This window comes from Streptomyces sp. JHA26 (assembly GCF_002005565.1).
In the GTDB taxonomy this organism is placed as follows: Bacteria; Actinomycetota; Actinomycetes; order Streptomycetales; family Streptomycetaceae; genus Streptomyces.
Window position 1 is genome coordinate 53,491 of record NZ_BDJC01000027.1, and the last position, 41,851, is coordinate 95,341.

Genomic DNA, 41,851 nt, shown 5'->3' on the forward strand with positions numbered 1-41,851 from the left:
TGCCCGCCGCCGCGAGCAGCGCGACGACCACCGAGGCGGGCGTCGGCATCGGCAGCGCGCGGGCCACGACGGCCACCGCCACGGCGACCGCGCCGACCGTCGCCGCGTCCGCGTCGGCCGCGAGGTACCCGCCCGCGACGACGGCCAGGGCCGCCGCGACGACGGTCGCCATCAGGCCGTACATCCGCTCGTCCGGGTCGGCGTGCGACCGCAGCTGCAGGACGAGGGAGAGCAGCACCCACACGCCGAGCGTGCCGAGGAGCGCCGCCGGGGAACGGTCCGACACCAGCATCGCCGCGTCCGCGGCCAGCGCGCCCGCGAAGCCCAGCGCGATGCCCTGCCGGGCGGGCCACATGCCGTTCAGCCGGAACCAGCCCGCCGCGGTGACGGCCTGGAGGACGACCAGCGGGACGAGCAGCGCGTACGTGCCGACCTCGGCCGCGCCGGCCAGCAGCAGCCCGAGCAGCGCGGTGAGCGCGGCCGGCTGCATCCGGGGGTCGATGATCGGCGAACGGCCCTCGGCGCGGGCCCGCTGCGCGTCGGTGATCCGGGCGTTGCCCGCGAGGGTGGCCGGGCCGTACTCGGGGGCGTCGGCGGAGGCGGTGGCCGCCGGGGATGCCGACGGCGCCGGGGCGGCCGGGGCAGCCGCGGCCGGTGAGGGCTCGGGGGCGTAGGGCTGCGGTTGGGGCTGAGCCTGGGCCTGGGCCTGGGCCTGGGCCTGGGGGGCGTACGCCTGGGGTTGTGGCTGGTAGGGCTGCGCCTGCGGCTGGTACTGCGCCTGATGCTGCTGGGGCTGCGGCTGGTACGGCTGCGATCCGTACGTCTGCTCCCCGTACCCACCGCCGTACGCGCCGTCCCCCTGCGGGGGCAGGTACGCCGTCTCCTCCGCCGGGACGGGCGGCTGCAGCTGCGTCTCCCAGGTCTGGCCCTGCCACTGCTGCGTGTGCGGGCCGGTGTCCGGGTCGTCGTACCCCCGGTGGCCCTGCTGGTGCTGTCCGGACCACACCTGGGCGTCGTACCCCTCGTGTCCCTCGTACGGCTGGTGCGGCTGGTGTCGCTGATACGGCTGGTCGGTCATCGTCACCCTCCCGCGAACGGCGGGAGCACCTCGACCGTGCCGCCGTCGGCCAGCCGTACCGTCTCGTGCGCGCGCGTGCCCACGGGTTCGCCGTCGACGAGGAACGAGCAGCGCAGCAGCACGCGCGTGAGTTCGCCGGGGTGGCTCTCGCGCACCGCGTCGAGCGCGTCGGCGAGCGTGGCCGCCTCGTGCGGCTCCTCGGCCACTCCCGCCGCGGCCTTCGCGGCGGCCCAGTAGCGCACCGTGACCTTTGCCATCTGGATCCTTCGTCGCCGGTGCCGATCGGCGTCCGTGCCGATCGGCGGTGAACACCGTCAGGCTAGCCCGCCCGCGCCACGGCCCAGTCGCCGATCCTGCACAGCAGCTCCTCGCCGGACGCGTGCTCGGCGTGGCCCATGCCGGGCTCCACCCAGAGTTCGCCGTGGTCACCGGCCGCCTCGGCCAGCATCCGGGGGTGGTCGAGGGGGAAGTAGCCGTCCCGGTCGCCGTGCACGACGAGCAGCGGCGTCGGCGCGATCCGCCCCGCCGCCTCCACCGGCGACAGCGGCACCGGGTCCCAGTCCCGGTGGTGGATGCGGGTGCGCAGGCCGTAGCGGCCCACCAGGCGCCCGGCGGGGTGCATCACCAGCCAGTGCAGCCGGCGCATGGGGGCCGTGCCCCGGTAGTACCAGCGGGCGGGGGCGCTCACCGACACGACGGCGTCCGTGCGGGCGGCGCCGTCGTCGCCGTCGTCGCCGTCGCGGCCGTACAGCGCGGCGTGCCGCAGCACCACCGAGCCGCCCATGGAGAAGCCGACGGTCACCACGCGCGCGTGCCCGAAGCCGCGCGCCCAGGCCACCACCGCCGCCAGGTCGAGCACCTCGCGGTCACCGACGGTCGAGCGCCCGCCGGAGGCACCGTGCCCCCGGAAGGAGAACGTGACGACGGCCCCGCGGCGCGCGAACGCCTCCGCGATCCGGCGCACGTGCGGGCGGTCGGCGTCCCCGGTGAACCCGTGCGCCACGACGAACACCAGGTCGGCGGCGTCCCCGCGGTCCGGGCCGGGCTCGTACACGGCGTCGATGCGCACCCCGTCGGACGTGCGCAGGAACGTCCGCGCGGGCGTTCGGCGAGGTGCCCGCCCCGCCGTCCCCCGGGGCGTCCCAGAATGCGGACGAATGGTGGAACGCGCCACATGAACTGCCGGACCGTCGCTCATGTCGGCTATTCTGCTGGGCAGAGGACTCGGGCGACGCAGCCCCCGGGTCCTTTTGTGCTTTCGGGAGCGTTCGCCGGCGTTCATCTCCCGGACTCGCAGCGGAGCCCGCGGGCGAGGGGCCCGCACCGTACGAAGCAGTGCCGCAGACTCCCCCGCTGCCTCCACGGGCGCGGGAGGTGCCCCCATCGCAGGGACCGAGGAGGAACCAGACGTTATGGGCGAGCGAACCGTGCACGACCGCAGGACGACCCGGGCAGGTGGGGCGCGATGAGTTCTCTCCTGCTCCTGACCAATGCCCTCCAGCCGTCGACGGAGGTGCTCCCCGCCCTCGGCCTGTTGCTGCACAACGTCCGCGTGGCCCCGGCGGAGGGGCCCGCGCTCGTCGACACCCCCGGCGCCGACGTGATCCTCGTCGACGGGCGCCGCGACCTCCCCCAGGTCCGCAGCCTGTGCCAGCTGCTGCGCTCCACGGGCCTCGGCTGCCCGCTGGTCCTCGTCGTCACCGAGGGCGGCCTCGCCGCCGTTACCGCCGACTGGGGCATCGACGACGTGCTGCTGGACACCGCCGGTCCGGCGGAGGTCGAGGCCCGGCTGCGGCTGGCCATGGGCCGGCAGCAGATCGCCGGCGACGACTCCCCCATGGAGATCCGCAACGGCGACCTGTCGGTCGACGAGGCGACGTACTCCGCCAAGCTCAAGGGCCGGGTCCTGGACCTGACCTTCAAGGAGTTCGAGCTGCTGAAGTACCTCGCCCAGCACCCGGGCCGGGTCTTCACCCGCGCCCAGCTGCTCCAGGAGGTGTGGGGCTACGACTACTTCGGCGGCACCCGCACCGTCGACGTGCACGTACGGCGGCTGCGCGCCAAGCTCGGCCCCGAGCACGAGTCGCTGATCGGCACCGTCCGCAACGTCGGCTACCGCTTCGTCACGCCCGAGAAACCGGAGAAGAAGGAGCGGGCCGCGGAGGAGACCGGGGCGAAGAGGGGGTCCGCGGCGAAGGCGGACGCCGCGGAGACGACGCCCGCCGCAGCCGAGGCCTGAACGTCACCGGGCCGACCGAGGGCTGATACGCCCTGCCCGGAGCGGGTCCATCCGCGTAGACTCCGCGCGTGGCCAAGGTGACTCGGGATGATGTGGCGCGACTGGCGGGGACTTCGACCGCCGTCGTCAGCTACGTCATCAACAACGGACCCCGGCCGGTCGCCCCGGCCACGCGCGAGCGTGTCCTCGCCGCGATCAAGGAGCTGGGGTACCGGCCCGACCGGGTCGCCCAGGCCATGGCGTCGCGGCGCACGGACCTCATAGGCCTGATCATCCCGGACGCCCGCCAGCCCTTCTTCGGGGAGATGGCCCACGCCGTCGAACAGGCCGCGTCCGAGCGCGGGAAGATGGTCCTCGTCGGCAACACCGACTACGTCGCCGAGCGCGAGGTCCACTACCTGCGCGCCTTCCTCGGCATGCGGGTCTCCGGCCTGATCCTGGTCAGCCACGCCCTGAACGACCTGGCCGCCGCCGAGATCGACGCCTGGGACGCCCGGGTCGTCCTGCTGCACGAGCGCCCCGAGGCCATCGACGACGTCGCCGTCGTCACCGACGACCTGGGCGGCGCCCAGCTCGCCGTGCGCCACCTGCTGGAGCACGGGTACGAGTACGTCGCCTGCATGGGCGGCACCGCCGAGACCCCGTCCGTCGGCGACCCGGTCTCCGACCACGTCGAGGGCTGGAGGCGGGCGATGCAGGAGGCCGGGCTCTCCACCGAGGGCCGGCTCTTCGAGGCGCCCTACAACCGCTACGACGCGTACCGGGTGGCCCTGGAGGTCCTCGCCGGTCCGCGCCGCCCGCCCGCGGTCTTCTGCTCCACCGACGACCAGGCGATCGGCCTGCTGCGCGCGGCGCGCGAACTGCGCATCGACGTCCCCGGCGAGCTGGCGGTGGCCGGCTTCGACGACATCAAGGAGGCCGGCCTGGCCGACCCGCCGCTGACGACGGTCGCCTCCGACCGGTCGGCGATGGCGCGGTCCGCCGTGGACCTGGTCCTGGACGACGGGCTGCGGATCGCGGGCTCGCGGCGCGAGCGGCTGAAGGTGTTCCCGTCGCGGCTGGTGGTACGGCAGTCCTGCGGCTGCGGGTAGCCCCGGCGGCCGCCGGAGCCGGACTTCCTGATGTGGAGCCGGGCTTCTTTATATCGGGCATACGAGGTTCTGCCGGGCTTCTCAGGCGGGACTCAGAAAGCTCTCATCCGCGGGCGGGAAGCTCATGGACATGACCGAGAGCTTCCGCCGCAGCGGCGAGTACGAGAACGCGCATCCGTACGTGACCCCTCACGAGGGCGCCCCGCAGCACGCCTCCTCGCCCGGGAGCCCCGGGAGCCACGCGGGCCCGGTGGCCCCGGAGAGCCGCACGAGCCCGGTGAATCCGGAGTGGCCGCCCCCGCCCGCGCAGCCGCCCCACCCCCCGGTGGCCGCGGAGCCGGGTGAGCCCGTCCAGCCGCCCCGCAGGCGGGCCCGGCGCGGCCCGGTCGCCCTGCTCGCGGCCGTGGCGATCGTCGCGGCGGCCGTCGGGGGCGGCACCGCCTACGGCATCCAGGAGCTGACCGGCGGCGACACCGTCGCCTCCAGCTCCACCAGCACCACCGTGGTGCCCTCCAGCCAGAAGGGCACGGTCGCCGGCGTGGCCCGGGCGGTCAGCCCGAGCATCGTCGAGATCAACGCCACCTCGAACGCCGGTTCCTCCACCGGCTCCGGCGTGATCATCACCGGTGACGGCGAGATCGTCACCAACAACCACGTCGTGTCCGGTGCCTCCTCGGTCGAGGTGACGACCAGCGACGGCAAGCGGTACGGCGCCGAGGTCGTCGGCACCGACAGCAAGAAGGACCTGGCGCTGATCAAGCTGGAGAACGCCTCCGGCCTGAAGACCGCCACCCTCGGCGACTCCGACGGCGTCCAGGTCGGCGACCAGGTCGTGGCGATCGGCTCCCCCGAGGGCCTGACCGGCACCGTGACCAGCGGCATCGTCTCGGCCCTGGACCGCGACGTGACCGTGTCGACGGACGAGGGCCGGCAGCAGCAGCGGCAGGGCGGCCAGTGGCCGTTCGAGTTCGGCGGCCGGGAGTTCAACGGCGACACCGGCTCGTCCACGACGACGTACAAGGCGATCCAGACGGACGCCTCCCTCAACCCGGGCAACTCCGGCGGCGCGCTGATCGACATGAACGGCAACATCGTCGGCATCAACTCCGCGATGTACTCGGCGGCCGGTTCGTCCTCGTCGGCGGACGCGGGCAGCGTCGGTCTCGGCTTCGCCATCCCGATCAACACCGTCAAGGCGGACCTGGCCGCGCTGCGGGCGGGCGCCCGGAACTGAGCGGAGGGGGGCGGCACACCGTGCTCCGGCGGACCGCGCACGCCGCGACGCCCACCGTCGGCGGTCCGGCCGGACCCGTCCTCGGCCCGGAGGCCGCTTCCACGCCGCAGCCTCCGGTACCCCGGGCGCCGCGGGTGCCGGCCCGCGGCGCCGCCCGCACCCCCGTCCGCACCCACGGCACACCGCGCCCCGTCCGCCCCACGGCGCACCGCCCCGCCGCCCCGCACCCCGCCGTGGGACGCCGCACCGGGACCGGCCCCGGCGTGCGACGCTGAAGGCGTTGGCAGCCCGTACCCATCGCACCCGAGGAACCCGAACCCATGAGCCCCGCAGAAGGCGACCGCGACCGTGACACCCAGCGCATCCTGATCGTCGACGACGAGCCGGCGGTCCGCGAAGCCCTCCAGCGCAGCCTCGCCTTCGAGGGGTACGGCACCGAGGTCGCCGTCGACGGCGCCGACGCCCTGGAGAAGGCGGCGGCGTACCGGCCCGACCTGGTCGTCCTCGACATCCAGATGCCCCGCATGGACGGCCTGACCGCCGCCCGCCGGATCCGCGGCGCGGGCGACACGACCCCGATCCTGATGCTGACGGCCCGCGACACCGTCGGCGACCGGGTCACCGGCCTGGACGCCGGCGCCGACGACTACCTGGTCAAGCCCTTCGAGTTGGACGAACTCTTCGCCCGCATCCGCGCCCTGCTGCGCCGCAGCTCCTACGCGGCGGCGGTGGAGGCCACCGCCACCGACGACACCCTCGCCTTCGCCGACCTGACCATGGACCTGGCGACGCGGGAGGTCACCCGGGCCGGGCGCCCGGTGGAGCTGACCCGCACGGAGTTCACCCTCCTCGAGATGTTCATGGCGCACCCGCGCCAGGTCCTCACCCGGGAGCAGATCCTGAAGGCCGTCTGGGGCTTCGACTTCGAGCCGTCGTCCAACTCCCTCGACGTGTACGTCATGTACCTGCGCCGCAAGACCGAGGCGGGCGGCGAACCGCGCCTCGTCCACACCGTCCGCGGCGTCGGCTACGTCCTGCGGCAGGGCGGCGCGGAGTGATCAGGCGGTTCCGCGCCCTGCCCCTGCGCTCCCGCCTGGCCCTGCTGGTGACGACGGCGGTGGCGTTCGCGGTGGCGGCGGTCTCGGTGACGTGCTGGTTCATCGTGCAGGGCAAGCTGTACGGCGAGGTCGACGACAACCTGCGCAACGGCAACCTCCACATGTCCCTGTCCGCGATCCGGACGACCCTGGCCGACTGCACCCGGACACCCGACCCGACCCAGCCCCCCGGCCCCCGCAGCCAGCCCTACCTCGAACTCGTCCGGTCCGACGGCGACTACTGCGTCTTCGGCAACTCGGCGGGCTCGGTGAAGGTGGCCCCCCCGGACGTCAAGGTCGCCGGCAACCCCGACGGTTCGGCGTACTTCCGCAACGGCGAGGACACCGACGGCAAGGCCGTCCGCACACTGACCGTGCCGCTCGCCGACGGGGTCGCCCTGCTGGTCGCCCTCCCGCTGGAGGACACCCAGGACACCCTCGACGAACTCGCCCTGCTGCTGCTCGTCGTCTCCGGCATCGGCGTGCTCGGCGCCGGAGCGGCCGGTCTCGCCGTCGCCCGCGCCGGGCTGCGTCCGGTGGACAAGCTCACCGAGGCCGTCGAGCACGTCGCCCGCACCGAGGACCTGAACGTCCGCATCCCCGTGGAGGACGAGAGCGAGGACGAGATCGCCCGTCTCTCCCGCTCCTTCAACTCGATGACCTCCTCCCTGGCCAGCTCCCGCGACCTGCAGCAGCAGCTCATCGCCGACGCCGGCCACGAGCTCCGCACGCCCCTCACCTCCCTGCGCACCAACATCGAACTGCTCTCCCGCAGCGAGGAGACCGGCCGCCCGATCCCCGAGGCCGACCGCAAGGCGCTCCTCGCCTCCGTGAAGGCGCAGATGACGGAACTCGCCGCGCTCATCGGCGACCTCCAGGAACTGTCCCGCCCCGACACCGGCCAGCACGCGGGCAGGACACGGATCCTCGCCTGGCAGGACGTCGTCGAGTCGGCGCTGCGCCGCGCCCGCCTGCGCGGACCGGAACTGACCATCACCGCCGACGTCCAGCCCTGGTACGTACGGGCGGAGCCCTCCGCGCTGGAGCGCGCGATGGTCAACATCCTCGACAACGCGGTGAAGTTCAGCCCGGAGGGCGGCACGATCGACGTACGGCTGGCCGACGGCGCCCTCACCGTCCGCGATCACGGACCCGGCATCCCCACCGACGAACTCCCGCACGTCTTCGACCGGTTCTGGCGCTCGCCGTCGGCCCGCGCGCTGCCCGGTTCGGGCCTCGGCCTGTCGATCGTGGCGCGGACGGTCCAGCAGGCGGGCGGAGAGGTGACGCTGACCCCGGCGGAGGGCGGCGGCACGGTGGCGACCGTACGACTGCCGGGGGCACCGGTACCGCCGCCGGACCGGGATCCGGCGGACGGGGACGTCTGACCGCGCGGCAGCCTTCGACACCCCGACGGCGACCGAGCTGACCGGCGCCCAGCCGGCAGGGGGGGCGGCCGAGGATCGGATTCACGCCGGGGGGCCGGTCGATTCAGTGCGACTGCCCCGCCCTGCTGCAGCGGCTCGCCCTTCATCCCCGCCACGAACGCGTTCCACGGGGCCTCACCGAAAACATTGCCCTGGGGACACCTCCCCTTCCTCATGCGACACCGCCGGGCGCAGCGCGAGCGGGAAAAGGAAGGGGCCCGTGACCGGTGAGGGTCACGGGCCCGCTGGAAGAGCGCGCGGAGCGCTACCGCACGATCGTGATGCGGTCCGCCGCCGGCGGGGCGATGGGGTCCGTCGCCGAGGAGTTGGCCGTCAGGTACTGCACGAAGGCCGCCAGGTCGTCCGAGCCGACCAGCTCGTCCGTGCCCTGTCCCATCGTGGTGAAGCCGTCGCCGCCGCCCGCGAGGAAGCTGTTCGCCGCGACGCGGTAGGTGGCCGCCGGGTCGATGGGGGCGCCGTTCAGGCGGATGGAGTCCGTGACCACGCGGTCCGCGCCCGACTTGGTCATGTCCAGGGTGTAGGTGAGGCCGGAGGAGACCTGGAGGATCTTCGGGGAGGCCTCGTTCGGGCCGCTGACCTGCTCCTTGAGGACCTGGATCAGCTGGGCGCCCGTGTAGCTGCGCAGGTTCACCGTGTTGGAGAAGGGCTGCACCGTGAAGCCCTCGGCGTACGTGACCACGCCGTCGCCCTCACTGCCCGAGGCCGTGTAGGTCAGGGGTGCGCGGATGCCGCCCGGGTTCATCAGGGCCAGGTCGGTCTCCGGGTCCAGGGACGTGCCGTGGGCCAGCTGCGCGTCGGCGATCAGGTCGCCGAGCGGGGACTCGGTGCCGTCCTTCCCGATGTCGCCGGAGATGTAGCCGATCGGGCGGTTGCCGATGGGGGCGGCCAGGGTGTTCCACCGGTCGATCAGGCGGGTCATGTCCGGTGCCTTCGGGACGTCCCGCGTCACCACGTGGTTCGCCGACTTCACGGCCGTACGGACGATGTCGCCCGTCGCGCGGTCGTAGGTCAGCGTCGTGTCCGTGTAGAGGCGGCCGAAGGACGACGCCGACGTGACCATGCGGGGCTTGCCCGCCGGGTCGGGGATCGTGCAGACGTACGCGTTGTGGGTGTGGCCGGTGACGAGCGCGTCCACCTGGGGCGTGACGTTCCTGGCGATGTCGACGATCGGCCCGGAGACGCCGTCACCGGCGCCCGGGGAGTCGCAGTCGTAGTTGTAGGAGGACGAGGCCGGGAAGCCTCCCTCGTGGATGAGGGCCACGATCGACTTCACGCCCTGGCGCTGCAGCTCCTTGGCGTACTTGTTGATCGTGTCGACCTCGTCCTTGAACTGCAGGCCCTTCACGCCCTCCGCCGAGACGACGTTCGGGGTGCCCTCCAGGGTCACGCCGATGAAGCCGACCTCGACGCCCCGCTGCTTCCACACCCAGTACGGCTTCAGGAGGGGCTTCTTCGTCCTCTCGTCCAGGACGTTGGCCGCCAGGTACGGGAAGTCGGCGCCCTCGAACTCCTTGTCCGTGTAGCAGCCGTCGGTGGGGTGGCAGCCGCCGTTCTGCAGGCGGGCCAGCTCCCTGGCGCCCTCGTCGAACTCGTGGTTGCCGACGGACGTCACGTCGAGGTCCAGCTTGTTCAGCGCCTCGATGGTCGGCTCGTCGTGGAAGAGGCCGGACAGCAGCGGGGAGGCGCCGACCATGTCGCCGCCGGCCGCGGTGATGGAGTACGGGTGGCCCTTGCGGGCCTGGCGCAGGTGGGTGGCGAGGTACTCCGCGCCGCCCGCGTCGATCGTCTTCGTCGTGCCGTCCGGCTGGACCTCGGTGACCCGGCCGGAGGAGCCGGCCGGGGGCTCCAGGTTGCCGTGCAGGTCGTTGAAGGAGAGGAGCTGGACGTCCTGGTAACGGCCGTGGCCGTGACCGCCGTGGTCCCGGTGGCCCCCGCCCGCGTGCGCCGACGCCGGCAGTGCCGCCGCGGCGAGCGCCCCGGTGGTCACGACGGTGGCGGCGGCGACGAGGAGCCGGGTCGTCCGGCGTCTGCGGCGCGCGTGGTGCGGGTGTGCTGTGGCTGGCATGCGCCCCCCTGTGGGTGTGCGTGACGCGAGCCGCAGAGGAAACGGCCCGCCGGCGCGACAGCCTAGGGTCAACGCGCGTAGCGCGACAGAGGGTTCCGGGTTACATCACGGTCTACCTTCCTTCTTCTCCGCGGTCTCCCCCGCTACCGCCGCTTTGCCGCGCCCTCCCTCTACCCTCGTACGCATGACCAGCGACGACACCGTGCGGCCCGGCCGCTCCCGTTCGATCGAGACCCTCACCGCACTCTCCCCGGAGCAGACCGGCGCCGTCCTCGCCCTGCTCGCCGAGGCCGCCCGCAACGACGGGCAGCAGGCCGTCTCCGAGCAGGGGCGGCTGCAACTGCGCGGTCCGGCCCGGGAGGGCGTCTCGCACCTGCTGCTCACCGTCGACGGCGGCGAACTCGTCGGCTACGCCCAGCTGGAGGGCACGGACCCGATCGAACCCCCGGCCGCCGAACTGGTCGTCCACCCCTCGCACCGGGGGAGGGGCCACGGACGGGCGCTGGGCTCCGCGCTGCTCGCGGCCTCCGGCAAGCGGCTGCGGATCTGGGCGCACGGCGGCCACTCCGCCGCCCGGCACCTCGCGCAGGTCCTCGGGCTGACCCTCTTCCGCGAACTGCGGCAGATGCGCCGCCCGCTGGCCGGCCTCGACCTGCCGGACCCGCGGCTGCCCGAGGGCGTGAGCGTACGCGCCTTCGTACCCGGCCGGGACGACGCGGCCTGGCTCGCCGTGAACGCCGCCGCCTTCGCCCACCACCCCGAGCAGGGCGCCCTCACGCAGCGGGACCTCGACGACCGCAAGGCCGAGGGCTGGTTCGACCCGGCGGGGTTCTTCCTGGCCGAACGCGGGGGCGAGTTGATCGGCTTCCACTGGACGAAGGTGCACGCCGAGGAACGGCTCGGCGAGGTGTACGTCCTCGGCATCCGCCCCGACGCCCAGGGCGGTGGCCTGGGCAGGGCCCTGACCACCATCGGCCTGCGGCACCTGGCGGAGCGGGGCCTGCCCACGGCGATGCTCTACGTCGACGCCGACAACAAGGCGGCCGTGTCCGTCTACGAACGCCTGGGTTTCGTCACCCACGAGACGGACCTGATGTACCGCACGGAGACGTGAGCCGTCACCGGCGCGCCGGCCCACCGGGAGGCCTCCGGGCGTACCGGACGCCCCGCGCCGACCGGGCGCGCGGGGCACGTCCTACGGACGGTGCGCGCCGCCCGGGCCGGACGTGACCGGCACGCCGGTGACCCGCCTCCGTCCGCGCCGGCCCACCGGCTCCGGCCCGCACACCGCCCACACCGCGGCGGCCGCCGCCGGCAGCACCGCCCACCGGTCGTGCGCCGCCGGCCACCGCGGGTCGTCCGGCCCCACCGACAGCGCCCAGTCCTCCGGTACCAGCAGGGGCGCGAGGACGGCCACGACCAGCAGGGCCGCCGCGACGGCCGGACCGGGGCGCGGTTCGTCCGTCAGACGTACCGCCGCCGCCGCACCGGCGAGCGCCGCCGCGCACATCGCCCCGGCCTCCAGGGTGACGTCCCCGACCGGGGGCCGGGTGCCGGAGGGGGCGAGCAGCAGCACCGCCGTCCACCACAGCACGGCGGGCGGTGCGACGAGGACCACCCGCAGCGCCTGCCGCAGGGGACGCCGGGTCGGTACGGGCGCGGTGAGGTGCCGGGCCCGGTCGTCCAGCAGGAAGACCAGGCCGAGCGCGCCGACCAGGGCGACGCCCCGCAGCAGGACGAGCGCCTGCCGGGGGTCCGGTTCCGCGCCCGTCAGCCTCGGCGCCCCGGCGAGCAGCAGCCCGAGGGCGCCGGCGGAGCCCAGGGCCCGCCACGGCAGCGTGCGCCACACGGGACCGGCCAGCGCGCGCGTCACTCGCACGAGTCCGCCTTCTCCGGCCCGGCCACGCCCAGCAGCCCGGCGGCCTCGGCCGTCGTGACCTCCGGGGAGGTCAGCTCGGTCCAGTGCGCCTTCACCCGCTCGGCGACCTGGGGACCGGGCTCCTCGAGCAGCCGCCGCACGACGTCGGTCTGTCCCTCCGTCATGGTCAGCGGATCGGTCGGTGACAGGACCACCGCGGCCCCCTCGACGCTGTCGTCGAGACGGACCCGGCGCAGGGCGTCCATCGGGTCGTCCTGCCAGCTGAGGGAGAGCCACATGACGGTGACCATCCGCCCGTCGCACACCGTGCTCCCCGCCTGCTCACTGCCCGCGACCAGCACGGCGGCGACGGCGGTGGAGAACTCCGGGACCCGGTTGCCGCCCCAGGCGGTGCCCACGGTCACTTGGTGCGGTGCGGTCAGCGGGGGGATCGCGGCGTCTCCCCCCGGCCCGTTCCGGACGTCCATCCGCTGCCGTACGAGGAGCCGCCGGTCGTGCGCGGTGCCGCCCGCGAGGGACTGGACGTGGTCCACCACCCCGGCCCAGGCACCCGTCCGGGGCTCCCAGTCGGGGAACGCGCAGTACGCCGACCGGCCGTGTTCGACGCAGCTCTGCTCCTTCTCCGGGTTCGCCGAGACCCGTTCGCGGGCCGCGGTCAGCCCCGGTGACGGATCCACGCCCCTGGCCTGCAGGACACCGCCGGTCACCGCCAGGGCGAGGGCCAGGGCGGTCCCCGCCCGGACGGCCGGTCCGCGTCCACCGGCGGCCAGCACCGCGAGGAAGGCCGCGCACAGGGCCGCGCCGGCCAGGTACAGCGCGTGCCAGGCGGCGGGCCGCCCCAGCAGGTCGGAGGGCAGGGTGGTGGTGCCGGACTCGGTGACGACCGGGGCCAGCCACGACAGGCCGTCGACGTCGCCCGAGCTCGTACCGAGGGCGAGCGTGAGCAGCAGGCAGACCACCAGCAGCGGCGCGGCGAGCGGCGCCCGCACCACCCGGGCCAGCAGCACCCCGAGCACACCGGACAGCAGCACCGTCAGCGGCCCGACGAGCAGCTCGGCCGGCGAACCGCTCCCTATCGCACCCTGCTTGGACGCCTCCCAGGCGAACTGCCCGGCCACGCACACGGCGGTGAGCAGCACGACCGGTACGACGGACAGCACGTGCGCCGCCGTACGGCGCCAAGGTTCCACGACCAGGATCGCGAACTGGCCCTCCGTGCCGTGGCGCGCGGAGCGCAGGACGGCGAAGTCGGCGGAGACCAGGACGGCGAGGCCGACGAGCAGGGGCCCGCCCTGGGTGGCGCGGTCGGCGTCCTGGAGGGCGGGATACCCGTCCCAGGAGTCGCGGGTGCGCCACACGATCCAGGCGGCGTAGGCGACGAAGGCGACGACGACGGGGACGCTCAGCAGCAGTCGGCGGGCCTCGAACCGGGCGAGGGCCAGCACGGCCCGGGCACCGCCGCGCGGCCCGGCGTCCACGGCGGACGGGGCCGCCGTCAGCACGGTGCTCATGCGGCCACCCCCGCACCGGCGCCGTCGAGGGTCAGCAGGTAGCCGTCCTCCAGCGTGGGTTCGAGCAGGTCGGCGCCGGAGGGCGGATCGCCCACGTTCCGGAAGGATCCCGTCCCCGTGCGCCAGCAGGCCTTCGCGCCCGGGTCGCGCTCCGTGCTGCTCCACACGCGCCCGGCGGCCCGCGCGGTCAGCTCGGCCGGGGTCCCGTCGAACCGCACGGTCCCCGCGGCCATGACGAGGACCCGGTGGCAGAGCATCGCCACGTCCTCGGTCTGGTGGGTGGACAGCAGTACGGTCCGCCCCTCCCCCGCCCCGGCGATCAACTCCCGGAACCGCATCCGCTGTTCGGGGTCGAGCCCGACCGTCGGCTCGTCGAGGACCAGGAACCCGGGGTCGCCGACGAGCGCCGCCGCCAGCGCGACCCGCTGCCGCATGCCACCGGACAGCTTCCTGATCCGCTTGCCGCGCACGTCGCCCAGGCCCACCTCGTCCAGGACGCGTCGCACCTCGCGGTGCCGGCCGGCCCGGTCGGTCAGCTCTTTCAGGATCGCGACGTAGTCGACGAACTCGAAGGCGGTGAAGTCCGGGTGGAAGCCGGGGGTCTGCGGCAGGTACCCGAGCCGCCGCCGCACCTCCTGCCGTCCCCGCGCGGTGCCCGGGTCGTGCCCCAGCACGGTGAAGGAACCCCGGTCGGCGGGCACGGCGGTCGCCAGCACACGCAGCAGCGTGGTCTTCCCGGCCCCGTTGGGACCGAGCAGCCCCGTGACGCCCGGCGTCAGCCGCAACGACACCTCGTCCAGGGCCCGGGTGCGTCCGTGGTGCAGGCTGAGCCCGGAGGCGGAAACGGTGGGGGTCATGCGCCACTCCCGTACAGAGATGGAGAAGAGGAAGAAGGACTCACGCGGCACCCCGCGGAAAGACGTCGAACCGGTCGCGGGCCAGAACCAGCAGCCCCGTCCCCAGCGCGGCCACGGCCGCGGACACGCCCTGCCCGGCCGTGGTGAACGGCGCCAGCGGACCGCCCCCGGCGGCCTGCGCGGCGTCGGCGGCGAACAGCACGGCACCCCACGCCCCGGCGACCACCGAGGGCGCGACCACCGGACCCAGCCGGGGCGTCAGCGCCAGCCCGGACGCGGTGAGCGCGAGCGCGGGCAGCAGCCAGGCCAGCGCGCGCAGCCCGTAGCCCGGCAGGGTGAGCGTCGCGAGGCCGTTGACGCCGAGGCCGACGGCCAGGACGGCGACCGTACGGATCATCAGCAGCCGGAAGCCGTGCATCGGCGAGACGACCGCCATCTCGTACGTCGGATCCAGCGCGGGCCCGTAGGCGAGCGCCACCCCGGCCAGCGGCAGCAGCGGCGCGAAGGCGAGGAAGAGCGTGGGCCTGTCGGTGACGCCGGACGTGAAGGCGACGGCGAAGGTCGTCACCAGCACGGCGACGATCGCGCCCAGCCAGGAACGGCGCAGCACGGGCGTGGCCGTGAGCAGCCGCGCGGTGTGGTCGGCGACCCCGCACCGCACCAGCAGGCCCTCGAGCCACCCCGGGCGGGGCGCGTCCAGCTCGGCGTCGAGCCGCTCCCACCCCGCATCCAGGGCGGCTGCGTCGCTCACCTCGGCGAGGACACCCCGGCACCGCGCGCAGGCGGCCAGGTGGGCGTCGGCGGACCAGAGCACGGGCGCCGCGAGCTCGCCGCGGGCGTACGCCCGCAGGTCGTCCTCGTCCACGTGCCAGCCGTTCTCGCTTCTCATGCCAGTGCCTCCCGCAGCTGCCGACGGGCCCGCATCGCCCGCGTCTTGACCGTGCCCGGCGGGATGCCGAGCAGGACGGCCGCCTCGCGGGTGGTCAGCCCGTCGATGACCGTGGCCTGGAGCACCGCGCGCAGCTCCGGCGAGAGCCGGACCAGCGCACCGGCGAGGTCCCCGTGCTCGACACCGGCGAGCACCCGCTCCTCGGCGGACGCCTCGTCCCGGTGCCGCAGGCGGGCCAGCGCCTGTCGCAGCCGCCCCCGGGCGCCGTCACCGCGCAGCGCGTCGACCAGCCGCCGGGACGCGATCCGCCACAGCCAGCCGGCCACGTCCCCCTCCGTCCGGTAGCGCGCACTGCCCCGCCACACCGCGAGGAACGTCTCCTGCACGACGTCGTCGACGACGCCGGCGTCGGCGCAGCGGCCGCGCATCCGGGCGGTCAGCCAGGGGGCGTACCGCCGGTACAGCTCCTCGAAGGCCCGCCGGTCGGCGTCCGCCGCGACGGCCCGCAGCAGCTCGCCGTCGGTTCTCGTTTCGCTCACGTCTCCTCATCGGACGAGCCGGGCGGTCCGGTTCACGGGATCACAGCGGATTTTTCCGAGGGAGCCGAGGAAGCTGGCGGAGCCGACGGAGCCGACGGAGCGCGGCTCGCCGTCCCGCGACCCGGCGCCGCCGGAGGCCGCTGCCGCAGGCCACCGCCGGAGGCCCCCCGCTATCCCACACGTCATGTCCCCGTAACCATCGATTCAGACAGCCTTGCAACCCTCACCGAATGAAACCGACCGCGCCACCAGGAGCAGAGCATTCCGCGCCCTCCGACGCGCCTGTCCTGCGCGCGGCGCGGAAGAATGAGTTCATGAGGCAGCCGAACACCCAGGCAGAGGTCCAGCACCCGCAGCCCTCCGTGGGCTCCATCGCCGCGCACCGCCCGCACACCGTGGCCGCGACCGTCTCCGACCTGGAGCCCGACATCGACGCGGACCTGGACGCGTACGAGGAGTCGGCGGCGCCCGGCGCCGACGGCACCGGCACGGACTCCGCCCTGCCCCAGGGCCGCTTCCTGGACCGCGAGCGCAGCTGGCTCGCGTTCAACGAGCGCGTCCTCGAGCTCGCCGAGGACCCGAGCACCCCGCTCCTCGAGCGCGCCAACTTCCTCGCGATCTTCGCCAGCAACCTCGACGAGTTCTTCATGGTCCGCGTCGCCGGCCTGAAGCGCCGCATCGCCACCGGCGTCGCCACCCGCTCCGCCTCCGGCCTCCAGCCCCGCGAGGTGCTGGAGATGATCTGGGCCCGCTCCCGCGAGCTCATGGCCCGGCACGCCGCCTGCTTCCACGAGGACGTCGCCCCGGCCCTCGCCGACGAGGGCATCCACCTGGTCCGCTGGAACGAACTGACGGAGAAGGAGCAGGCCCGCCTGTTCACCCTCTTCCGGCACCAGATCTTCCCCGTCCTGACGCCCCTCGCCGTCGACCCGGCCCATCCCTTCCCCTACATCTCGGGCCTCTCCCTCAACCTCGCGGTCGTCGTCCGCAACCCGGTCACCGGCCACCGCCACTTCGCCCGCGTCAAGGTCCCCCCGCTGCTCTCCCGCTTCCTCGAAGCGTCCCCGGGCCGCTACGTCCCCATCGAGGACGTCATCGCCGCCCACCTCGAGGAGCTGTTCCCCGGCATGGAGGTCCTGGAGCACCACGCCTTCCGCCTCACCCGCAACGAGGACCTGGAGGTCGAGGAGGACGACGCCGAGAACCTCCTCCAGGCCCTCGAGAAGGAGCTCATGCGGCGCCGCTTCGGCCCGCCGGTCCGCCTGGAGGTGGAGGAGTCCGTCGACCGGGAGGTCCTGGACCTCCTCGTGCGCGAACTGAAGATCGGCGAGGCGGAGGTCTACCCCCTCCCCGGCCCCCTGGACCTCACCGGTCTCTTCCGCATCCACAGCCTCGACCGTCCGGAGCTGAAGTACCAGAAGTTCGTCGCCGGCACCCACCGCGACCTCGCCGAGGTCGAGTCGGCGTCGGCGCCGGACGTCTTCGCCGCCCTGCGCAGCCGCGACGTCCTGCTCCACCACCCGTACGACTCGTTCTCCACCTCCGTGCAGGCCTTCCTGGAGCAGGCGGCGGCCGACCCGGACGTCCTCGCGATCAAGCAGACGCTGTACCGCACCTCCGGCGACTCCCCGATAGTCGACGCGCTCATCGACGCGGCCGAGTCCGGCAAGCAGGTCCTCGTCCTGGTCGAGATCAAGGCCCGCTTCGACGAGTCCGCCAACATCAAGTGGGCCCGCAAGCTGGAGGAGGCCGGCTGCCACGTCGTCTACGGGCTGGTCGGCCTGAAGACGCACTGCAAGCTGTCCCTGGTCGTCCGCCAGGAGGGCGACACCCTGCGCCGGTACAGCCACGTCGGCACGGGCAACTACCACCCGAAGACGGCCCGCCTCTACGAGGACCTCGGTCTGCTCACCGCGGACCCGCAGGTCGGCGCGGACCTCTCCGACCTGTTCAACCGCCTCTCCGGCTACTCGCGCCGCGAGACCTACCGCCGCCTGCTCGTCGCGCCCAAGTCCCTGCGCGACGGCCTGGTCTCCCGCATCCACAAGGAGATCCAGCACCACCGCGCCGGCCGCCCCGCCTCCATCCGCATCAAGGTCAACTCGATGGTCGACGAGGCCGTGATCGACGCGTGCTACCACGCGTCCCGGGCGGGCGTCCCGGTCGACGTGTGGGTGCGCGGCATCTGCGCGCTGCGCCCGGGCGTGGCGGGGCTGTCGGAGAACATCCGGGTCCGTTCCGTCCTCGGCCGCTTCCTGGAGCACTCGCGCGTCTTCGCCTTCGGCAACGGCGGCGAGTCCGAGGTGTGGTTCGGCAGCGCCGACATGATGCACCGCAACCTCGACCGCCGTATCGAGGCACTCGTCCGGGTCACCGACCCGGCCCACCGGGCGGCCCTCAACCGGCTGTTGGAGACCGGCATGTCCGACGGCACCGCCTCCTGGCACCTCGGCCCGGACGGCGAGTGGACCCGGCACGCGACCGACGCGGACGGCCAGCCCCTGCGCAACGTCCAGGAGATGCTCATAGACGCCCGGAGGCGCCGGCGTGGCACAGCGACACCCTGATCCGACGAACTCCCCGGCCGGTCCGGCCGGACCGGTGCCCGTGGAAGCCCTCGCGCGCTACCTCCGCGCCCAGGCCACGGAGTTCCTCCGCGCCCTGCGACTGCACCGCGGGTCGGGCGCGGGGACGGGCGCGAACGGTCCGGCCGGCAAGGGCGCGGACGACGGCGCCGCGGGCCCCGTGGACGCGGTCCGCGCCCTGCGCCGCGCGGCACGCCGCCTCAGCGGCACCCTGCACACCTACCAGCCGCTGCTCGACGCCGACTGGGCGGAGGCCATGCGCCCCGAACTGGCCTGGCTGTCCGGCACGCTGGCGATGGAGCACGCGTACGCCTCGCGCCTGGAACGCCTGCTCCAGGCGCTGCACCGCCTGTCCGGCTCGTCGGAGCTCCCGGCACGCCGGCAGGTGGCGGCCGCGGCCGTGTCCGCGGGCCTCCCCGCGTCCCCCGCGCTCCCGTCGGCCCCCGCGCCCCCCGACCGCGGCAGCCTCACCGTGGGCGCGGCCAAGGCGGGCGCCCTGCTCGACCGCCAGCTGACCCTGGCCCGCACCCGGGCCCACTCCACCGCCCTGCAGGCCCTGGGCAGCAGCCGCTTCCACGCGGTCGCCGACAAGGTCGCGTTACTGGCCAGCGAGGTCCCCCTGCGGGCGACCGCCGACGCCGCCGTCGACCTCCGCCCGCTGGCCGGCGCGGCACAGGGCCGCCTCGTCGACGCGGTGACCGCGCTGCCCCTGGTCACCGCGGGCCACCCGTACAACGCGGAGGCGCTGGTCCACGGCCTGTCCCCGGACCCGGCACCCCACCCGCAGGACGCCCCCTGGCACCAGGTGCGCCTGCTGCTGCGCCTGCACCGGTACGCACGCGAGGTCCTGGCCGGCGAGGACGGCCCGAGCGGCGAGGACGCCCGGCTGCTCACCGCGGGCCAGGCCCTCGACCGCCACCGCGACGCGTCGGAGGCCGCCGCCGCGGCGGCCCAGGCCGCCCGCACGCCGCGCATCACCCCGGCGACGGCGTACGCCCTCGGCGTGCTCCACGCCGACCAGCGCCACGAGGTCGAGGCGGCACGGTACGCGTTCCAGCGCGACTGGCAGAACGGGACCGTCCGCCCGACGCCGGCACCGTGAACCGCGACGGGACGGCGTTCCCCGCACGAGCACTCCGGAGGACACCGCCGTCCGCGCGGCCGCCCGCGCCCGGGCGGGGACGCCCCGTACGACGGGTGACCCGGGACCTCGCCGTGTCATCGACGTAAGCATTCCGTGACCTCACCGCACCGTCCTCAGGGGTTCACCCCTCGTTCATGCACGCCCATCGGCGGCTTCACCTGTTCTGCCTAATTTCGGCCTTACCCGACACGGGCCGCGTCGCGAGAACGCGCCCGTGTCACCAGTCCTCGCACGCCGCCGGAATTCAGGACGGCGGCTCCTGGAAGGAACTCCCTCAAGTGAAGCTTCAGCGCATGAACCGGCGGGCCCTCGCTCTCGGTGCTCTCGCCGTCTCCGGCGCCCTGGCCCTCACGGCGTGCGGCTCCGACGACACCGGTGACAGCGGCAGCGGCGGCGCCACCGCGAGCACGCAGGCCGGCAACATCAAGTGCGACGACGCCAGTGGCCAGCTCCTCGCCGACGGCTCGTCCGCGCAGAAGAACGCGATCGACGCGTGGGTGAAGCAGTTCTCCGCCGCGTGCAAGGGCGTCCAGATCAACTACAAGGGCGGCGGCTCCGGCGCCGGCATCACCGCGTTCACCCAGGGCACGGTCGGTTTCGCCGGCTCGGACTCCGCGCTGGACGCCGAGGAGATCACCGCCACCAAGAAGGTCTGCTCCGGCGGCCAGGGCATCGACCTGCCGATGGTCGGCGGCCCGATCGCCGTGGCGTACCACCTCGAGGGCGTCGACAACCTCGTCCTGGACGCGCCGACCCTGGCGAAGATCTTCAGCGGCAAGATCAAGAACTGGAACGACCCGGCGATCGCGAAGCTGAACCCCGACGCCAAGCTCCCCGACCTGAAGATCCAGGCGTTCCACCGCTCCGAGGACTCCGGCACCACGGACAACTTCACCAAGTACCTGATCAAGACCACCCCGGAGAACTGGAAGTACGAGGGCGGCAAGGCCTGGACGGCCCCCGGCGGCCAGTCCGCGTCCGGCTCCTCCGGCGTCGCCCAGCAGGTCAAGCAGACCAACGGCGCGATCAGCTACATGGAACTCTCCTACGCCAAGGGCTCCTCCGTGGTCGCCATCGACACGGGCGCCTCCCAGCCCGTCAAGGCCTCGGTCGAGGGCGCCACCAAGGCCATCGCGGACGCCAAGGTCGTCGGCACCGGCAAGGACCTGGCCCTGGAGCTGAACTACGCCACCAAGGCCGAGGGCGCCTACCCGATCACCCTGGTCACCTACGAGATCGTCTGCGACAAGGGCAACAAGGCGGAGAGCCTGCCGACCGTCAAGGCGTTCCTGAACTACATCGCCAGCGAGGACGGCCAGCAGGTCCTCGCCGACCACGACTACGCCCCCATGCCCGACGAGATCATCACCAAGGTCCGCAGCACCATCGCCGGCCTGAGCTGACCCGAGTGTGCGGTCCGGTCCCCCCGCGGGACCGGACCGCACCGTCCGGTGCACCGCCGCCAGGAGCCCCGCGCACAGCGGGGCACCGCAGACCGGAGAACCCGATGGACACAACCACGAAGACACCTCCTCTTCCACCCCAGCCGACCGTGGCCGAGCACGAGCGCACCGTCCGCGGCGCCACCCGTCCCGGAGACCGCGTCTTCCTCGGTCTCGCCCGTGGCTCGGGCATCTTCCTGCTGGTGATCATGGCCGCCATCGCGGTCTTCCTCACCTGGCGCGCCGCCGTCGCCATCGGCAAGAACGAGGGCAACTTCCTCACGACCTTCGAGTGGAACACCGGCGGCACCGAGCCGGTCTTCGGCATCGCGGTCCTGGCCTACGGCACGATCGTCTCCTCGATCATCGCCATGGTCCTCGCGGTCCCGATCGCCGTCGCCATCGCGCTGTTCCTCACCCACTACGCCCCGCGCAGGCTGAGCGGCCCGATCGCCTACGTGATCGACCTGCTCGCCGCCGTGCCGTCCATCGTGTACGGCCTGTGGGGAGCCCTGATCCTCGTCCCGCACATGAACGGCCTCTTCGGCTGGCTGAACGACTACTTCCGCTGGACCGGCATCTTCTCGTGGGAGGAGGGGCCGGCCCGCTCGATGCTCACCGTCGGCATCCTGCTCGCGATCATGATCCTGCCGATCATCACCAACGTGAGCCGCGAGGTGTTCCGGCAGGTCCCGCGGATGAACGAGGAGGCCGCCCTGGCCCTCGGCGCCACGCGCTGGGAGGTCATCCGGATGTCGGTGCTGCCCTTCGGCCGCTCCGGTGTGATATCCGCCTCGATGCTCGGCCTCGGCCGCGCGCTCGGCGAGACGATGGCCGTCGCCACCGTGCTCTCCCCGGACTTCCTGATCCACGGCAGCCTGCTCGACGCGGGCGGCGGCACCTTCGCCCAGAACATCGCCAGCAAGTTCGGTGAGGCGGACGAGTTCGGCCGTGACGCGCTGATCGCCTCCGGTCTCGTCCTGTTCGTCATCACCCTGCTGGTCAACGGCGCGGCCCGCATGATCATCGCCCGCCGCAAGGAGTACTCGGGGGCCAACGCATGAGCACCACGACCGTCCAGCACCCGAGCACGCTCCAGGGCGCCCGGCTGCCGAAGTGGTCCCCCTGGGCCATCGCCGCGGGGTCGCTCGCCGTCTCCGTCGGCCTCGGCCCGGCCGTCGGCATCGACAGCCAGGTCCAGTGGGGCCTGATCGCCGCGGTGCTCTTCGTCCTCGGCACGTACGTCATCGCCACCCGCGTCGAGGGCAGGCGTCAGGCCAAGGACCGCGTCGCGACCTCGCTGGTCTGGGTCGCCTTCCTGCTCGCCGTGGTGCCGCTGGTCTCCCTGGTGTGGACGACCGTCTCCCGCGGTGTGAAGGTCCTCGACGGCTACTTCCTGAGCCACTCCATGGGCGTCGTCGCCGACACCGAGCCCGGCGGCGGCATCTACCACGCCATCATCGGCACCGTGGAGCAGGTCGGCATCGCCACCCTGATCGCCGCGCCGATCGGCGTGCTCACCGCGATCTACCTGGTCGAGTACGGCCGCGGTCACCTGGCCCGCGCCGTCACCTTCTTCGTCGACGTGATGACCGGCATCCCGTCGATCGTCGCCGGTCTGTTCATCCTCAGCCTCCTGCTCATCTTCGACCTGGGCTTCTCCGGCTTCGCGGGCGCCCTCGCCCTCGCGATCCTGATGATGCCGGTCGTGGTCCGCTCCACGGAGGAGATGCTCAAGCTCGTCCCGAACGAGCTGCGTGAGGCGTCCCTGGCGCTGGGCGTGCCCAAGTGGCGCACCATCCTGAAGGTGGTCCTGCCGACGGCGGTCGGCGGTATCGCCACCGGTGTGATGCTGGCGGTGGCCCGCATCGCCGGTGAGACCGCGCCCGTCCTGCTGCTGGTGTTCGGCAACCCGTTCATCAACAACGACCCCTTCGAGGGGGCGCAGGCGTCGCTGCCGCTGTACGTCTACCAGCAGTACGCGAACAGCGCGGGCTCGGAACCGGCGTACGACCGCGCCTGGGCCGCGGCCCTCACCCTGATCGCCTTCGTGATGATCCTCAACCTCGCGGCCCGCGGCATCGCCCGCTGGAAGGCCCCGAAGACCGGTCGCTGAAGCGTCCATGTGCGGCTACCGCCGCGTGGGGCCATACAGCGACCGATCTCCGAAGACTTTTCCCGAAAGAAGCAGTGATTCCCATGGCCAAGCGCATCGATGTCAGCGGCCTCAACGCCTACTACGGCTCCTTCCTGGCCATCGAGGACATCTCGATGACCGTCGAGCCCCGCTCCGTGACGGCCTTCATCGGCCCGTCCGGCTGCGGCAAGTCGACCTTCCTGCGCACGCTCAACCGCATGCACGAGGTCACCCCCGGCGGCCGGGTGGACGGCAAGGTCATGCTCGACGACGAGAACCTCTACGGCGCCGGCATCGACCCGGTGTCCGTGCGCCGCGAGGTCGGCATGGTCTTCCAGCGCCCCAACCCGTTCCCGACGATGTCGGTCTACGACAACGTGGCGGCGGGCCTGCGCCTGAACGGCAAGTACAGGAAGTCCCAGCTGGACGACGTCGTCGAGAAGTCCCTCAAGGGCGCCAACCTCTGGAACGAGGTCAAGGACCGCCTGAACAAGCCGGGCTCCGGCCTCTCCGGCGGCCAGCAGCAGCGCCTGTGCATCGCGCGGGCGATCGCGGTGGAGCCGAAGGTCCTCCTCATGGACGAGCCCTGCTCCGCCCTGGACCCGATCTCCACCCTCGCCATCGAGGACCTGATCGGCGAGCTGAAGGAGCGGTTCACGATCGTCATCGTGACGCACAACATGCAGCAGGCGGCCCGCGTCTCCGACCGCACCGCCTTCTTCAACCTGGCGGCCGTCGGCCAGCCCGGCAAGCTGATCGAGATCGACGACACGGAGCGCATCTTCTCCAACCCGTCGGTCCAGGCCACGGAGGACTACATCTCCGGCCGCTTCGGCTAGGTCGTGAACTCCTCGCGGTGCTGCATGGCGGTGCCACCGCGAGGCGCAGAAGGGCCCGCCCCCGGAATCCGGGGGCGGGCCCATCGATGTGCGTGGCCGCGGGCAGTCGTACCGGGACGCGTGCGCCCCGCCGCTCCCGGCAGCCGGCGCGCTACAGCACCGCCAGATCCACCAGCCAGTACGAACACGCGGCCACCACCGCAGCCGCCGGCATGGTGATGAACCACCCCAGGATGATGTTCTTCGCGACGCCCCACCGCACCGCGTTCACCCGCTTCGTGGCCCCCACGCCCATGATCGCCGACGTGATCACGTGCGTCGTGGAGATCGGCGCGTGGAACACGAACGCGGACCCGAACATGATCGACGCACCCGTCGTCTCCGCGGCGAACCCCTGCGGCGGATCGAGCTCGATGATCTTCCGCCCCAGCGTCCGCATGATCCGCCAGCCGCCCGCGTACGTCCCGAGCGACAGCATCAACGCGCAAGCGATCTTCACCCACACCGGGATCGGATCGCCGTAGTCCTCGACGTCGGCGATGACCAGCGCCATCACCACGATGCCCATGGTCTTCTGCGCGTCCTGCAGGCCGTGGCCCAGCGCCATGCCCGCCGCCGACACCGTCTGCGCGATACGGAATCCCCGCTTCGCCTTGTGGGGGTTGGCCCGCCGGAACATCCACATGATCACCGCCATGACGAGGTAGCCGACGACCAGACCGATCACCGGCGACACGAACATCGGGATGATGATCTTGTCGACCACTCCGTGCCAGTACACGGTCGTGCTGCCCGCCAGCGCCGCGCCGACCATGCCGCCGAACAGCGCGTGCGAGGACGACGAGGGCAGGCCGAAGTACCAGGTGATGAGGTTCCACACGATGGCGCCGATCAGCGCCGCGAAGAGGATCCCCATCCCCTTCGAGCCCTCGGGTGTCTCGATCAGCCCCTCACTGACGGTCTTGGCGACCCCGGAACCGAGGAAGGCGCCGGCGAGGTTCATCACGGCGGCCATCGCGAGCGCCGCCCGAGGCGTCAGCGCCCGCGTCGACACGGACGTCGCGATCGCGTTCGCCGAGTCGTGGAAACCGTTGGTGTACGTGAAGAAGAGCGCGACCCCGATGGTCACGATCAGAGCGAAGGTGTCCATGGAGGGGTCAGGACTCCTTGACCGCGATGGTCTCCACCGTGTTCGCCACGTGCTCGAACGCGTCCGCCGCCTCTTCCAGCACGTCCACGATCTGCTTCAGCTTGAGCACCTCCATGGCGTCGTACTTGCCGTTGAAGAGGTGGGCCAGCAGCTTGCGGTGGATCTGGTCGGCCTGGTTCTCGAGCCGGTTGACCTCGATCCAGTACTCGGTGAGGTTGTCCATGGTCCGCAGGTTCGGCATGGCCTCGGCGGTCAGCTCGGCGGCCCGCGCGAGCACCTCGATCTGCTGGTCGACGCCCTTGGGCAGCTCCTCGACGTTGTAGAGGACGACCAGGTCGACGGCCTCCTCCATGAAGTCCATGATGTCGTCGAGGGACGACGCGAGGGAGTAGATGTCCTCGCGGTCGAACGGCGTGATGAACGAGGAGTTCAGCTGGTGGAAGATCGCGTGCGTGGCGTCGTCACCCGCGTGTTCGGCGGCCCGCATACGCTCTGCGATCTCGGCTCGGGCGGGTGCGTCCGCCCCGAGCAGTTCCATCAGGAGCTTGGAGCCCGTGACAATGTTGTCCGCGGACGCGGCGAACATGTCGTAGAAGCTCGTCTCCCTGGGGGTCAGACGAAAGCGCACGTGGGGTCCTCGGGGTGCATCGGTTTCGGTCAGGCTGATGCTAGGCGCATCATCCGGCCACGGCTAACGGGCCGTCCCCCAGTGTCGCCCATGAGGCAGAGTGATGAGCAGGGGGGCGACCGGGGACGGTGCCCCGCGCCGGTTCCACGGCACCCCTACCCCGGAAAATTCGGTACCATATACCCACCAGGGGTATATGTCGGCAATCTGCCCAACAGGAGGACGCGATGACGACCACCGAGGCCGGCGCAGGCGCGCCCTCCCCCACCGTGGACGCGGTGGAGACGGACGGGACGGACGTCGTCACGGACCACGACCGCGGTGTGCACGGGTACCACAAGCAGAAGGACGAACACCTCAAGCGCCTGCGCCGCATCGAGGGCCAGATCCGCGGCCTGCAGCGCATGGTCGACGAGGACGTCTACTGCATCGACATACTCACCCAGGTCTCCGCCTCCACCAAGGCCCTGCAGTCCTTCGCCCTGCAGCTCCTCGAGGAGCACCTGCGCCACTGCGTGGCGGACGCGGCCCTCAAGGGCGGCTCCGAGATCGACGCGAAGGTGGAGGAGGCGACGAAGGCGATCGGCCGCCTGCTGCGCACCTGAACCGGCGGCCCCGCCTACCGGTCGGCGCCGGGGCCGCGCTCCTCGGCCACCCTCAGCACCTCGTCGATGCTCTCCAGGCTGAGCCGCTCCCGGGCGGCCGAGGCCGCGATGATCAGCTCCCCGCACAGCTCTATCTCGGCGAGCGCCACGTGGTCCTGAACTGCCGTACCGCCGACCGGAGCCACGTGCGTCACCTCGTCTCTGCCGTCACCGGCTTCCTAGAGTAGGGAGCGGCCCGCACACCGCGCATGGCACGGAAGGGCTAGTTCTTGCCGTCCGCGCCTTCGCCCGCCGCCTCTTCCGGCCCCGCGGCGATCTTCCCCGCGTAGATGTCGTCCTCCTCCGGCAGCCGGACGCGCGCGACGGCGCCGAAGTCGTAGAGCAGCGTCGTCGAGGCGACGGCCACGGTGTCCCCGCCCCGCCCGTTGGCGAAGCTGAACCGGTGCCGGACCTTGCGGATGCGGCCCGCGTCGTCGAGGTAGGCGTCGAACGGCACCTCGGCGGTGGCGAACCCCTCGGCCGCCGCGGACAGCGCCGCCCTGTTGCCGTACGAGGCCTCCCGCGCCGCCCGGGCGAGGTCGGCGGTCCCCCGGTAGTGCCGCACCGCGGTCCCCGCCACCTCGGCGCGCCCCACGTACGTCGCCGTCCGCGTGCCCCGCAGCACCTCGGCGGCGGCGAGCGGGTCCGTCGCCCCGCCGGTCACCAGGTTCCCGTCGGAGAGCGTGGCGGTCGCCACCCTCACCCACTTGTCGTCGGGCACACCGGCGCCCCGGTTCTTCATGAACAGGGCACCCGGCGCCAGCAGCTCGGTGATCGGCCGGTGTCCGCTCGTGCCCGCCGGGTCCTGCGGCAGCCTCACCTTCAGCCTGCCGCGCCGCTCCCGGAAGTCGTAGACACCCTCGCCGCGGATGGTCACCCGCGTCCCGCCACTGGCCATCTCCATGGCCGTGCGGGCCCTGGAACTGCCGGCGGCCACCAGACGGTCCGCGGCCCGGTGCAGCACGCGGACCGGGTCACCGGAGCGGGGGTCCTGCGCGGCGGTTCCCTGGCCGGAGCACCCGGTCGCGGCCAGCCCCACACCGACCACGGCCCCGACGACGGAGGCCGTCCCCGGCTTCCTGCCCCGCCGCTCCCTCTCCCGTCCGACCATCGCCACCTACCCCAGCCGACACGGCCCTCCCGGACCCCCTGTCGTCCCGGCTAACGACGGGCAGGCGACCCCGGTAACGTGGTGGCCGTGGCTCAGCAGGACGCTCGTGAAGCTCCCGAGGACATTCCGGAACACCGCACCAGCACGGTCGAACAGGGTGCCTTCTGCACGGCCCGCTGCACCTGCGGCTGGCGGGGCCCGGCCCGCAGAGCCAGAAGCCAGGCCCGCACGGACGCCCAAACCCACCTGCCTCCCACGTAAGCCGCGTGGCCGCCACCCACTCGACGCCCCGTCACCGCGCCCACCAGTCCGGACACCCGGCCGGCCCAGCCCGTGGAACCCCCACCCCCACCACCCCGTCTCCCTCCCAGAACCCCACGGGACCCGGAGACGCAGATGAACCGGCGCACCTTCCTGAGCGGCACCACGACCACCGCCCTCACCCTCACCCTCACCACCACCGCGACGGCCTGCACGGGCACACCCCCCGGCACCCCCTCCGGCGCGGACAAGAACCCCGCCCCCACCCGAACCCCCCGCCCCACCCCCACAGCCACCTCCACCAGGCCGGCCACCGCCCCCACCCCCGCCGCCTGGACCGCCCTGGCGAAATCCCTGGACGGCACCCTCCTCCGCCCCGGCGACCGGCCCTGGCGCACAGCCCACCAGCTCTACAACACCCGTTTCGACACCCTCCGCCCCGCCGCCGTCGCCTACGTCGCCCACCCCGACGACATCCGCACCGTCCTCTCCTACGCCCGGGCCCACCGCGTCCCCGTCGCGATCCGCAACGGCGGCCACTCCTACGCCGGCTGGTCCTCCGGCGACGGCCGCCTGATCATCGACGTGTCGGCACTGAACCGCATCCGGACGAGCGGCACCGAGGCCACCGTCGGCGCCGGCGCCAAGCTGATCGACGTCTACCGTGCCCTGGCCGCCAAGGGCGTCACCGTCCCGGCCGGCTCCTGCCCCAGCGTCGGCATCTCCGGCCTCACCCTCGGCGGCGGCCACGGCGTCGTCTCCCGCGCCTACGGCCTCACCTGCGACAGCCTCACCCGGGCCACCCTGATCACGGCGGACGGCAAGCAGATCACCGCCGACGCCACCGAGCACAAGGACCTGTTCTGGGCCCTGCGCGGCGCCGGCAACGGCAACTTCGGCATCGTGACGGAACTCCGCTTCCGCACCCGCCCCGCACCGCAGGCCGTATCGGCGTACCTGACCTGGCCCTGGGCGAGGGCCGCCGCGGTCGTCCGCGCCTGGCAGGAGTGGGGCCCGGGCCAGCCCGACGAGATCTGGTCGTCCCTCCACCTGGAGGCCGGGCCCCGCGGCACCCCGACCGTGTCGGTCGCCGCCTTCTCCCTCGGTACCTACGGCGAGCTGCAGAACGCGGTCGACCGCCTCGCCGCCCGCATCGGCGCCCCGGCGAGCGGCGTTTCCCTCAAGCGCCGTTCGTACGAGGCGTCGATGGAGGTGTACGCCGGCTGCTCGTCGTTCGCCACGGACGCCCGGTGCCATCTCCCCGGCACCACGCCCGGCCGGTCACCGCAGGGCGTGCTGAAGCGCGAGACGTACGCGGCCCGCTCGGACTTCTACGACCGTTCCCTGCCGTCCGCCGGCATCCGGGCCCTGCTGTCCCAGGTCCGCTCGGTGCGCGGCGGCACCGGAAGCATCGCGTTCACGGCGCTCGGCGGCGCGGTGAACCGCGTCGCCCCGACGGCCACCGCGTTCGTGCACCGCCGCTCCCGGATGCTGGCCCAGTACCTCGTCTCGTGGCGGCCGGGCGCGAGCGACGCGGCGGCCCGGTCCTGGCTGGCGTCCGCACACGGTGCCATGCGCCCCTACGCCTCGGGCGCCGCGTACCAGAACTACACGGACCCGGCCCTGAAGGACTGGCGGCGGGCCTACTACGGAGACGCGGCCCCGCGCCTGGCGAAACTGAAGAGCCAGTACGACCCGGACCGTGTCTTCACCTTCCCCCAGGCCCTGTAGGCCTAGGCGGCGAGGTCCCGCTCCTCCGCCCCGGCGTTCTCCTGCCGGGCCCCCGGGATCACGGCGTCCCGCCCCTCCTCGGCTCGCCCCCGCGCGCTGACCAGCCAACCCGCCCGCGGCGACCGCTCGACGGCCTTGACCAGCGGCGTCAGCAGGGCCATGGCGACCGGCGACAGCAGCAGCGCGACGGCCGTGCCGAGGGCGAAGCCGCCGATGACGTCCGTCGGATAGTGCACGCCCATGTAGACCCGGGCGAAGCCGCCGAACAGGGCCAACACGATCGCTCCGATCCCGAACTTCCGGTTGGCGACGAACAACGCGACGGCCAGTGCCATGACGAGCGTCGCGTGGTCGCTCACGAAGGAGAAGTCGTCCTTGCCGGAGACGAGCACTTCCAGCCCGTCGTGGTCCTTGAACGGCCGGGGCCGCTCCACGAAGCCCCGTATCGGCACGTTGACGAGTACGGCGATGCCGGCCGCCAGCGGCGCCCACACCAGCGCGGCCACGGACGAGGCCGCGTCCGCGCCGCCCCGCCGTCGCACGCCCCACCAGCACCACAGCACCAGCAGCACGATCGCGAACAGCAGTCCGTACTCACCCACGAACTCCATGACCCGGTCGAACCAGTGCGGCGCGTCCTTGGCGAGTCCGTTGATGTCGTAGAGCAGCTCGACGTCGGGGTTCGACCCGGATTCGGCGAGTCCAGCCATGTTGCAGCGGCCCCTTCGTCATGTTCTCCGGCGCACCTTGCGCTCGGCTCTCCTGCCACCCCCGTGGTCGTAGATCCGTCGGCTCTTCTCCCGTGCCGCACACCTACACGACAACAGGAACGCACGGTCCCCGTTGATACGTTCCACACTCCACCGAATGATCACGCAGACGTTATCGAAGAGAGACTCGTCATCGCAGCTCAGGGGATGGGTTCACACGCGGTTCACAGCCTCGTGGGCAATGCTTTCGCGCCATCCTCGGTCACCCGCGTGGCCCCGAAGTAGTCGGGCGTGTCGATCCGGTCGAACCGGATCACGGCCCCCGACCGCGGCGCGTCGATCATGTACCCGCCACCGACGTAGATCCCCACGTGCCGGATGGCCCGGGAGTTGGTCAGGTCGTCGGAGAAGAACACCAGGTCCCCCGGCAGCAGTTCGTCCCGCGCCGGATGCGCCCCCGCGTTGTACTGGTCGTTGGCGACCCGGGGCAGCTTGATCCCGACACTCTCGTACGCGGCCTTGGTCAGCCCCGAGCAGTCGAACCGCCCTCCCTGCGCGGCGGTCCCGTTCCCACCCCACAGGTAGGGCGTCCCCAGCTTCTTCTGCGCGTACGCGATGGCCCCGGCGGCCTGCTCGGAGGGATCGACCCGCGTGGTGGGCGCGGCGAAGCTCTTCTCCAGCGTCGTGATCACCTTGACGTAGTTCCGGGTCTCCTCGTACGGCGGCACCCCCTGGTACTTGATGACCGCGTAGGCGCCCGCGTTGTAGGAGGCCAGCATGTTTTCGGTCGCGTTCCCGGGCACGTCCTTCACGTACGACGCGAGGGAGCAGTCGTACGAGGCCGCCGACGGGATCGCGTCCGCCGGATCCCACACGTCCCGGTCGCCGTCGCCGTCCCCGTCGATGCCGTGCGTGGCCCACGTCCCGGGGATGAACTGCGCTATCCCCTGCGCCGCCGCCGCGCTCCGCGCCCTGGGGTTGAAGCCGCTCTCCTGGTAGAGCTGGGCGGCGAGCAACGCGGGGTTGATGGCGGGGCACAGATTGCCCCACTTCTGCACGAGCCCCTGGTACGCCGCGGGCACGGTCCCCTTGGCCAGCTTCCTGGCCCCGCCGCCCGCACCGCCCGCGAGGTTCCCGGCGACGACGTAGACCCCGACGACCAGCAGCATCACGAAGCCGACGCCCAGCGCGACTGCGGCGCCCCCGATGAACCACACTTTGCGCACGGCCCAACCCTTCCCCATCCAGCCGCTTCCCAGGCCACGTCCGGCGAACACGACGCCGTCCCAGGATGGACCCGCCGACGCCCGCCGCACGGCAAGTCCGCCGAGAAGTCCATCCAGTGACGTTCCGTCACCAGTGTGAGGGCAGAAGCACGGCAGTGGCCAACGACGGACCGCACGGCACGTTGCGGACCCACCTCATTGCCCAGCGTGACACGCCGTGATACACAGAGTGACGATACAAATCTTTGCATACCGGTCCGCGCCACCACACGAGGGAACGGCGCGGACCGGTGGCAAGCTGTTCGTACGAAACCCGCCAATCAATGACGCCAAGTCGACATACGACAGCGGCATTGTCGGCGACAATGAGGCCTGACCTCTGCACGAACGCAGGGGGCGCGGAACTACCCAAACAGGGGCGGTGACTTACATGCTCTTTGCGGCCGACGAGGGAGACATCAACACCATCATCGGGGGGATCGCTCCGGACTGGGGCCCCTTCGGCAGCCTGGGCAACGAGGCCAAGGTGATGATCGAGGTGGTGATGGCCGTCGCCATCCTGCTCTGCCTCGGCATCGCCATCTGGGGCGCCGCCAAACAGCGCATCGGCGCCACGGCGCTCCGCGACACCTTCAGCGCCGAACAGGGCAAGGGCCTCATCATCGCGGGTCTGACGGGCGTGTTCATCATCGGCTCGCTCGGCACGCTCTTCACCATCGTGTACGGCATGGCCGTGTAGGCGGGCGCGCGGTCCCATCGGCCCCGCCGGGCGCGCCCGGTCCCCTCCATCCCACCCGCCCGTCGTGCCCACCGGCTGAGGTTGCGTTTCCCTGATGTCCAGTCACCACACCGCATCCGAGCGGGAGCCAGCACCGCTACCGTCATACTTCTACGGCATGGGGTACGAGGTGTTCCCGCACGACGTCGAGGGGGCGTACGCGGCATGAGTCTCGGAGACGACCACCAGTCCTCCGGCGGTTACGGCGGCACGGGCCAGACGCGGACGCGGCTGCCCGACCACGGCGGCGACACGTACGGAGGCGCCCGCCGCGGCGGGCGTTCGTCCTCGCGCAGCCTGGTCACCGTGGTCGGCGTGGTCGTCCTCCTGATCGCCGCGATCGCCTTCGCGAACCGTGGAGGAGACGATTCCGCAACGTCCGGCGAGGCGGCGACCGGTGACAAGCCGAAGACCTCGGCGACGGCGCCGTCCGGCGAACAGCCGGTGGACACGAAGACAGCCGGCATCCCCTCGGGCTTCACCCACGACCAGCAGGGGGCACAGAGCGCGGCGGCGAACTATGCGGTGGCGCTTGTATCGGCCGACATCCTCAAGCCCGCCCGGCGGGCCGAGATGATCCAGCAGGTCTTCGTAGCCGACAAGCAGGCTGCCCTCTCGGACAAGTTCGCCAAGGCCTATACGAAGGAATTCCTCAGAGACATCGGTCTCGATCAGAACGGCAACGCGACAGGTGGCAACACCTACGTCTCCCGCACCCTGCCCATCGGCACCAAGACCACGAGCTACTCCGAAACCGCCGCATCCGTCGATGTCTGGTGCACCGGAGTCTTCGGAACGGCGGGAGCAGAGTCGACCAACCCGGTGAGCAGTGACTGGTTCACCATGACGCTTCAGCTGCGCTGGGCGAACGGCGACTGGAAGGTCGACAGCTTCTCCCAGCAGGATGGCCCCGCTCCCATTCCCGGAGACAACAAGGCTTCTAGCGCCGACGAGATGGCCAAGGCCGTCCAAGAGTACGGAGGGTTCACGTATGCCCGGTAGCCCGCGCCGCGTACTCAAGGTCGCCGCCGCCGTCACCGCCGTACAGACCGCGGCCGTGTTTCTGGCCAGCCGCGCTGTCGCAGCACCCACACCGTCGCCGACGCCGTCGGACGACAACTGTGACCTCATCGTCGGCCCCGCCAAGGACTACTGCGAACGCGGTGAATCCGGCGGCGGCTCCACCGGAGGTACCGGAGGTGACGCCCCCAGCCTCACCTCCACCCTCGACCCCCTCTCCTCCCTCGCCAAGGGCTGCGCCGACGCCGCGTCCTGGACGATCGACAAGCTCAGTGCCGCCGTACAGGACACCGCGAACGTCGACTTCACCAACCAGAAGTTCCTCCAGCAGTACGCCGTCGTCTTCGCGGCGTCGACGATCCTCACGCTCCTCCTCTGGCTCCTCGCGGTCGCGAAGCGCGCCGTGCGCGGCGTCCCCCTCACCACCGCGATCTCCGAGGCCATCGGCTTCCTCTGGCTCACCGTCCTGGCGTCGGCGTTCACGCCGCTGATCCTCTACACGGTCGTCTCCGCGACCGACGGCGTCACCGACGTCCTCGCCAAGACCACCGGCGACCAGACGACCACCTTCTTCGGCACGTTCTCCGGCGCCCTGGAGAAAGGCGGGGACATCGGCGGCGGCCCGATCATGCTGATCGTCGTCTCCCTGGTCTCCATCCTCGCCGCCGGCGTCCTGTGGCTGGAGCTCGTCATCCGCGCCGCCCTGCTCTACGTCGGCGCCCTGCTCGGCACCGTCGTCTACGCCGGGCTGGTCGACAAGAACCTGTGGGGCCACGTCCGCCGCTGGGCCGGGATCATGATCGCCGTGATCCTGGTCAAGCCTGTCATCGTCATCGTCCTCGGCCTCGCCGGGGCGCTCTCCGCCGACGACGGCCCCGACGCCTTCTCGGCCGTCGTCTCCGGCCTCGCGATCATCCTGCTCGCCATCTTCGCGTCCGCGATGATCTACCGTTTCGTCCCCGGTTTCGGCGACGAGATCGCCGGGTCCCGCAACAACCGCATCATGCAGGGCGCCGAGGGCAAGGCCGCGGCCGTCATCAGCTCCCCGGCCAACCTCGTCGCCCAGGGCATCAGAACCCACAGCACCCGCCACAACGGCGACGGCGGAGGCGGGGGCCGGTCCAGCTCCTCCTCCGGGTCCCGTCCCTCCAACCCCGCGTCCGGCGGGGTCGCCGCGCACAGCTCGCGCCCCTCGAACGGTGGCGGCGGAAGTGTCCCCTCCGCCACACCCGCACCGCGCTCCGGCAGCCCGGTGAACACGCCCCACGCCAGCAACACCCGCAACAGCGGAACCAGCAACAGCTCAGGAGGTGACGGGCGTTGACGACCGAGTCCCACATGTCCCATCCGGTCACGCCCCGCCGTACGTATCTGATCGGCCGCGCCCGGCCGAACGCGATCGTCGGGCGCAACCGCGAGACCGGCGAGATCGCGCTGATCGTCGTGGGCGCGTTCCTCGGCATGATGTGCGGGCTCCTCGTCCCCGTCCTGACCCTGCGCATCGTGCTGCTCATGGGCTTCCCGCTGCTCGCGCTGGCGGCGGTCTACGTGCCGTACAGGCACCGCACGTTCTACAAGTGGTTCGAGATCAACCGCAGCTACAAGCGGACCCTGCGCCAAGGCACCACCTACCGTTCCGGCGCCATCGAGGCCGGCACCCGGCTGGACGGCCGGGAGGTCGAGATCGGCCCGCCACCGGGCATCGGCCGCATCACCTGGCTGGCGGCGCCCTTCGGCCCGGACGAGATCGCCGTCCTGCTGCACGCCGACCGCAAGACCGTGACGGCCGCGATCGAGATCGAGGGCCCCGGCGTCGGCCTGCGCGACTCCGAGGACCAGGAAGCCCTCGTCGACCGCTTCGGCACCCTGCTCAAGCACGTGGCCAACGGCGACGGCTTCGTCACCCGCATCCAGATGCTCGCCCGCACCCTCCCGGCCGACCCGGACGCGCACGCCAAGGACGTCGCCCTGCGCGGCGACGACAAGGCGCTGCCCTGGCTGCAGCAGTCGTACGACCAGTTGCAGTCCATGGTGTCCACCAGCAGCGAGCAGCACCGCGCCTACCTCGTCGCCTGCATGCACTACACGCGCGAACTGGCCGCCGAGGCCCACGCCATGGCCCGGGCCGCCCGGCCGCAGAACGGGCGCAAGACCGACCGGGACGCGGGTCTCGCGGTGGTGATGGCGCGCGAGCTGACCGACATCTGCTCGCGCCTGCAGGAGGCCGACATCCGCGTCCGCCAGCCGCTCGGGCAGGGCCGGCTCGCCTCCCTCATCCACTCCATGTACGACCCGGACCACCCGATCGACCACATCCAGGCGATGACCAAGCGCAACGCCTGGCCGGCCGAGCTGGACGCCATGGAGCCCACCTACCTCCAGGCCAAGACCCGCGAGTCCTCCACCCGCGCCCCCTGGTGCCACGCCACGGCCTGGATCAAGGAGTGGCCGATGACCCCGGTCGGCGTGAACTTCCTCGCGCCGCTGCTCGTCCACACCCCGGACGTCATCCGCACGGTCGCCGTGACGATGGACCTCGAACCCACCGAGGTGGCCATCGAACGCATGCTGACCGAGAAGACGAACGACGAGGCCGAGGCCTCCCGCGCCGCCAAGATGAACCGGACCGTCGACCCGCGCGACATCGCCGCCCACGGCCGCCTCGACCAGCGCGGCGAGGACCTCGCCAGCGGCGCGGCCGGCGTCAACCTGGTCGGCTACATCACCGTCTCCTCCCGGTCCCCCGAGGCGCTCGCCCGCGACAAGCGGACGATAAGGGCCTCGGCCGGAAAGTCGTACCTGAAACTGGAGTGGTGCGACCGCGAGCACCACCGCGCCTTCGTGAACACACTTCCGTTCGCCACCGGCATCCGAAGGTAGGGGCTGAGCCTGATGCGGGACCCGCTGTCCGTCCTCACCGACGCCTTCACGTCCTTCCTCTTCGGGAAGGTCGAGACGACCCGCCTCCCGGTCCGCACGTCGACCGGCCAGGCACAGGCGGTCTACCTGCCGACCGCCGCACCCGGCCTCGGCGACTCCGGCGTGATCATCGGCCGCGAGGTCTACTCCGGCAAGGGCTACATCTACGACCCCTTCCAGCTCTACGGCCAGCAGCTCCCCGCCCCCCACTGGCTGGTGCTCGGGGAGTCCGGCAACGGCAAGTCGGCGCTGGAGAAGACGTACGTCCTGCGCCAGCTCCGCTTCCGCGACCGCCAGGTCGTCGTCCTGGACGCCCAGGGCGAGGACGGCGTCGGCGAGTGGAACCTCATCGCGCAGGAGCTGGGGATAACTCCCATCCGCCTCGACCCGATGGCCGCCCTGGACCACGGCATCCGGCTCAACCCCCTCGACCCGGCGATCACCACGACCGGCCAGCTGGCCCTGCTCCGCACGATCATCGAGGTCGCCATGGGGCACGGCCTGGACGAGCGCTCCGGCTTCGCCCTCAAGGTCGCGCACGCCTACGTCAACGAGACCATCGTCGAGCGCCAGCCCGTCCTCACCGACATCGTCGAGCAGCTCCGCCACCCCGAGCCGGAGTCGGCCGAGGCGATGAACGTCGACATAGACGACGTGCGGGCCTGGGGCCTGGACGTGGCGCTGGTCCTCGACCGGCTCGTCGACGGTGACCTGCGCGGCATGTTCGACGGCCCGACGACCGTCGGCATCGACCTCGACGCGCCGCTCATCGTCTTCGACCTGTCCCACATCGACCGCAACTCCATCGCCATGCCGATCCTCATGGCCATCGTCGGCGTGTGGCTGGAGCACACCTGGATCCGCCCCGACCGGAAGAAGCGCATCTTCCTGGTCGAGGAGGCCTGGCACATCATCAACAGTCCGTTCGTGGCACAGCTGTTCCAGCGGCTGCTGAAGTTCGGACGCCGGCTGGGACTGTCGTTCGTGGCGGTGGTGCACCACCTGTCGGACGTCGTGGACGGGGCGGCGGCGAAGGAGGCCGCCGCCATCCTGAAGATGGCCTCGACACGGACGATCTACGCCCAGAAGGCCGACGAGGCCCGGGCGACCGGCCGGGTGCTCGGCCTGCCCAGGTGGGCGGTGGAGATCATCCCGTCGCTCACGCCCGGCATCGCGGTGTGGGACGTCAACGGCAACGTCCAGGTGGTCAAACACCTGGTCACCGAGACCGAACGCCCCCTGGTCTTCACGGACCGCGCGATGACCGAGTCCTCCGCCGACCTCACGGACGACGCCCTGCGCGCCGCCGAACTGGAGGCGGAGGAGCGGGCGGCGGCCTTCATGGAACAGCACATCGCCGACTCGTCCGAATCGACGGTGGCGTAGGCGCAGGGGGAGGCACGGGACGGATGAGACCGGAAGACCGGCGACGGGACGGCCAGGGCGGCGGCATCCCGGACGGCCTGCTGATCGGCATACTCGCGTTCCTCCTCGGCATGACCCTGCTGGTGTGGACGGCGACCGGTCTCGCCGCCCTGTTCTCCCACGGCTCCTGGCCCGCCGGCGTCACCTTCTCCGGCACCCCGCTCGCCATGCGCCACCTGATCGCCGAGCCCCACGACATCACCGGCGCCTGGCCGGACGCCCCCGCGGCGGCGCTCTCCGGGTACGGGCTGTTCTGGGGGCTGTTCATCGGCCAGCTGATGGTGCTCGTCGTCCTGGCCGTGTTCGTGATGGGCACGCTGGCCCGCTGGAAGGCGGTACGGCTCCGGAGACGGGCCGCGCGGCCCCCGGCCGAGCAGACGCCACCGCACGCCGCGGGCCAGCTGCCGCCCACCACGACGCAGGCCCCGCCGCCCGCCCGGACACCACCCCCGGAACCACAGGCCTTCCCGGAACCGGAACCGGCCGCCCTCCGCCACGAGGTGCCGCCCCCGAGAACCGCCCCGCACCCCGTCCCGGCCGCCGAGCCCCCGGCCCGGACGACGACGGAGCGGGCGCCCGCGGCCTTCCCCCACGACGGCGGCCGCAGCGGGCGGGAGAACATCCTGCTGGGCACGAGGGAGAGCCGCCGCATCACCGCCATCCAGGCCGTGGGCGACGCGGACGGCCCCGCCCTCGTCGTCACGTCGAACCCCGCCCTGTGGCAGGACACCAAGGACGCCCGCGCCAAACTGGGCCCCGTCCTGCTCTACGACCCCACCCACCTGTGCGACACCCCGGCCCGCCTCCACTGGTCCCCCACCGCGGGCTGCGAGGACAAGCCGACGGCACTCGCCCGGGCGACCGCACTGCTCACCCCGGTCCGGCCCACCGCACGCCTCGACCAGGCCGTCGGCGACGTCGCCACCACGCTGCTGCGCAGCTACCTCCACGCCGCCGCCGTCGACGGCCGCACCATCCGCCACGTCCACCGCTGGTCCCAGGGCGGCCAGCTCCAGGACGCCGTACGCATCCTCCGCACCCACCCCAAGGCCGCCCCCGGCGCCGCGGGCGAACTGGAAGCGGCCCTCACCGCCCACCCCGAGCGCCGGGACATGGCCCAGCAGCTGACCACCCGCGCCCTGGCCGCCCTCTCCACGGTCAACATCCGCGAGGCGTGCACTCCCCACCGAACTGATGCCCTCACCTTGGATTCCTTCGTCCACGAACAGGGAACCCTTTACGTGGTGGGTGAATCCATCGAGGACCCCCGTACGAGCCCGGGCGCGATGCCGCTGCTGACGGCGCTCGTCTCCAGCGTGGTCGAGCACGGCCGGCGCATGGCCGAACGGTCATCCTCCGGTCGGCTCGACCCACCACTCACGCTCGTCCTGGACGACGTCGCCGCCGTGGCCCCGCTCTCCCAGCTCCCGGAGCTGCTGGCCACCGGCGCGGACCGGGGAATGCCGACCCTGGCCCTGCTCCGCTCCCGCGAACAGGGCCGCGCCCGCTGGCCGCACGACGAGCTGCCGGTGTGACCGCGACGAGGGGTGCGGAGTGCGCGGGCGGGGGTCAGCGGTCGACGACGAGCTCCAGCTCCCGCTCCCCCGGCTCGTCCGCCAGGGGCACGGTCCGGCCGCTCGGCGCGAACCCCACCTTGGCGTAGAAGCCCCGGGCCCGCTCGTTGTCCTCGTGCACGATCAGCCGCACCCGCTCCGCCCCGGCGGCCCACGCCCACTCCAGTCCGGCGTCGAACAGTGCCTTGGCCAGTCCGCTCCCCCGCCACTCGGGGCGCACGAACACGCCGACGACGTGTCCCTGGCGCCGGTCCACGGGAAAGCCGGCCCAGTCCGTCGTCCCGGCCTCCTCCATCAGCACCGTCAGCGTGCCGAGCCACCGCCCGCCCGGGCCCTCCGCGACGATCTGCTGCGCCTCGGACGCGCCCTCGGCGGCCCTGGCCGCCCGCTCCTGCCAGTAGGCGTCCGACCGGCCCACGGCGTCGTCGTAGGTCTCGAGGAAGGCCAGGTGCGCGACCGGGTCCCGCAGCGCGCGCAGCCGCAGCTCCTTCACGGCGGGCCACTCGTCGGCGCGTATGGACCGGACCACGTAGTCACCGGGGACCGAAGCACTCATGCGGGCCAACGTAGTACCCCGGTACCACCTCCCTCACCTCATATACGGCCCCGGGACGGATGTCCGGCGCCCCGGCGCGCCCCGAAGATGGTCGGATGGAGCCCGTGGTGGAAGAGCGAGCGGCCGAGCCCCTCACCGAGTACGTCCAACGCGTCAACCGGCGGGTCCGCGCCTTCGACCGCCGCCGGCCCCTCGTGTGGGACCTCCACTTCACCGGCTTCTGGGTGACGGCCGCCCTGATCGACTACGCCGGCGGCGGCTGGCGCAGCGTCGCCCAGAACCCGGACGTCCCCGGCGGACTCGTCCTCGCCATGAGCCTCAGCCTCTCCGTCCCCCTGCTCTGGCGTCGCAGCCACCCCCGCGCCGCCCTCCTCGCCATGGTGCCGGTCGCCGTGGTGAACGCCTGGACGGGTGCCGCCCTGCAGGTCTCCCTGCTCCAGCTGGTCCTCCTCTTCCACCTCACCCTGCGCCTGCCCCTGCGCAACCTGTGGTGGGCGCCGACCCTGATGACGGTCCCGACGTGCGTCACACTGGCCCGGTACGGGGACGAGGCGGGCCCGTGGAACCAGCAGCTCGGCTCGCAGCTGCTGGCCATGGGGATCGTGGCCCTCATCGCCGTCACGGTCCGCACCCGGCGCAACTACACCGAGGTCCTCGAGGACCGCGCCCGCCGCCTGGAGACCGAACGCGACCAGCAGGCCCAGCTCGCCGCCGCCGCCGAACGGGCCCGCATAGCCCGCGAGATGCACGACATCATCGGCCACAACCTCTCCGTCATCACGGGCCTCGCCGACGGCGGCCGGTACGCCGCCACCAAGTCCCCTGAACGCGCCGCCCAGGCCCTCGACGCCATCGGCACGACCAGCCGCCAGGCCCTGGGCGAACTGCGTCGCCTGCTCGACGTCCTGCGCGACGAGGAGAAGGAGCAGGCCGAACTCGCCCCGCAGCCCGCCCTCGCCGACCTCGACCGGCTCGTCGACGGCGTCCGCAAGGCCGGCCTGCCCGTCCGCACGGCCGTCAGGGGCGACGCCGTGCTCCCACCGGGCCGCCAGCTCGCGCTCTACCGTGTCATCCAGGAAGCCCTCACCAACACCCTCAAGCACGCCGGCCCCGACGCCACCGCCCAGATCGACCTCTCCTACGAGGCGGACGGTGCCGTCACCCTCACCGTCACCGACACCGGCCGGGGCGGCCCGGCCCCCGCGCTCTCCGACGGCCGGGGCCTGCCGGGCATGCGTGAGCGGACGTCCCTGTACGGCGGCACACTCGAGGCCGGCCCGCGCCCGCACCCCGACCGGGGCTGGCGCGTTCACCTGCACCTACCGGAGGAATCCCCGCAGTGACCACCGTCCTCATCGCCGACGACCAGCCCCTCCAGCGTTTCGGCTTCCGGATGCTCCTGGAGAGCCAGGACGACATGACCGTGGTGGGCGAGGCCGCGAACGGCGCCGAAGCCGTCCGCATGACGGTCGAACTCCGCCCCGACGTCGTCCTCATGGACGTCCGCATGCCCGGCCTGGACGGTATCGAGGCGACCCGCCGCATCATCGCCGCCGGCCACCGCACCCGGGTCCTCATCCTCACGACCTTCGACCTCGACGAGTACGCCTACGCCGGCCTGCGCGCCGGTGCCTCCGGTTTCCTGGTGAAGGACGCCCAGCCGGAGGAACTCCTCTCCGGCATCCGCGCGGTCGCCACGGGCGACGCGGTGGTGGCCCCGAGCCTGACCCGCCGTCTGCTCGACGCGTACGTCCACCACCTGCCGACCGGCACCGCGGCGGACGACCCCTCCGACGGTTCCTCGGACGGCTCCTCCGACCCGCGCCTGGCCTCGCTCACGGACCGCGAGCGCGAGATCCTCATGGTCATGGGTCAGGGCTGGACCAACACGGAGATAGCGCAGCGCCTTCATCTGGCCGAGTCGACGGTGAAGACGCATGTCGGGCGCATCCTGGCCAAGACGGGTTCCAGGGACCGCGTCCAGGCGGTGATCCTGGCGTACGACACGAAGCTGGTGAAGCCGTCCTGAAAAAGGCCCTGAAAT

38 protein-coding genes (1 of these 38 cut by a window edge) are annotated in these 41,851 nt (G+C 72.4%); 22 read left to right on the plus strand and 16 right to left on the minus strand.

Going from position 1 to position 41,851, the window contains the following annotated elements; translation table 11 throughout:
- The 3 genes from JHAT_RS18225 to JHAT_RS18235 form a co-directional block, all read right to left on the minus strand.
- Nucleotides 1-1,078, minus strand: the 5' portion of a protein-coding gene (locus tag JHAT_RS18225) for a hypothetical protein (RefSeq protein WP_077799250.1). 203 nt of this gene lie to the left of the window's left edge; 1,078 of the gene's 1,281 nt are visible here — the first part of the coding sequence; its start codon is at nucleotides 1,076-1,078; its stop codon lies off the left edge, out of view.
- A gap of 2 nt (nucleotides 1,079-1,080) precedes the next feature.
- On the minus strand, nucleotides 1,081-1,335 hold the full coding sequence (locus JHAT_RS18230) for a MoaD/ThiS family protein (RefSeq protein WP_077799251.1): 255 nt from the start codon (nucleotides 1,333-1,335) through the stop codon (nucleotides 1,081-1,083).
- A 62-nt stretch (nucleotides 1,336-1,397) separates the two neighbouring features.
- Nucleotides 1,398-2,276, minus strand: coding sequence for an alpha/beta hydrolase (locus JHAT_RS18235; RefSeq protein WP_171990954.1), 879 nt, complete (start codon nucleotides 2,274-2,276; stop codon nucleotides 1,398-1,400).
- 267 nt (nucleotides 2,277-2,543) lie between these two features.
- Between JHAT_RS18235 and JHAT_RS18240 the strand changes: the two genes are divergently transcribed.
- The 5 genes from JHAT_RS18240 (at nucleotide 2,544) to JHAT_RS18265 (ending at nucleotide 8,127) form a co-directional block, all read left to right on the plus strand.
- Nucleotides 2,544-3,317, plus strand: coding sequence for a response regulator transcription factor (locus JHAT_RS18240; RefSeq protein ID WP_077799253.1), 774 nt, complete (start codon nucleotides 2,544-2,546; stop codon nucleotides 3,315-3,317).
- A gap of 68 nt (nucleotides 3,318-3,385) precedes the next feature.
- The gene (locus tag JHAT_RS18245; protein ID WP_077799254.1) at nucleotides 3,386-4,408 is read left to right on the plus strand and encodes a LacI family DNA-binding transcriptional regulator; all 1,023 of its coding nucleotides are present in this window, start codon (nucleotides 3,386-3,388) and stop codon (nucleotides 4,406-4,408) included.
- A gap of 130 nt (nucleotides 4,409-4,538) precedes the next feature.
- The gene (locus JHAT_RS18250) at nucleotides 4,539-5,642 is read left to right on the plus strand and encodes a S1C family serine protease (RefSeq protein WP_171990955.1); all 1,104 of its coding nucleotides are present in this window, start codon (nucleotides 4,539-4,541) and stop codon (nucleotides 5,640-5,642) included.
- A 320-nt stretch (nucleotides 5,643-5,962) separates the two neighbouring features.
- Nucleotides 5,963-6,700, plus strand: coding sequence for a response regulator transcription factor (locus tag JHAT_RS18260; RefSeq protein ID WP_077799257.1), 738 nt, complete (start codon nucleotides 5,963-5,965; stop codon nucleotides 6,698-6,700).
- Nucleotides 6,697-8,127 carry a cell wall metabolism sensor histidine kinase WalK gene (locus JHAT_RS18265; RefSeq protein WP_077799258.1) on the plus strand — a complete coding sequence of 477 codons (1,431 nt, stop codon included), beginning with the start codon at nucleotides 6,697-6,699 and terminating at the stop codon, nucleotides 8,125-8,127. Before JHAT_RS18260 ends, JHAT_RS18265 begins: the two co-directional genes overlap by 4 nt.
- Before the next feature lie 304 nt (nucleotides 8,128-8,431).
- Here JHAT_RS18265 and JHAT_RS18270 read toward each other — a convergent pair whose 3' ends face one another.
- On the minus strand, nucleotides 8,432-10,252 hold the full coding sequence (locus JHAT_RS18270) for a bifunctional UDP-sugar hydrolase/5'-nucleotidase (protein ID WP_077799259.1): 1,821 nt from the start codon (nucleotides 10,250-10,252) through the stop codon (nucleotides 8,432-8,434).
- A gap of 184 nt (nucleotides 10,253-10,436) precedes the next feature.
- Between JHAT_RS18270 and mshD the strand changes: the two genes are divergently transcribed.
- On the plus strand, nucleotides 10,437-11,366 hold the full coding sequence (gene mshD, locus JHAT_RS18275) for a mycothiol synthase (RefSeq protein ID WP_077799260.1): 930 nt from the start codon (nucleotides 10,437-10,439) through the stop codon (nucleotides 11,364-11,366).
- Between the two features lie 81 nt (nucleotides 11,367-11,447).
- On the opposite strand, the gene JHAT_RS18280 is transcribed toward mshD, so the two are convergent.
- The 5 genes from JHAT_RS18280 to JHAT_RS18300 are packed head-to-tail and all read right to left on the minus strand — an operon-like array spanning nucleotide 11,448 to nucleotide 15,927.
- Complete coding sequence (locus JHAT_RS18280; protein ID WP_253195536.1) at nucleotides 11,448-12,131, minus strand: ABC transporter; 684 nt, start codon at nucleotides 12,129-12,131, stop codon at nucleotides 11,448-11,450.
- Nucleotides 12,122-13,642, minus strand: coding sequence for an ABC transporter permease (locus JHAT_RS18285; RefSeq protein WP_077799261.1), 1,521 nt, complete (start codon nucleotides 13,640-13,642; stop codon nucleotides 12,122-12,124). The genes JHAT_RS18280 and JHAT_RS18285 overlap by 10 nt, the downstream gene beginning before the upstream one ends.
- Nucleotides 13,639-14,499 (minus strand): ABC transporter ATP-binding protein, encoded by an 861-nt coding sequence (locus JHAT_RS18290; protein ID WP_077799262.1) that lies wholly within the window; start codon nucleotides 14,497-14,499, stop codon nucleotides 13,639-13,641. Before JHAT_RS18290 ends, JHAT_RS18285 begins: the two co-directional genes overlap by 4 nt.
- A gap of 40 nt (nucleotides 14,500-14,539) precedes the next feature.
- Entirely contained in the window at nucleotides 14,540-15,388 is an 849-nt protein-coding gene (locus JHAT_RS18295) for a zf-HC2 domain-containing protein (RefSeq protein WP_077799263.1), read from the minus strand.
- Nucleotides 15,385-15,927, minus strand: coding sequence for an RNA polymerase sigma factor (locus JHAT_RS18300; RefSeq protein WP_077799264.1), 543 nt, complete (start codon nucleotides 15,925-15,927; stop codon nucleotides 15,385-15,387). The genes JHAT_RS18295 and JHAT_RS18300 overlap by 4 nt, the downstream gene beginning before the upstream one ends.
- Nucleotides 15,928-16,241: 314 nt before the next feature.
- Between JHAT_RS18300 and JHAT_RS18305 the strand changes: the two genes are divergently transcribed.
- The 6 genes from JHAT_RS18305 (at nucleotide 16,242) to pstB (ending at nucleotide 24,074) form a co-directional block, all read left to right on the plus strand.
- A complete protein-coding gene (locus tag JHAT_RS18305) occupies nucleotides 16,242-18,494 on the plus strand; it encodes an RNA degradosome polyphosphate kinase (RefSeq protein ID WP_171990956.1) in 2,253 nt (750 codons plus the stop codon).
- Nucleotides 18,475-19,614, plus strand: coding sequence for a CHAD domain-containing protein (locus tag JHAT_RS18310; RefSeq protein WP_077799266.1), 1,140 nt, complete (start codon nucleotides 18,475-18,477; stop codon nucleotides 19,612-19,614). Before JHAT_RS18305 ends, JHAT_RS18310 begins: the two co-directional genes overlap by 20 nt.
- Nucleotides 19,615-19,934: 320 nt before the next feature.
- On the plus strand, nucleotides 19,935-21,059 hold the full coding sequence (pstS, locus tag JHAT_RS18315; RefSeq protein ID WP_077799267.1) for a phosphate ABC transporter substrate-binding protein PstS: 1,125 nt from the start codon (nucleotides 19,935-19,937) through the stop codon (nucleotides 21,057-21,059).
- 104 nt (nucleotides 21,060-21,163) lie between these two features.
- A complete protein-coding gene (pstC, locus tag JHAT_RS18320; RefSeq protein ID WP_077799268.1) occupies nucleotides 21,164-22,162 on the plus strand; it encodes a phosphate ABC transporter permease subunit PstC in 999 nt (332 codons plus the stop codon).
- A complete protein-coding gene (pstA, locus tag JHAT_RS18325; RefSeq protein ID WP_077799269.1) occupies nucleotides 22,159-23,214 on the plus strand; it encodes a phosphate ABC transporter permease PstA in 1,056 nt (351 codons plus the stop codon). The genes pstC and pstA overlap by 4 nt, the downstream gene beginning before the upstream one ends.
- 83 nt (nucleotides 23,215-23,297) lie before the next feature.
- On the plus strand, nucleotides 23,298-24,074 hold the full coding sequence (pstB, locus tag JHAT_RS18330) for a phosphate ABC transporter ATP-binding protein PstB (RefSeq protein ID WP_077799270.1): 777 nt from the start codon (nucleotides 23,298-23,300) through the stop codon (nucleotides 24,072-24,074).
- 151 nt (nucleotides 24,075-24,225) lie between these two features.
- On the opposite strand, the gene pitH is transcribed toward pstB, so the two are convergent.
- Both pitH and JHAT_RS18340 read right to left on the minus strand, forming a co-directional pair.
- Nucleotides 24,226-25,224 carry a low-affinity phosphate transporter PitH gene (gene pitH / locus JHAT_RS18335; protein ID WP_077799271.1) on the minus strand — a complete coding sequence of 333 codons (999 nt, stop codon included), beginning with the start codon at nucleotides 25,222-25,224 and terminating at the stop codon, nucleotides 24,226-24,228.
- 7 nt (nucleotides 25,225-25,231) lie between these two features.
- Entirely contained in the window at nucleotides 25,232-25,852 is a 621-nt protein-coding gene (locus JHAT_RS18340; RefSeq protein WP_077799272.1) for a DUF47 domain-containing protein, read from the minus strand.
- Nucleotides 25,853-26,079: 227 nt separating this feature from the next.
- On the opposite strand from JHAT_RS18340, the gene JHAT_RS18345 reads away from it, so the two are divergent.
- Nucleotides 26,080-26,457, plus strand: a complete 378-nt coding sequence (locus JHAT_RS18345; RefSeq protein ID WP_077799273.1) for a metal-sensitive transcriptional regulator — start codon at nucleotides 26,080-26,082, stop codon at nucleotides 26,455-26,457.
- Nucleotides 26,458-26,471: 14 nt separating this feature from the next.
- Here the strand turns inward: JHAT_RS18345 and JHAT_RS34675 are convergent, their stop codons facing one another.
- Together JHAT_RS34675 and JHAT_RS18355 are read right to left on the minus strand one after the other, a co-directional pair.
- Complete coding sequence (locus JHAT_RS34675) at nucleotides 26,472-26,651, minus strand: hypothetical protein (RefSeq protein WP_077799274.1); 180 nt, start codon at nucleotides 26,649-26,651, stop codon at nucleotides 26,472-26,474.
- A gap of 68 nt (nucleotides 26,652-26,719) precedes the next feature.
- Nucleotides 26,720-27,607 carry a hypothetical protein gene (locus JHAT_RS18355; RefSeq protein ID WP_077799275.1) on the minus strand — a complete coding sequence of 296 codons (888 nt, stop codon included), beginning with the start codon at nucleotides 27,605-27,607 and terminating at the stop codon, nucleotides 26,720-26,722.
- 396 nt (nucleotides 27,608-28,003) lie between these two features.
- On the opposite strand from JHAT_RS18355, the gene JHAT_RS18365 reads away from it, so the two are divergent.
- Nucleotides 28,004-29,599 (plus strand): FAD-binding oxidoreductase, encoded by a 1,596-nt coding sequence (locus JHAT_RS18365; RefSeq protein WP_077799277.1) that lies wholly within the window; start codon nucleotides 28,004-28,006, stop codon nucleotides 29,597-29,599.
- A gap of 2 nt (nucleotides 29,600-29,601) precedes the next feature.
- Here the strand turns inward: JHAT_RS18365 and JHAT_RS18370 are convergent, their stop codons facing one another.
- Nucleotides 29,602-30,309 (minus strand): phosphatase PAP2 family protein, encoded by a 708-nt coding sequence (locus tag JHAT_RS18370; protein ID WP_077799278.1) that lies wholly within the window; start codon nucleotides 30,307-30,309, stop codon nucleotides 29,602-29,604.
- A 224-nt stretch (nucleotides 30,310-30,533) separates the two neighbouring features.
- On the minus strand, nucleotides 30,534-31,553 hold the full coding sequence (locus tag JHAT_RS18375) for an NlpC/P60 family protein (RefSeq protein WP_077799279.1): 1,020 nt from the start codon (nucleotides 31,551-31,553) through the stop codon (nucleotides 30,534-30,536).
- Between the two features lie 412 nt (nucleotides 31,554-31,965).
- Here JHAT_RS18375 and JHAT_RS18380 point away from each other — a divergent pair, with 412 nt between their 5' ends.
- From JHAT_RS18380 to JHAT_RS18405, 6 genes are all read left to right on the plus strand, one after another.
- Nucleotides 31,966-32,274 carry a hypothetical protein gene (locus JHAT_RS18380; RefSeq protein WP_019526682.1) on the plus strand — a complete coding sequence of 103 codons (309 nt, stop codon included), beginning with the start codon at nucleotides 31,966-31,968 and terminating at the stop codon, nucleotides 32,272-32,274.
- Between the two features lie 204 nt (nucleotides 32,275-32,478).
- Nucleotides 32,479-33,315 (plus strand): hypothetical protein, encoded by an 837-nt coding sequence (locus JHAT_RS18385; protein WP_077799280.1) that lies wholly within the window; start codon nucleotides 32,479-32,481, stop codon nucleotides 33,313-33,315.
- Nucleotides 33,305-34,657: a hypothetical protein gene (locus tag JHAT_RS18390; RefSeq protein ID WP_107481957.1), complete on the plus strand. Its 1,353-nt coding sequence runs from the start codon at nucleotides 33,305-33,307 to the stop codon at nucleotides 34,655-34,657. The genes JHAT_RS18385 and JHAT_RS18390 overlap by 11 nt, the downstream gene beginning before the upstream one ends.
- 14 nt (nucleotides 34,658-34,671) lie before the next feature.
- Nucleotides 34,672-36,213, plus strand: a complete 1,542-nt coding sequence (locus JHAT_RS18395) for an SCO6880 family protein (RefSeq protein WP_077799296.1) — start codon at nucleotides 34,672-34,674, stop codon at nucleotides 36,211-36,213.
- A gap of 12 nt (nucleotides 36,214-36,225) precedes the next feature.
- Entirely contained in the window at nucleotides 36,226-37,638 is a 1,413-nt protein-coding gene (locus tag JHAT_RS18400) for an ATP-binding protein (protein ID WP_077799281.1), read from the plus strand.
- Nucleotides 37,639-37,661: 23 nt separating this feature from the next.
- Nucleotides 37,662-39,212 carry a type IV secretory system conjugative DNA transfer family protein gene (locus JHAT_RS18405; protein ID WP_077799282.1) on the plus strand — a complete coding sequence of 517 codons (1,551 nt, stop codon included), beginning with the start codon at nucleotides 37,662-37,664 and terminating at the stop codon, nucleotides 39,210-39,212.
- A gap of 34 nt (nucleotides 39,213-39,246) precedes the next feature.
- Here JHAT_RS18405 and JHAT_RS18410 read toward each other — a convergent pair whose 3' ends face one another.
- Complete coding sequence (locus tag JHAT_RS18410; RefSeq protein WP_171990958.1) at nucleotides 39,247-39,807, minus strand: GNAT family N-acetyltransferase; 561 nt, start codon at nucleotides 39,805-39,807, stop codon at nucleotides 39,247-39,249.
- Nucleotides 39,808-39,902: 95 nt separating this feature from the next.
- Here JHAT_RS18410 and JHAT_RS18415 point away from each other — a divergent pair, with 95 nt between their 5' ends.
- Together JHAT_RS18415 and JHAT_RS18420 are read left to right on the plus strand one after the other, a co-directional pair.
- Nucleotides 39,903-41,150, plus strand: a complete 1,248-nt coding sequence (locus JHAT_RS18415) for a sensor histidine kinase (protein WP_077799283.1) — start codon at nucleotides 39,903-39,905, stop codon at nucleotides 41,148-41,150.
- Nucleotides 41,147-41,836, plus strand: coding sequence for a response regulator transcription factor (locus JHAT_RS18420; RefSeq protein WP_077799284.1), 690 nt, complete (start codon nucleotides 41,147-41,149; stop codon nucleotides 41,834-41,836). Before JHAT_RS18415 ends, JHAT_RS18420 begins: the two co-directional genes overlap by 4 nt.
- Nucleotides 41,837-41,851: the final 15 nt, after the last annotated feature.

Bases quoted from the DNA above. Each gene is read 5' to 3' on its own strand.
- JHAT_RS18390 (WP_107481957.1), top strand. From the start codon at position 33,305: ATGCCCGGTAGCCCGCGCCGCGTACTCAAGGTCGCCGCCGCCGTCACC.
- JHAT_RS18235 (WP_171990954.1), bottom strand. From the start codon at position 2,276: ATGAGCGACGGTCCGGCAGTTCATGTGGCGCGTTCCACCATTCGTCCG.
- pstB (WP_077799270.1), top strand. From the start codon at position 23,298: ATGGCCAAGCGCATCGATGTCAGCGGCCTCAACGCCTACTACGGCTCC.
- pstC (WP_077799268.1), top strand. From the start codon at position 21,164: ATGGACACAACCACGAAGACACCTCCTCTTCCACCCCAGCCGACCGTG.
- JHAT_RS18405 (WP_077799282.1), top strand. From the start codon at position 37,662: ATGAGACCGGAAGACCGGCGACGGGACGGCCAGGGCGGCGGCATCCCG.
- JHAT_RS18415 (WP_077799283.1), top strand. From the start codon at position 39,903: ATGGAGCCCGTGGTGGAAGAGCGAGCGGCCGAGCCCCTCACCGAGTAC.
- mshD (WP_077799260.1), top strand. From the start codon at position 10,437: ATGACCAGCGACGACACCGTGCGGCCCGGCCGCTCCCGTTCGATCGAG.
- JHAT_RS18305 (WP_171990956.1), top strand. From the start codon at position 16,242: ATGAGGCAGCCGAACACCCAGGCAGAGGTCCAGCACCCGCAGCCCTCC.
- JHAT_RS18380 (WP_019526682.1), top strand. From the start codon at position 31,966: ATGCTCTTTGCGGCCGACGAGGGAGACATCAACACCATCATCGGGGGG.
- JHAT_RS18345 (WP_077799273.1), top strand. From the start codon at position 26,080: ATGACGACCACCGAGGCCGGCGCAGGCGCGCCCTCCCCCACCGTGGAC.
- JHAT_RS18230 (WP_077799251.1), bottom strand. From the start codon at position 1,335: ATGGCAAAGGTCACGGTGCGCTACTGGGCCGCCGCGAAGGCCGCGGCG.
- JHAT_RS18295 (WP_077799263.1), bottom strand. From the start codon at position 15,388: ATGAGAAGCGAGAACGGCTGGCACGTGGACGAGGACGACCTGCGGGCG.
- JHAT_RS18370 (WP_077799278.1), bottom strand. From the start codon at position 30,309: ATGGCTGGACTCGCCGAATCCGGGTCGAACCCCGACGTCGAGCTGCTC.
- pitH (WP_077799271.1), bottom strand. From the start codon at position 25,224: ATGGACACCTTCGCTCTGATCGTGACCATCGGGGTCGCGCTCTTCTTC.
- JHAT_RS18260 (WP_077799257.1), top strand. From the start codon at position 5,963: ATGAGCCCCGCAGAAGGCGACCGCGACCGTGACACCCAGCGCATCCTG.
- JHAT_RS18270 (WP_077799259.1), bottom strand. From the start codon at position 10,252: ATGCCAGCCACAGCACACCCGCACCACGCGCGCCGCAGACGCCGGACG.
- JHAT_RS18250 (WP_171990955.1), top strand. From the start codon at position 4,539: ATGACCGAGAGCTTCCGCCGCAGCGGCGAGTACGAGAACGCGCATCCG.
- JHAT_RS18395 (WP_077799296.1), top strand. From the start codon at position 34,672: ATGTCCCATCCGGTCACGCCCCGCCGTACGTATCTGATCGGCCGCGCC.
- JHAT_RS18375 (WP_077799279.1), bottom strand. From the start codon at position 31,553: ATGGGGAAGGGTTGGGCCGTGCGCAAAGTGTGGTTCATCGGGGGCGCC.
- JHAT_RS18290 (WP_077799262.1), bottom strand. From the start codon at position 14,499: ATGACCCCCACCGTTTCCGCCTCCGGGCTCAGCCTGCACCACGGACGC.
- JHAT_RS18365 (WP_077799277.1), top strand. From the start codon at position 28,004: ATGAACCGGCGCACCTTCCTGAGCGGCACCACGACCACCGCCCTCACC.
- JHAT_RS18355 (WP_077799275.1), bottom strand. From the start codon at position 27,607: ATGGTCGGACGGGAGAGGGAGCGGCGGGGCAGGAAGCCGGGGACGGCC.
- JHAT_RS18385 (WP_077799280.1), top strand. From the start codon at position 32,479: ATGAGTCTCGGAGACGACCACCAGTCCTCCGGCGGTTACGGCGGCACG.
- JHAT_RS18240 (WP_077799253.1), top strand. From the start codon at position 2,544: ATGAGTTCTCTCCTGCTCCTGACCAATGCCCTCCAGCCGTCGACGGAG.
- JHAT_RS18285 (WP_077799261.1), bottom strand. From the start codon at position 13,642: ATGAGCACCGTGCTGACGGCGGCCCCGTCCGCCGTGGACGCCGGGCCG.
- JHAT_RS18410 (WP_171990958.1), bottom strand. From the start codon at position 39,807: ATGAGTGCTTCGGTCCCCGGTGACTACGTGGTCCGGTCCATACGCGCC.
- pstA (WP_077799269.1), top strand. From the start codon at position 22,159: ATGAGCACCACGACCGTCCAGCACCCGAGCACGCTCCAGGGCGCCCGG.
- JHAT_RS18400 (WP_077799281.1), top strand. From the start codon at position 36,226: ATGCGGGACCCGCTGTCCGTCCTCACCGACGCCTTCACGTCCTTCCTC.